General features: G+C 68.6%; 45 protein-coding genes. 27 read left to right on the top strand and 18 right to left on the bottom strand.

What is annotated here, in order from left to right; all coding sequences use genetic code 11:
• Positions 1–67 precede the first annotated feature (67 nt).
• Complete coding sequence (locus MHA02_RS09165) at positions 68–730, top strand: protein-L-isoaspartate O-methyltransferase family protein (protein ID WP_147078342.1); 663 nt, start codon at positions 68–70, stop codon at positions 728–730.
• Between the two features lie 132 nt (positions 731–862).
• Entirely contained in the window at positions 863–2,107 is a 1,245-nt protein-coding gene (locus tag MHA02_RS09160) for a murein hydrolase activator EnvC family protein (RefSeq protein ID WP_147078341.1), read from the top strand.
• 66 nt (positions 2,108–2,173) lie between these two features.
• Here MHA02_RS09160 and MHA02_RS09155 read toward each other — a convergent pair whose 3' ends face one another.
• The 3 genes from MHA02_RS09155 to MHA02_RS09145 form a co-directional block, all read right to left on the bottom strand.
• Positions 2,174–2,548, bottom strand: coding sequence for a YidB family protein (locus MHA02_RS09155; protein WP_147078340.1), 375 nt, complete (start codon positions 2,546–2,548; stop codon positions 2,174–2,176).
• A 119-nt stretch (positions 2,549–2,667) separates the two neighbouring features.
• Positions 2,668–3,546 carry an ATP-binding protein gene (locus MHA02_RS09150; RefSeq protein ID WP_147078339.1) on the bottom strand — a complete coding sequence of 293 codons (879 nt, stop codon included), beginning with the start codon at positions 3,544–3,546 and terminating at the stop codon, positions 2,668–2,670.
• 34 nt (positions 3,547–3,580) lie between these two features.
• Complete coding sequence (locus MHA02_RS09145) at positions 3,581–4,972, bottom strand: aminotransferase (protein ID WP_147078338.1); 1,392 nt, start codon at positions 4,970–4,972, stop codon at positions 3,581–3,583.
• A 106-nt stretch (positions 4,973–5,078) separates the two neighbouring features.
• Between MHA02_RS09145 and MHA02_RS09140 the strand changes: the two genes are divergently transcribed.
• Positions 5,079–5,618, top strand: a complete 540-nt coding sequence (locus MHA02_RS09140) for a hypothetical protein (protein WP_147078337.1) — start codon at positions 5,079–5,081, stop codon at positions 5,616–5,618.
• A gap of 9 nt (positions 5,619–5,627) precedes the next feature.
• Here MHA02_RS09140 and MHA02_RS09135 read toward each other — a convergent pair whose 3' ends face one another.
• Complete coding sequence (locus MHA02_RS09135) at positions 5,628–6,017, bottom strand: hypothetical protein (RefSeq protein ID WP_147078336.1); 390 nt, start codon at positions 6,015–6,017, stop codon at positions 5,628–5,630.
• Between the two features lie 423 nt (positions 6,018–6,440).
• Positions 6,441–7,244 carry a response regulator gene (locus MHA02_RS09130; RefSeq protein ID WP_147078335.1) on the bottom strand — a complete coding sequence of 268 codons (804 nt, stop codon included), beginning with the start codon at positions 7,242–7,244 and terminating at the stop codon, positions 6,441–6,443.
• Between the two features lie 124 nt (positions 7,245–7,368).
• Here MHA02_RS09130 and MHA02_RS09125 point away from each other — a divergent pair, with 124 nt between their 5' ends.
• Positions 7,369–7,683: a NepR family anti-sigma factor gene (locus MHA02_RS09125; RefSeq protein WP_147078334.1), complete on the top strand. Its 315-nt coding sequence runs from the start codon at positions 7,369–7,371 to the stop codon at positions 7,681–7,683.
• A 32-nt stretch (positions 7,684–7,715) separates the two neighbouring features.
• On the opposite strand, the gene MHA02_RS09120 is transcribed toward MHA02_RS09125, so the two are convergent.
• Positions 7,716–7,892 (bottom strand): DUF1328 domain-containing protein, encoded by a 177-nt coding sequence (locus MHA02_RS09120; RefSeq protein ID WP_003599466.1) that lies wholly within the window; start codon positions 7,890–7,892, stop codon positions 7,716–7,718.
• Between the two features lie 361 nt (positions 7,893–8,253).
• On the opposite strand from MHA02_RS09120, the gene MHA02_RS22100 reads away from it, so the two are divergent.
• The 3 genes from MHA02_RS22100 (at position 8,254) to MHA02_RS09110 (ending at position 10,776) form a co-directional block, all read left to right on the top strand.
• Positions 8,254–8,391: a hypothetical protein gene (locus MHA02_RS22100; protein ID WP_170249131.1), complete on the top strand. Its 138-nt coding sequence runs from the start codon at positions 8,254–8,256 to the stop codon at positions 8,389–8,391.
• Positions 8,392–8,708: 317 nt separating this feature from the next.
• On the top strand, positions 8,709–9,752 hold the full coding sequence (locus tag MHA02_RS09115; protein WP_170249129.1) for a DUF2865 domain-containing protein: 1,044 nt from the start codon (positions 8,709–8,711) through the stop codon (positions 9,750–9,752).
• An 88-nt stretch (positions 9,753–9,840) separates the two neighbouring features.
• Positions 9,841–10,776 (top strand): MBL fold metallo-hydrolase, encoded by a 936-nt coding sequence (locus MHA02_RS09110; protein WP_147078332.1) that lies wholly within the window; start codon positions 9,841–9,843, stop codon positions 10,774–10,776.
• 4 nt (positions 10,777–10,780) lie between these two features.
• On the opposite strand, the gene MHA02_RS09105 is transcribed toward MHA02_RS09110, so the two are convergent.
• The gene (locus MHA02_RS09105) at positions 10,781–11,560 is read right to left on the bottom strand and encodes a DUF1499 domain-containing protein (RefSeq protein WP_147078331.1); all 780 of its coding nucleotides are present in this window, start codon (positions 11,558–11,560) and stop codon (positions 10,781–10,783) included.
• A gap of 197 nt (positions 11,561–11,757) precedes the next feature.
• Here MHA02_RS09105 and MHA02_RS09100 point away from each other — a divergent pair, with 197 nt between their 5' ends.
• Complete coding sequence (locus MHA02_RS09100) at positions 11,758–12,216, top strand: MarR family winged helix-turn-helix transcriptional regulator (RefSeq protein ID WP_147078330.1); 459 nt, start codon at positions 11,758–11,760, stop codon at positions 12,214–12,216.
• A 72-nt stretch (positions 12,217–12,288) separates the two neighbouring features.
• Here MHA02_RS09100 and MHA02_RS09095 read toward each other — a convergent pair whose 3' ends face one another.
• Positions 12,289–12,474 (bottom strand): con-10 family general stress protein, encoded by a 186-nt coding sequence (locus MHA02_RS09095; RefSeq protein WP_147078329.1) that lies wholly within the window; start codon positions 12,472–12,474, stop codon positions 12,289–12,291.
• A gap of 330 nt (positions 12,475–12,804) precedes the next feature.
• Between MHA02_RS09095 and MHA02_RS09090 the strand changes: the two genes are divergently transcribed.
• Positions 12,805–13,260: a cyclic nucleotide-binding domain-containing protein gene (locus MHA02_RS09090; RefSeq protein ID WP_147078328.1), complete on the top strand. Its 456-nt coding sequence runs from the start codon at positions 12,805–12,807 to the stop codon at positions 13,258–13,260.
• Here the strand turns inward: MHA02_RS09090 and MHA02_RS09085 are convergent.
• Positions 13,254–13,526 (bottom strand): hypothetical protein, encoded by a 273-nt coding sequence (locus tag MHA02_RS09085; protein ID WP_147078327.1) that lies wholly within the window; start codon positions 13,524–13,526, stop codon positions 13,254–13,256. The two genes, MHA02_RS09090 and MHA02_RS09085, sit on opposite strands and share 7 nt — an antisense overlap.
• A 67-nt stretch (positions 13,527–13,593) precedes the next feature.
• Positions 13,594–14,037: a VOC family protein gene (locus MHA02_RS09080; protein ID WP_147078326.1), complete on the bottom strand. Its 444-nt coding sequence runs from the start codon at positions 14,035–14,037 to the stop codon at positions 13,594–13,596.
• Positions 14,038–14,186: 149 nt separating this feature from the next.
• Here MHA02_RS09080 and MHA02_RS09075 point away from each other — a divergent pair, with 149 nt between their 5' ends.
• The 9 genes from MHA02_RS09075 to greA all read left to right on the top strand — a co-directional run bounded on the left by MHA02_RS09075 (position 14,187) and on the right by greA (position 22,827).
• A complete protein-coding gene (locus MHA02_RS09075; protein ID WP_147078325.1) occupies positions 14,187–14,864 on the top strand; it encodes a L,D-transpeptidase in 678 nt (225 codons plus the stop codon).
• Positions 14,865–15,016: 152 nt separating this feature from the next.
• Complete coding sequence (locus MHA02_RS09070) at positions 15,017–15,400, top strand: nuclear transport factor 2 family protein (RefSeq protein ID WP_147078324.1); 384 nt, start codon at positions 15,017–15,019, stop codon at positions 15,398–15,400.
• 276 nt (positions 15,401–15,676) lie between these two features.
• Complete coding sequence (locus tag MHA02_RS09065; RefSeq protein ID WP_147078323.1) at positions 15,677–15,829, top strand: DUF3096 domain-containing protein; 153 nt, start codon at positions 15,677–15,679, stop codon at positions 15,827–15,829.
• Positions 15,830–16,000: 171 nt separating this feature from the next.
• Positions 16,001–18,664 (top strand): pyruvate, phosphate dikinase, encoded by a 2,664-nt coding sequence (gene ppdK / locus MHA02_RS09060; protein ID WP_147078322.1) that lies wholly within the window; start codon positions 16,001–16,003, stop codon positions 18,662–18,664.
• A 243-nt stretch (positions 18,665–18,907) separates the two neighbouring features.
• Entirely contained in the window at positions 18,908–19,165 is a 258-nt protein-coding gene (locus MHA02_RS09055; RefSeq protein WP_147078321.1) for a hypothetical protein, read from the top strand.
• Between the two features lie 128 nt (positions 19,166–19,293).
• Complete coding sequence (locus MHA02_RS09050) at positions 19,294–20,367, top strand: cell wall hydrolase (protein WP_238180233.1); 1,074 nt, start codon at positions 19,294–19,296, stop codon at positions 20,365–20,367.
• A gap of 247 nt (positions 20,368–20,614) precedes the next feature.
• Positions 20,615–21,211 (top strand): hypothetical protein, encoded by a 597-nt coding sequence (locus tag MHA02_RS09045; RefSeq protein WP_147078319.1) that lies wholly within the window; start codon positions 20,615–20,617, stop codon positions 21,209–21,211.
• Between the two features lie 114 nt (positions 21,212–21,325).
• Positions 21,326–22,312: an acrylyl-CoA reductase (NADPH) gene (gene acuI / locus MHA02_RS09040; protein ID WP_147078318.1), complete on the top strand. Its 987-nt coding sequence runs from the start codon at positions 21,326–21,328 to the stop codon at positions 22,310–22,312.
• 50 nt (positions 22,313–22,362) lie between these two features.
• Complete coding sequence (gene greA, locus MHA02_RS09035) at positions 22,363–22,827, top strand: transcription elongation factor GreA (protein ID WP_147078317.1); 465 nt, start codon at positions 22,363–22,365, stop codon at positions 22,825–22,827.
• Here the strand turns inward: greA and MHA02_RS09030 are convergent.
• Positions 22,824–23,729: a LysR family transcriptional regulator gene (locus tag MHA02_RS09030; protein WP_147078316.1), complete on the bottom strand. Its 906-nt coding sequence runs from the start codon at positions 23,727–23,729 to the stop codon at positions 22,824–22,826. The two genes, greA and MHA02_RS09030, sit on opposite strands and share 4 nt — an antisense overlap.
• A gap of 140 nt (positions 23,730–23,869) precedes the next feature.
• Between MHA02_RS09030 and wrbA the strand changes: the two genes are divergently transcribed.
• The gene (gene wrbA, locus MHA02_RS09025; RefSeq protein ID WP_147078315.1) at positions 23,870–24,469 is read left to right on the top strand and encodes an NAD(P)H:quinone oxidoreductase; all 600 of its coding nucleotides are present in this window, start codon (positions 23,870–23,872) and stop codon (positions 24,467–24,469) included.
• A gap of 185 nt (positions 24,470–24,654) precedes the next feature.
• Here wrbA and MHA02_RS09020 read toward each other — a convergent pair whose 3' ends face one another.
• Complete coding sequence (locus tag MHA02_RS09020; protein WP_147078314.1) at positions 24,655–25,650, bottom strand: L-threonylcarbamoyladenylate synthase; 996 nt, start codon at positions 25,648–25,650, stop codon at positions 24,655–24,657.
• A 133-nt stretch (positions 25,651–25,783) separates the two neighbouring features.
• Here MHA02_RS09020 and MHA02_RS09015 point away from each other — a divergent pair, with 133 nt between their 5' ends.
• The 6 genes from MHA02_RS09015 to MHA02_RS08990 all read left to right on the top strand — a co-directional run bounded on the left by MHA02_RS09015 (position 25,784) and on the right by MHA02_RS08990 (position 33,142).
• On the top strand, positions 25,784–27,544 hold the full coding sequence (locus MHA02_RS09015) for an acyl-CoA dehydrogenase (protein WP_147078313.1): 1,761 nt from the start codon (positions 25,784–25,786) through the stop codon (positions 27,542–27,544).
• A gap of 185 nt (positions 27,545–27,729) precedes the next feature.
• The gene (locus MHA02_RS09010; RefSeq protein WP_147078312.1) at positions 27,730–28,494 is read left to right on the top strand and encodes an enoyl-CoA hydratase-related protein; all 765 of its coding nucleotides are present in this window, start codon (positions 27,730–27,732) and stop codon (positions 28,492–28,494) included.
• On the top strand, positions 28,491–29,372 hold the full coding sequence (locus tag MHA02_RS09005) for an SDR family NAD(P)-dependent oxidoreductase (RefSeq protein ID WP_238180232.1): 882 nt from the start codon (positions 28,491–28,493) through the stop codon (positions 29,370–29,372). Before MHA02_RS09010 ends, MHA02_RS09005 begins: the two co-directional genes overlap by 4 nt.
• Positions 29,362–30,222, top strand: a complete 861-nt coding sequence (locus MHA02_RS09000; protein ID WP_147078311.1) for an SDR family oxidoreductase — start codon at positions 29,362–29,364, stop codon at positions 30,220–30,222. The genes MHA02_RS09005 and MHA02_RS09000 overlap by 11 nt, the downstream gene beginning before the upstream one ends.
• Before the next feature lie 4 nt (positions 30,223–30,226).
• Positions 30,227–31,228 (top strand): magnesium transporter CorA family protein, encoded by a 1,002-nt coding sequence (locus tag MHA02_RS08995; RefSeq protein ID WP_147078310.1) that lies wholly within the window; start codon positions 30,227–30,229, stop codon positions 31,226–31,228.
• Positions 31,229–31,456: 228 nt separating this feature from the next.
• Positions 31,457–33,142, top strand: a complete 1,686-nt coding sequence (locus MHA02_RS08990; RefSeq protein WP_147078309.1) for a methyl-accepting chemotaxis protein — start codon at positions 31,457–31,459, stop codon at positions 33,140–33,142.
• Positions 33,143–33,154: 12 nt separating this feature from the next.
• Here MHA02_RS08990 and MHA02_RS08985 read toward each other — a convergent pair whose 3' ends face one another.
• The 3 genes from MHA02_RS08985 to MHA02_RS08975 all read right to left on the bottom strand — a co-directional run bounded on the left by MHA02_RS08985 (position 33,155) and on the right by MHA02_RS08975 (position 38,465).
• A complete protein-coding gene (locus MHA02_RS08985) occupies positions 33,155–34,813 on the bottom strand; it encodes a B12-binding domain-containing radical SAM protein (RefSeq protein ID WP_170249127.1) in 1,659 nt (552 codons plus the stop codon).
• A gap of 197 nt (positions 34,814–35,010) precedes the next feature.
• Complete coding sequence (locus MHA02_RS08980) at positions 35,011–36,690, bottom strand: B12-binding domain-containing radical SAM protein (protein WP_147078307.1); 1,680 nt, start codon at positions 36,688–36,690, stop codon at positions 35,011–35,013.
• A gap of 107 nt (positions 36,691–36,797) precedes the next feature.
• Positions 36,798–38,465 carry a B12-binding domain-containing radical SAM protein gene (locus MHA02_RS08975; RefSeq protein WP_147078306.1) on the bottom strand — a complete coding sequence of 556 codons (1,668 nt, stop codon included), beginning with the start codon at positions 38,463–38,465 and terminating at the stop codon, positions 36,798–36,800.
• 302 nt (positions 38,466–38,767) lie between these two features.
• Here MHA02_RS08975 and MHA02_RS08970 point away from each other — a divergent pair, with 302 nt between their 5' ends.
• Entirely contained in the window at positions 38,768–39,514 is a 747-nt protein-coding gene (locus tag MHA02_RS08970) for an SOS response-associated peptidase (protein WP_147078343.1), read from the top strand.
• Between the two features lie 107 nt (positions 39,515–39,621).
• On the opposite strand, the gene MHA02_RS08965 is transcribed toward MHA02_RS08970, so the two are convergent.
• The gene (locus MHA02_RS08965) at positions 39,622–40,881 is read right to left on the bottom strand and encodes a class I SAM-dependent RNA methyltransferase (protein ID WP_147078305.1); all 1,260 of its coding nucleotides are present in this window, start codon (positions 40,879–40,881) and stop codon (positions 39,622–39,624) included.
• Positions 40,878–41,624, bottom strand: a complete 747-nt coding sequence (locus MHA02_RS08960; protein ID WP_147078304.1) for a TlyA family RNA methyltransferase — start codon at positions 41,622–41,624, stop codon at positions 40,878–40,880. Before MHA02_RS08960 ends, MHA02_RS08965 begins: the two co-directional genes overlap by 4 nt.
• 108 nt (positions 41,625–41,732) lie before the next feature.
• Here MHA02_RS08960 and MHA02_RS08955 point away from each other — a divergent pair, with 108 nt between their 5' ends.
• A complete protein-coding gene (locus MHA02_RS08955; protein ID WP_147078303.1) occupies positions 41,733–42,269 on the top strand; it encodes a superoxide dismutase family protein in 537 nt (178 codons plus the stop codon).
• Positions 42,270–42,341: 72 nt separating this feature from the next.
• Here the strand turns inward: MHA02_RS08955 and MHA02_RS08950 are convergent.
• Positions 42,342–42,612, bottom strand: a 271-nt coding sequence (locus MHA02_RS08950; RefSeq protein WP_280177978.1) for a transketolase C-terminal domain-containing protein, incomplete at its 5' end; no start/stop codon positions are given.

Below are 42,612 nucleotides of genomic sequence, written 5' to 3'. Positions count from 1 at the left end.
CCGAAGGCGAGCCCCGGAATGACGGGGCGGGCTGTCGAACCGTAAGACCAGCCGTGACGTCGCCACGATGACCGCGGAAGGCGACGACGCCTCTGCGATCGGCGATGCCGCCTTTGTGCTGCTGCTGCGCGAGCGCGGCGTGCGGGATATGGGCGTCCTGCGGGCGATGGAGCAGGTGCCGCGCGAGCGCTTCGCCCCAGCGGCGCTTCGTGCCCATGCGCGTCGCGACATCGCGTTGCCGCTTCCCTGCGGGCAGAGCATGACGGCGCCGACGACGGTGGCGGCGATGCTCGGGCTCCTGGCGGTACCGGCCGGCGCCCGCGTCCTCGAGATCGGCACCGGCTCGGGCTACGTCACCGCGCTCCTCGTGCATCTCGGCAGCGGCCACGTGCAGAGCCTGGAGCGCTATGCCGGGCTCGCCCGCGCGGCCCGCGACCGCCTCGGCAGCGATCTCGTCGACGCCACCGTGGAGATCACCGACGGGCTCGACGCGTCCGCAATCGGGGAGAGGCGGTTCGACCGCATCCTCCTCAACGGCACGTGCCTGGAGATCCCGCCGCATCTCGCCAAGGCGCTGGCGCCGGGCGGACGGCTCGTCGGGGCCGTTGCTACGGGGCAGGGCGCCCGTCTCGCGATTGTCGACCGCGCCGTCGACGGCGGCGTCGCGACACGCACCGACATGGCCTGCCGCCTGCCTCCGCTGACGGCGGGCCGGGCGCATGTGCTCTGACGGCATCGGCGCGACGACCCGTGGTTCCCAACTGCCAAGATTGCGTCGCAACCGTGGTAAACGGGAACGGATGTTTAACCTGAATCCCGTTTCAATGACGTCATCAAGTTGCGTCTGTAAGCGGGTGCGTCGATGCGAGTTCGAGGGGCTGGACGTGGGTGGAAGACGCTGTCGCGGCTTGCGCTCATCGGAATGATCGGAGGCGGTACGGCCGCCTGTTCGTCGGATGCGTCGCGCCTCGGCACGCCGTTCTCCAATCCCTTCGCGTCGAACGAGCCTTCGGCGACGGGGAGCCTCGGCGACAACGGCGAGGCCGACATGGCCGCGGCGCCCGCCATCCGCACCCCGCGCATCCAGTCGCAGGAACTCGCCGCGCCCGGCGCGACGATGTCGCCGCGTTCCGCGCCGAGCCGCGTCGCGGCCTCCGAGCCGATCTCCGGCGCGGTCGACGGCATGAACCCCTCCGCCGGCAAGGCCATGACGCCCCGCGTCTCGCCGGTCGCCCCGCAGCCGAAGCTCGTCTTCGGCAAGGGCGCGAGCGCCACCCCGAAGGTCGACAAGGCCGCGGAAGCCAAGCGCGAAGCCGCCGAGGCCCGCAAGGAGGCCGAAGCGGCGAAGCTGGCCGAAGCCAAGAAGGCGGCCGACGCGCGCAAGGCTGCCGAGGCGAAGAAGCAGGCCGAACTCGACGCCAAGAAGGCGCCCAAGCACGCGGCGAAGGCTGCCGAAGAGAAGCACGCCAAGGCCGAGGCCAAGCCGGAGAAGTCCGACAAGAAGGCCGAAGCGAAGCGCGAAGCCGAGGCGAAGGCCGCCAAGGAGGCCAAGTCCGAGGCTCAGAAGAAGGTCGCCGAGGCCAAGGCCGCCGAGGCCGCCGCAAAGGCCTCCGCCAAGGAGACCAAGCAGGCCGCTGCCAAGGAGACGAAGCCCGTCGCCAAGGAAGCCGAGAAGGCCACGCCGGTGAAGGTCGCCAGCGTCGAGCCCACCACGACCGCCTCGGTCAAGGCCGACGCGAACGAGTCGTTCCGCTGGCCGGCCAAGGGCCGCGTCATCAACGGCTACGGCTCATCGGGCAACGAAGGCATCAACATCGCCGTGCCGGAGGGCACCCCGGTCAAGGCCGCGGAAGACGGCACCGTCGCCTATGCGGGCTCGGACGTGAAGGGCTACGGCAAGCTCGTCCTGGTCCGCCACACCAACGGCTACGTCTCGGCCTATGCCCATAACGGCGAGCTCGACGTGCGCCCCGGTGAGAAGGTCAAGCGCGGCCAGACCATCGCCAAGTCCGGCGCCACGGGCAACGTCACCTCGCCCCAGCTTCACTTCGAGATCCGCAAGGGCGCAACGCCGGTCGATCCGATCCCCCATCTCGCCAGCAACTAAGCTTTTGCTGGTTCGCGAAACGCGGCGGCCCGAGAGGGCCGCCGTTTTTCGTTCGTGGGATCGTCGTTAGGCCGCGTGGCCGCCTTCGGCCGGGGCAGGAGCCTGCAATTGCCCGTTCGGGCTGTGCTGGTCGACAGCCTGCGGCAGCACCTTCGCGAGCGTCTCGAGCACCTGATCGTAGGGGATGCCGAGTTTCTCGGCGATCTCCCTGGTGTGGGAGTCGTTCAGGGCGTTGCGCAGGTCGTCCGTGGTGATCGGCTCGTTCTCGCCGCGGCCGAGCCAGGAATTCACCTGTTTGCCGTAGCCGGATTGCGCGAGCTGGTTGAGCAGGCCTTGGAGGCCGCCCGGAAACACCTTTTCGATGATGCCCGGCAGTGCGGATGCCGCCGCCGTGCCGAGGGCGCCTCCGAGCGATCCCTTGATGCTGTCGAACAAGCTCATCGCGTGCTTCCTTCTCCAATCGGCCGCCCGTCCCATGGCGTGGTGAGGATCCGGCCGGACGATTACACGATGACGACGCATCTGCCAGAAGGCCCGATGGCGCGCAGCCGGGACGGCCGTCAGCTTTCGAGCCGCTGCCCCAGCCGCCCGGCCAGATCCTGGATGAACTGAAATGCCGTGCGCCCCGAGCGCGAGCCGCGCGTCGTCGCCCATTCCAGTGCCTCGGCCCGCAGCCGATCCGGCTCGACGGCGAGGGCATGGCGCTCGGCATAGGCGCGGATCATCGCGAGGTACTCGTCCTGGCTGCATTTGTGGAAGCCGAGCCAGAGGCCGAAGCGGTCCGACAACGAGACCTTCTCTTCCACAGCCTCGCCGGGGTTGATCGCGGTGGAGCGCTCGTTCTCCACCATCTCGCGGGCGAGCAGGTGGCGGCGGTTGGAGGTGGCATAGAACAGCACGTTCTCCGGCCGGCCCTCGATGCCGCCGTCCAGCGCCGTCTTGAGGGACTTGTAGGAGGTGTCGTCGGCATCGAACGAGAGGTCGTCGCAGAAAACCAGCCAGCGATGCGGATCCGCGCGCAGCACGGCCATCAGGTCGGGAAGCGCCTCGATGTCCTCGCGATGGATCTCCACGAGTTTCATCGGCAGGGCGCCCTCGGCCCGGCGCGCATTGATCTCCGCCTGCGCCGCCTTGACGAGCGAGGACTTGCCCATGCCGCGCGCGCCCCACAGCAGGGCGTTGTTCGCGGGCAGGCCCTTGGCGAAGCGCTCGGTGTTCTCGACCAACAGGTCGCGCACCCGGTCGATGCCGGTGAGCAGGCCGATCTCGACCCGATTCACCTTCGGCACCGCGATCAGCCGCCGCTCCGGTCCCCACAGGAAGGCGTCCGCCGACGTGATGTCGGTTGGCGCCACCGCCGCAGGCACGGCGCGCTCCAACGCCGTCGCGATCCGTTCGAGGAGCGGGAGCAGGGTGCGGAGGGTCGGTTCGTCGGTCATGGGCAATCTGGATGAGGCTGGAGCATGGGGCGTATCAAGCCGCCGGCATCCCCTCCAGCCCCTCGGCCTTGATCCAAGCCGCCGTGCGATCCAGCGCGCGGGTCAGACGATCGAACAGCGTGTCGATCTCGTCGGGCTCGATGATCAGCGGCGGGCAGACGGCGATGCGGTCGCCGGTGAGGAAGCGCACGATCAGCCCTTCGGCCTGGGCGAAGGCCACGCAGCGCGCGGCGACGCCGGCCTTCGGGTCGTATTGGCGCTTCGAGGCCTTGTCGGCGACGATCTCGATGCCGCCGATCAGGCCGATGCCGCGGGCCTCGCCGATCAGCGGATGGTCGCCGAGCGCCGTAAGTCTTGCCTGGAAGTGCGGAGCCTTCTCGGTGACGCGCGCGATGACCCGATCGCGCTTGTAGATTTCGATGGTCTTGTTGGCGACGGCGCAGGCGACCGGGTGGCCGGAATAGGTGGTGCCGTGGCCGAAGCCGCCGAGCTTGGCACTCTCGTCGAGCATGGCCCGGTAGAGCGGCTCGTCGATGGAGATGCCGCCAAGCGGCAGATAGCCGGAGGTCACCGCCTTGGCGAAGGAGATCGTGTCCGGCCGCATGCCGAGCGACTGGCTGCCGAACCAGTTTCCGGTGCGGCCGAAGCCGCAGATGATCTCGTCGGCTATGAGCCGGATGTCATAGCGGTCGAGCACCGCCTGGATCTTCTCGAAATAGCCGGCGGGCGGCACGATCGCGCCGCCGGCGCCCATCACCGGCTCGGCGAAGAAGGCGGCGACGGTGTCCGGGTCCTCGGCGAGGATCTGGGCTTCGAGCGCGTCGGCGAGGCGCTGCGAGAACGCCTCCTCGGTCTCGCCGGGCTCGGCGCCCCGATAATGGTGCGGGCAGGCGACGTGGTGGAAGCCGGGGATCGGCAGGTCCCAGTCGGCGTGGTTGGCGGCGAGACCCGTCAGCGAGGCGGTCGCGACGGTGACCCCGTGATAGCCCTTGCGATGAGATAAGATCTTCTTCTTTCTCGGGCGTCCGAGGGCGTTGTTCATGTACCAGATGAGCTTCACCTGGGTGTCGTTCGCCTCCGACCCGGACGAGGTGAAGAAGATCTTCGAGGTCGGGACCGGCATCAGCTCCTTCAGCGTCTCGGCGAGTTCGATCGCCGGGTCATGGCTGCGGCCGGAGAAGAGATGCGTGAACGGCAGGCGCGACATCTGCTCGGTGGCGGCCTCGACCAGTTCCTCGTTCGAGTAGCCGAGCGCCGTGCACCAGAGGCCGGCCATGCCTTCGAGATAGGGCCGCCCATCGGTGTCGTAGACCCAGACGCCGTGGCCGCGCTCCAGCACCAGCGGACCGGTCTCGCGAAAGGTCGCGAGGTTGGTGTAGGGGTGGACGAGGGTCTCGACGTCGCGGGCGGCGATGTTCGACAGCATGGGCTCGATGCCTCGGCGACGGCGATACGGGCCGCCACACTAACGGCCGGATGCGCGCTCAGTAACCCTGGCTTCTGCCATTCGCCGCCCAAAACAACCGACCGCGATGCTCGACCCCGCCACCATCGTCGCCACGCCAGCCCCGGGCCGTGCCTGCGGGACCTGCACCCTGTGCTGCAAAGTCTACGACGTGCCGGCGGTGGAGAGCGTCGCCGGGCAGTGGTGCCGGCATACCAGGGCTGGCCAAGGCTGTGGCATCCACGCGACGCGGCCCGAGCACTGCCGAAGCTTCCATTGCCTCTGGATGACGGAAAGCTGGCTAGGCCCCGAGTGGAAGCCGGATCGCGCCAAGATGGTGCTGACGCTCGATCCGGTCAGCCGCTCGATGAACGTGCAGGTCGATCCCGGACAGCCGAATGCCTGGCGGCGCGAGCCGTATTACGGTCAGCTGCGGCGCTGGGCAGCGGCCTCGTTGCCGCTCAAGCGCCACGTGCTCGTCCATCAGAACAAGACGACGACGGTAGTGCTGCCGGACCGCGACGTCGCCCTCGGCGTCTTCGCGCCGGGCGACAGGCTCGTGGCTCGCGAGCGCATGATTGCGAGCGGTCTGACGGCAGATGTCGAGAAGGTGAGCGCGACCGCGTGAAGCCGGCCCTCAGGCCATGCAGCGGCCGGGGACCATGCGGCGGGCCTCGGGGCCGACGAGCGAGCTGAGCGGAGCCTCGCAGCCCTCGCGGGTCATGCGACGCGGCTTCGGCAGCATCTCCTTCTCGGCGGCGGTCGGGCCGATGCTCGACGGCGTCGCCGGAACGGAGCGGGTCTCGGACCGCGGCATGGTCGCGACGTGGACGTTACCGCCGTGAACCGGGCTGATCGCCAGGGAGACCGGACGATTGCCGGGAAGGTAGGGGATCTGGATGGCAGCGGGGGCTGCGCCCTGCGGCATCACCAGCCGGTCGGCGCTCGCGCGCACGGACGGCAGCACGAACAACGTAAGTATCGCTGCCGGTCCACCAACGCCGAGAAGGAAGCCAGACCGAAGCATCGCGATGCACTCCAGAGGGAGCTTGACAGGTTGTCGGTACAACGCCGATTGCGGCCGCCGGTTCCTCGACTGTTACGTTTCCGTTAAGCTTCCGTTTTCAGCCTGTATCGACTTGATCCCAATGGCCACGCTTGGCCGGGTTTTGGGCGGTTTCGGCGTTGCTGAAAAGCGTCACTCGCCGAAAAAACCGGGTGGCGCCTCGGAAAAATGCGGAACCGGCTCACCACCTCACCGTTGTCCTGTCACCCGGCCACCTGGTCCTCCCCGCATTCCCCTTGTGCATCGGCCGGAACCTCATCGACGGGCTGGACATTGTCCGGCCCGTTTTTTCGTGCGCGTCGCACCGCGTTCGACGCAGCAAAAAGCCCCGCCGGTATCCGGCGGGGCTTTTTGCCGACTGATGCCGGACCGGCGAACGAGAGTTCAGGCCGACTTCGCCTCGCGGCGGCGGGCGCTTTGCTGGAAGAACAACGCCTGGCTGATCACCGCGGAGACGTTGGCGGGCTGGAACGGCTTGGCGATGAGGAAGGCCGGCTCCGGCCGCTCGCCGGTCAGGAAGCGCTCCGGGTAGGCGGTGATGAAGATTACCGGCACCTCGAAGGTCTTCAGGAGGTCGTTCACGGCATCGAGGCCGGAGGAGCCATCCGCAAGCTGGATGTCGGCGAGGATCAGGCCGGGGCGCTTACCCTCGGAAGCGAGCTTGATCGCCTCGGTCCGGGTCCGTGCGACGCCGATCACGTTGTGGCCGAGACCTTCGACCAGCGCCTCGAGATCCATTGCGATCAAAGGCTCGTCCTCGATGATGAGGATGTCGGTGGCCATATCGGCGGCGAGCTCGCGGCCCGCCTCGTCGACGAGTTCACGGACTTCCGTGACGTCGACGCCGAGGATGATCGCTGCATCCTCCTCGGAGAAGCCTTCGAGGCAGGACAGGAGGAAGGCTTGACGGGGCAGCGGGGTGATTTGGCCGAGGCGGATCTCCGCCGGCAGGTCATGCTGGACCTGATCGCTACCGCCGTTGACGGAAAGGGAGTTCCAGATCCGCGTGAAGACGCGGAACAGGTCGGCCTTGACGTTGGTGCTGCGGCCGAGCGTCTCGGGCTCGTTCACCAGCGTCTCGAGCGTCGCGGCGACGTAGGCATCGCCGGCGACTTGGCTGCCCGTGAGCGCGCGCGCATAGCGGCGCAGGTACGGCAGATGCTGCACGACGAGTTGTGCTGTCGACATGAATTCCCCTGAGCCTTCGTCGCTCTTTCGTGTTGCTTCCGCCCCAACGCGAGGCGCGGCGCTCCGTTCCGCATCGCGGCGGAACCCGCGCCGTCTCCCGGCGTTGCAGCCAGAGCCATGACTCATGTCAAGCCGCAAAACAATCGCGGCCGACGTCGCTGTTGCGACGCCAAGGGGATCGATCCGGATGATGCATGACGAGACGGCCGAAAGCCTCCGACCGGGAGGCGCGCCTCCGCATGGTCACGACCAGCAACCTGCTCAAAATCTCGGAAAGCAGGCTCGCAAACGGATCGGCTCGCATTTGCGGAGCATGTATGATTCGGTGGTTCAGCAACCCATTCCGAGCCGGTTCACCGATCTGATCGCCCAATTGGATGATCGGGCGGCCGAACCTGCGGACGACGAGGGTTTGCCGGTATCGACCCGGAGCTCCTGAAAGAAGTCCCGGGTCGTTGTCGTCGATCGATGTCAGAGCGTCGGCGAGCGACCGCGCATCAGGCCGATGACGGCGGAGATGGCGAACAGGACGATCGCGACGAAGAAGACGAGTTTGGCAGCTTCCATGGCGGTTCCGGCGATACCGCCGAATCCGAGCAGGGCGGCGACCAGTGCGACGACGAGGAACGTTACGGCCCAGCCGAGCATGTGTCGGATCCTTCCAGAAGATTTGGCGCGGCACAGGCCGCGACCTTTCGAAGGAAGTAACGTCAAGGTTCGAAGTCCGGTTCCTCTCCGGCGCGCGCCGTGCAGAGATTGTTTTTGCCGGGAGCGGCGTGCCGCGGCGGATCGTGTTCGCCGCGGAGACGAAGCCGAGGCAGATAGCCGGCACTGATACGGCCAAGCCGTCTTGATCTCGCCGCCGGGTCACGCTCTAGTGTCCCTGCTTTGCGAAACACGGTCGCAGCCGGAACCGACTGGCGCGATGCCGGGTTCGTCACCATCTCGGGAGAAATCCGCAGTGAGAGCCGTGATGCATCAGACCAGGACAGCCTCCGCGAAGCGCTCGATGAAATCCGCCGCCGGCAAGCTGGCCGACGCGATCGTCGAGAGACTGAATGGGCTTATCGAAGCGCTCGGACCGCAGCGGGAACTTCAGCCGATCCCCGTGCGGGTCCGGCCGGGCCGGTCGCCGAGCCGCCGCTGAAGAACGGCGTCGGCAAGATTCGACATCCATGACGTTCGAGCATCGGGCGCTGCCGGGATTCGGCAGCGCTTTTTCTTTGGCGAAGATGCCGGATGCGACGCCTCGACTGCGGAGACCGTATTCTTTCCGTGCGCCTGCCGTGGCGTGACCACAGGTTTTCGTTGCATCCGCGTTCTGCCGCGATTGTCGGTCGGCAGGCGCTTCCAGTAGATCCGCCTGGAACGCTGTTTCCCGTGTTGCGGAAGACAGCGGTTTTTCGGCACCCGGGCCGGTCCACCGTCGGGCCGCAGGCTCCGATGGGCGGGAGTGTTGTCCAGATGGAATTCGGCAAGCGGGCGAAGGCCGGTCTCCTGGCGGCCGTCGGGCACGGTCGATCGGCATCCCCGCGCCTGCGCATCGTTCGAACGGCGCTGGCAGGCCTGATCCTGGGGTTCGGTGGCGTGACGGCCGGGACCGGCTTGGTCCACGCCTCTGACCGGGGTGGAATGTTCGACTTCTTCGGCGAACTCTTCGGCGTGCCCCGCCAAGTCGAATACCGGCCGCAGCCGGAGGCGCGCCGGGTTCCGCGGCGCTATTCTTCGCTGCCGGACGCGCGCCACAACCCGGCGCCGCGCCAGCGGCATTTCACGCCGCGGCCGGTGCCGCTCGTCGACGGGGCGCCGCGCCAGCGACGTTCCCGCGATGCGCGGCGGGATACCGTATTCCCGGCGCTGCAACCGGCGACCGGACCGCAGAGTGTGTGCGTGCGGACCTGCGACGGCTACGTCTTCCCGTTGGGAGCGCGGCATTCGCAGAAGGACGTTCCGCTGCATCAGGCCGCCTGCGCGGCAGCCTGTCCGGATGCGCCGACCGCCCTCTACACGATGCCCTGGGGCAAATCCGAACTCGATCAGGCGGTCAGCCTGAAAGGTCAGCCCTATCTCGCGGCGGCCTGGGCCAACGTCTACCGGAAGAGACGGGTCGAGAACTGCCATTGCCGCACGCCCGGCAGCATGGCGGCACCGCTCCCCATCGACCAGGATCCGACCCTGCGTGTCGGTGACGTCGTCGCGACGAAAACCAGCGCCGCCGTCGTGACGCGCCTCGTGCGGGGCGACGTCGAGGTCGAGGATTATCGCAGCACCCGGAGCCTGAGCCGCCGGGCGCGCCGCACCGTCGACCTGCGGATCGGCGCATTCCAGCGCGACGCCGACGAGAGGGCCTTCAAGCGGGCGATGCGCACCGCCGAGGCCGGCGGGCGGATCCGGGTCGCGGCGGCCGGGGTCGCGGAGCTCGGCGCGGCCGGCGACGGCGAGCCGGCCTTGCGCACCCCCGGCTTCGCGCCGGTCCGCGTCGTGGCGCGTTCGCCCTTCGCGTATTGAGCGCCCAAGAATGAGACGCGGCGGATTTGTCGTTCGCCGCCACCTGTCGTAGGCGGCCGGCGATCCGGCCTCAACATCCACGGCAGACATGGCGACGACCGACGCACCCGGCGCAGACGTCCCGGACCCGGCTTTCGATCCGGCACTCCCGGCCAGCGGCGAACTCCGTCGGCTGACGCCGCTGGTGCGCCGCCGGATCTGCGCCAATGGCGGCCCCTTCACCGCGAGCGGCACCTGCAGCTACATCGTCGGACGCGGCCGGGTCGCGATCATCGATCCCGGCCCGGACGATGCCGACCATGTGGCGGCGCTCGTCGCCGCGACGGCGGGCGAGACGGTGTCGGCCATCGTCGTCACGCACACCCACCGCGACCACTCGCCGGGCGCGCGCCGGCTCCAGCAGCTCACGGGCGCGCCGATCGTCGGCTGCGGCCCGCACAAGGCCGCGCGGGATCTGGCGGAGGGCGAATTCCCGCATCTCGACGCCAGCGCGGACCGCGAGCACCGGCCGGACCGGGAACTCGCCGACGGCGAGAGCCTCGCGGGGGAGGGCTGGACGCTCACGGCTTTGGCCACGCCCGGCCACACCATGAACCATCTCGCCTTCGCCCTGCCCGAGGAGAACGCGCTGTTCTCGGGGGACCACGTGATGGCGTGGTCGACTACGGTGGTCGCGCCGCCCGACGGATCGATGCGGGCCTACATGGCTTCCCTCGACCGGCTGCGCGAGCGGCCAGAGGCGATCTATTGGCCCGGCCACGGCGGACCGGTGCGCGATCCGCGACGCTTCGTGCGCGGCCTCGCAGGGCATCGCCGCCAGCGCGAGGCGGCGATCCGCGCCCGCATCGCCGCTGGCGACCGCGATATCCGCGCGATCGTCCTGGCGGTGTATCAGGGGCTCAACCCGGCGCTGCGCGGCGCGGCCGCGCTGTCGGTGTTCGCGCATCTCGAGGACATGGTCGAACGCGGCCTCGTGCGCAGCGACGGCCCGGCTCGTCTCGACGGGGTGTTCGAGCCGGCGTGAAGGCTCACTTCAACGCGATGGCGAGGTTTGCAACCTCATCGAGATAGGCGCGGATGCGGTCGGCGTTGTCGCCGAGGTCGCGCGTGCCGAGGCGGGTGGCCGAGCGTACGTCGATGCGTGCGCCGTCGGCCCGGGGCCTGACCCGCACGGTAATGTCGGCCGGCAGGTTCAGGACACGGCTATGCGCCACCGCCTCGATGCGGCCGTTGCCGATGCGCCCGCCCGGCCGCACGGCCTCGACGATCTGCCACTTGCGGTTCACCGCCGCCCTGCGGGCGAGCTCGAAGGCCTCGTCGGGATCGACGTCGAGGGTCAGCGGCGCGATCTGCGAATAGGCCGCACGCTGCGCCTCACGAGCCTCCGAGCCGGGATCGGGCGGATAGCGGCCGTCACGGGCGGCGAAGGCGGCCCGCGAGCGCGAGAAGGCCGGAGGCTGGTCGAGATCGGTGCTGACGTCGGTGATCACCGGCAGGCGCAGGCCCTTCAGCGCGGCATAGGCCGGATAGGCGAGCACCAGCGTCGCGATGAACACGCCGAGGATCGCGGCGCCGATGCCACGCGCACCCTCCCGCCAGCCGCGCAGGAAGGCGAAGCCGGCGAACGCGATGGCGAGCACCGCCAGAAGGATACCGCTGCCGAGGACGGCAAGGGCAGGGCCCGGCTCCGCGCGCTGCCCCCGCACCATCACCACGGCGATGACCGTCACCACGACGGAGAGAAAGGCCACGGTTCTGGCGTAGCCGCCGGCGCGGGTGACGGGATCCTGGATGGGCAGGCGGCGCATGGTTGGACGGTACGGGCTCGTGATCCGGGACCAGTTCGGCTCCAGCAACCTACAGGCCGGTGCATGGAGGCGCCAGAGACCGGACCGGCGCTGCCGCGGTTGAGCCGGCTCTGTTATAGCCCGGCATCATGCCGAGCGATCTACCCCGCACGAACCCTCCGGCCGGCGATCCCGCGCACCACGCTGCGACGGACCCGATGCGTCTGTGGTTCCGCTTCATCCGCCTGAACCGGCGGGTGACGGCCGCCGTCGGATCGGAATTGCGGATGCTGGGGCTGTCGATCCCGCAATTCGACGTGCTCTCGACGCTGACGGAGCGGGAAGGCCTGACGCAACAGGAATTGGCCAGCCGGCTGTACGTGACGAAGGGAAATGTTTCGGGGCTGATCGACCGGCTGGTCGAAGCCAGGCTCGTCGAGCGGCGCGCTATCCCCGGAGACCGGCGCTCGCATGCGCTCCATTTGACGGCGGCAGGCACCGACCTCGCCGAACGCGGCCTCGCGGTGCAGACCGATTATGTCGGCCGAACACTCGGGAAACTCGATGGCGAAGCGCTTGCAGACCTCGAGCGTCTCTTCCTGCTCTGGCGTGAGCAAGCCCGCGCCGACACGCCGCCTGCGCAATCAAGCGCAATCGGCGGAACGCAGCACACATAGATCATCGTCCGTTCCGCGAACCGGAGGCCGACAGGCGTTATGCGGCCCCCGGAACCGCGAACCGACGTATCATCACTCGCCAGCGCGGCCAGTCGACTGACCGCCCTTGCGACCGGCCGTCGAGGCCAGTTCGCGATCCTGCGAGAAGGAACGCTTCTCGGCCGGTACCGAACGACCGCCTTTGCTGGCGATCTCGCGCTGCCGCTCGAGATTCATGGACGCGAAGCCTCGCTTCGAGGTCGAATTACCGGATGCCATCAGCGCCTCCTCGGCCTAGTTTTCACAACCGGACAACCGGTAGCCAATTCGATGGTTCCTTGGCCGTATCGGGGTCCGGGGGCGGAAACTCAGTACCGCCCGTACGGTTGGCGGGTCGCCAAGCTTGCGAGATAGGGTCGCAAGCGTGGGCGGAAAGCGGCGGAATACAGGAATCGCGATGGGATGACGCCAAAAGCTGAGACGGTCGCGATCCGGCCGAGCCGCCGGCGTTTTGACTCTCTCGCCGGCAGGGGCTACGCGCCGCGCCTCCGGCATCGTCACCGCGCCCCGTCGCGTGCTGCGGTCGGCAATAAGCCATCGAGGCAGGCCATGACGCTCGACACCGAGGTCTCGTCCCTCAAGCAGGTGCCGCTGTTCCGCGAAGTCGAGCCATCGCGGCTCAAGCTTCTCGCCTTCACCAGCGAGCGCGTGCATTTCGAGGCCGGGCAGAAGTTCTTCTCGCAGGGCGACGAGGCCGACGCGGCCTATCTGATCCTGGAGGGCGCGGCGGCCGTCCTGCTGGAAGGTCCGCAGGGCGCTGTTCGGCTCGCGCTGCTCGGCGCCGATGCCCTCGTCGGTGAAATGGGTATTCTTGCCGATCAACCGCGCTCGGCCACCGTGACGGCGGAGACCGCGGTCACGGCGCTGCGTATCGATCGTGGCGTGTTTCTCGAGCTGCTGGCGCAATTTCCGCAGATCGGCATCGCCGTCATGCGGGAACTGGCGCTGCGCCTCGAACAAACCAACCAGCAACTGGCTCGCAGCGCGAGCGCCGGCGCTCAGTAGCGGTATTTTGACCCCCAGGGGCCGTAGATCGGATAGCCCCGGCGATAGGCCTCGTACTCCGCGCCCGGATCGTTGCGCTGGTACCCGTCGCGATAGGCATACCGGCTCGGCTCGACGTAGCGCGGGTTCTGCATCTCCTGGCGCAGCGAGCCGTCGCCTTCGCCGGACGAACCGCCGCCGCTTCCACCGAAGGCGAAGGCCGCCCCCGTACCGGCCAGCAGGACGAGCGCCGCGCCCACCGTCGCCCGTATCATCGTCCGCGCCATCGCCGTTCTCCAAAAGCTCGATCGCGAAGAGAACGGACGATCCCCTCCGGCGGTTGCAGCCTGGCCTTCACGTCGTCGCGTAGGTGATGAACTCCATCAGCGAGCCGTCCGGATCGCGGAAATAGACGCTGGTGCCTTGGCCCGCCGCACCGTGGCGCTCCACCGGCCCGAATTCGACCGGAACGCCGTGGCCGGCCAGATGGGCCATCGCCCCCTCGATCGTACCCGACCAGCGGAAACAGAGATCGCTGCCGCCCGGCTGCACCGGCTTGTCGGCGAGCGGGCTGCCGATCTGGCCGGGGCCGTGCACGTTGAGCTGGATGCCGCCGAAGCGGAAGACCACGCCCTTGCGGAACGGCACCACTTCGGCCCCGAGCACGTCGCGGTAGAAAGCCGTCGCGCGCTCCCAGTCCGAGACGTGGATCACGCAATGGTCGAGATGGATCGCCGAGCTGAGGTCCTTCGAAAGATCGGTGCCGGCCTCGTCCGGGAACGTCTGCGTGTCGGCCATACGGGTCGATCCTTTTACTTCTCTCGGCCGCCGCGCCTCGGGGCCCTGCCGCCACCTGAAATAGGGCAGGGCGCGCCGCATTTGCCGGGGCGCTTCCTCGGGTCCTGGGTCTGCAAAGACACAACCTCGGGCGCGGATGCCGGGTATCGATGAGCTCTCGAGACACCGCACAAGGCACGAACCGATCGATGCGCGTCAGCCGGATCCTGCTCGCCCTCGTCGCCGTCGCGCCTCTGGCCGCCTGCCAGTCGCGCATGCAGACCGCCGCCCTCGACGACGACTCGGCCTGGTACACCGGCACGATGCCGGACAAGCCTTTCGACGTGCCCCTCGTCGACACCGCGCGGCTCGATCCGAAATACCGGCGCCAGACCGTGCGCTACACCGGCGCGGAAAAGCCGGGCACCGTCGTCGTCGACATCGACCAGCGCCACCTGCAACTCGTGCAGGAGGACGGTTCGGCCCGCCAATACGGGATCGGCGTGGGCAAGGCCGGCTTCTCCTGGAAGGGCGAGGCCCGCGTCGGCCGAAAAGGGGTCTGGCCCGACTGGAGCCCGACCACGACCATGGTCTCGCTCAACCCCGACCTGCCCCGCACCCGCAAGGGCGGCCTCGACAACCCGCTCGGCGCCCGGGCGCTCTACCTCTACCAGGGCAACCGCGACATCCTCTTCCGCATCCACGGCACCAACGAACCCTGGAGCATCGGCGAACAGATGTCGTCCGGCTGCGTCCGCATGCTCAACGAGGACATCGTCGACCTGTTCGAGCGCGTGCCGGTGGGGACGCAGGTGCTGATCAAGCGTGGGGGCAAGGCGCGGGTCTGAGGCTGGTTCTTCCAAGCGCCGACCGCGCTGGAGCGCATCGCGCCTGCAGCGGAGCAGGGGGGACCGTGCGCGCGTCGTCATGACGGCTCTGAAGGCGCCATCGGTCCGGGAACGGCCAGTCCGGAACCAGGCACGACCATTGGGGGAACAGCGTGACCGACCTTGCCCGGAACAAGGCGAACGTGATCGCCTTCTACGAGTTGATGTTCAACGATTGTCGGCCGCGCGAGGCAATCGAGCGTTATGTCGGCGACACGTACATTCAGCACAACCCGCACGTGGCCACCGGCAAGGACGGCTTCGTCGCTTACTTCGAGCGCATGGCGCGCGAGTGGCCGGGCAAGCGGGTCGAGGTGAAGCGGGCGATCGCCGAGAACGACTTGGTCGTGCTGCACTGTTTCCAGCACTGGCCGGGCGACCACGACTATGCCGGCATGGACATTTTCCGGCTCGATGCCGCCGGCAAGATCGTCGAGCACTGGGACGTGCTGCAACGCCTGACGGAAAGCTCAGCCAATCCGAACACGATGTTTTAGGGTGTCCTCCCCTGAAGCAGCATCGATTCCCCGCGAAAGGCAGCACATGATCGCTTTTTGTTCTTGAACAAGTTCCTGTTCTGTCGTCCATTCCTCCCGCCGTGGGGCCTAGAAAAACGACACACAGCGTGGTGTGGCGTCCTGCGTCCACTCTCGCTGCGGTTTGGGCCATGCCGCCGAAGCGTCGCGCGCGGGGATGCGGGCGCTCGGCTGGAACCGAGCCTCGGCCCGGCGCGTCTATCCGACAGGACCGAGCTTGGCCTTACGGAGCCTCCGATGACCCTCACCGTCGCCCACGTCCAGCCGATCATCGCGATCCTCGCCGGTATCCTGATCCTGATGGTGCCGCGGCTCTTGAACTACATCGTCGCGATCTATCTGATCGTTGCCGGCGTAATCGGGCTGGGCCTGTTCAAGCACCTTTCCTGAGCACTGACATCCGGGCGAATCCGTAACCCGCGGCTCGACGGGAGCCACGGCGTTCATCTTGCGTTGCATCATGAGGTGGTCCAACCCCGGCGACGGCCAAGTCTGCCTCTCGGGGTAGTGCGCGAGCCGAGCCCCTCGCCGGCCGGCGTCACGATCTGATGGACGAGACAGATGACGAAATGGGTCTATTCCTTCGGTGACGGCAAGGCCGAGGGCGAGTCGGCGATGCGCAACCTGCTCGGCGGCAAGGGCGCGAACCTCGCCGAGATGTCGAATCTCGGGCTGCCGGTGCCCCCCGGCTTCACCATCACCACCGAGGTCTGCACCGCCTATTACGACAACTACCAGACCTATCCCGACGGCTTGAAGGACGAGGTGAAGGCCGCGCTGGAACAGGTCGGCGCCATCACCGGCCGAGGGTTCGGGGATTCCGAAAAGCCACTGCTGGTCTCGGTCCGCTCCGGTGCGCGGGCCTCGATGCCCGGCATGATGGATACGGTGCTCAACCTCGGCCTCAACGACGAGACCGTCGATGCGCTGGCGCGCGACGCCGACGACGAGCGCTTCGCCTATGATTCCTACCGCCGCTTCATCACGATGTATTCGAACGTCGTGCTCGGCGTGGAGCACCACGCCTTCGAGGAGGCGCTGGACCGCTACAAGGACGAGAAGGGGTTTTCGCTCGACACCGAACTCGACGCCGAGGACTGGAAGACACTCATCCAGACCTACAAGAAGATCGTCCGCGAGGAACATGGCTCGGACTTCCCGCAGGGTGCGGAAGACCAGCTCTGGGGTGCGATCGGCGCGGTGTTCGATTCCTGGATGATCCCGCGGGCGAAGAAGTACCGCGAGCTGAACGCCATCCCCGAAAGCTGGGGCACGGCGGTCAACGTGCAGGCCATGGTGTTCGGCAACATGGGCGACACCTCGGCCACCGGCGTCGCCTTCACCCGCAACCCGTCCACAGGCGAGAGCGCGCTCTACGGCGAGTTCCTGATCAACGCCCAAGGCGAGGACGTCGTCGCCGGCATCCGCACGCCGCAGGACATCACGGAAAAGGCCCGCCTCGAAGCCAAGTCCGAAAAGCCTTCGATGGAGAAGGCGATGCCGGACAGCTTCGCCGAACTCACCCGGATCTACGGCATCCTCGAGAAGCACTACCGCGACATGCAGGACATGGAGTTCACCATCGAGAATGGGAAACTCTGGATGCTGCAGACCCGCAACGGCAAGCGCACGGCCAAGGCAGCGCTCCGCATCGCCGTGGAGCTCGCGGGCGAAGGCCTGATCTCGAAGGAGGAGGCGATCCGGCGCATCGAGCCGGGCAGTCTCGACCAGCTCCTGCATCCGATGATCGACCCGGACGCCGAGCGGACGGTGATCGCCACCGGCCTGCCGGCCTCGCCCGGCGCGGCGGTGGGCGAGATCGTGTTCAACTCCGAGGATGCCGAGGCCGCCCGCAAGGCCGAGCGCAAGTGTATTCTGGTGCGCATCGAGACGAGCCCTGAGGACATCCACGGCATGCACGCGGCCGAGGGCATCCTCACCACCCGCGGCGGCATGACGAGCCATGCAGCCGTGGTCGCCCGCGGCATGGGCAAGCCCTGCGTCTCCGGCGTCGGCTCGATCCGCATCGACTACAAGGCCCAGACCCTCACCGTCGGCGGCAAGACGCTGAAGGCCGGCGACAAGCTCACCATCGACGGCTCGACCGGTCAGGTGATCGAGGGCGAGGTTCGGATGATGGAGCCCGAGTTGTCGGGCGAGTTCGCGGCGCTGATGGAATGGGCCGACGCGTACCGGACCATGAAGGTCCGCACCAATGCCGACACCCCGACGGACGCCCGCACCGCGCGCAACTTCGGCGCCGAAGGCATCGGCCTGTGTCGGACCGAACACATGTTCTTCGAGGGCGACCGCATCGTCGCGGTGCGCGAGATGATCCTGGCCGACGACGCCGAGGGGCGGAAGGCCGCGCTCGCCAAGATCGAGCCCTACCAGACCGACGATTTCGTCGAGCTGTTCATGATCATGTCGGGCCTGCCCGTCACGATCCGCCTGCTCGACCCGCCGCTGCACGAGTTCTTGCCGCATGGCGACGAGGACGTGAGGGAATTCGCCGAGACCGTCGGCGTGCCGGAAGAACGGATCCGCGCCCGGCTGAAGGAGCTGAAGGAGACGAACCCCATGCTCGGCTTCCGCGGTTGCCGGCTGGCGATCGCCTACCCCGAGATCGCCGAGATGCAGGCCCGCGCGATCCTGAAGGCGGCAGCGAAGGCGGCCGAGGAAACCAGCAAGCCGGTGACGCCGGAGATCATGGTGCCGCTGGTCTTCACGAAGGCCGAGTTCGACATCGTCAAGGCCGCCATCGACCGCGAGGCGAAGAAGCTCGGCGACACCGTCGCGTATCAGGTCGGCACCATGATCGAGTTGCCGCGCGCCGCGCTCCGCTCGGGCGAGATCGCCGAATCCGCCGAGTTCTTCTCCTACGGCACCAACGACCTGACCCAGACGGCCCTCGGCATCTCCCGCGACGATGCCGGCACCTTCCTCGGCGCCTACACCAAGGCCGGCATCATCCCGGCGGACCCGTTCGTGACGATCGACCGCGACGGCGTCGGCGAACTGGTGAGAATCTCGGCGGAGCGCGGGCGCGCCAAGCGCCAGGGAATCAAACTCGGAATCTGCGGCGAGCACGGCGGCGATCCGGCCTCGATCGCCTTCTGCCAGGAGGTCGGGCTGGACTATGTCTCGTGCTCGCCGTTCCGGGTGCCGATCGCCCGTCTCGCGGCGGCGCAAGCGGCTCTGGGAGACGGCGGCAAGGACGGCTGAGACTTTGCCGACTTTGAGAGCAGGGAGCTTGGCCATTAGGCAACGGACGGCGTGGGAATGTGCAACGGCCGGAGGCGGTTAAGCCGGCGTTAGGGCCGTCTCGACCTGCGCTGTGGAAGCGTTGCAATAAAATCGGCGCGAGCCCGTCGAACCCCTGTCTGCCAGGCACGTTAACTGCTATCGGACCCTGGCACGCGATCGAGCCTGCCGGCGGTCCGGCTGGGACTCGCGGGATCTCCGACCATGTCCGATCCGACGTCCGACATCGCCCTTCTCGACACGCGCGCTCCGGATGGCGGAAAGGCCATGCAGAGCGCCTTTCTGTGGGTGCTCGCGAGCCTCGCCACCGCCATCGCGATCTTCGTGATCACCCTGCTGGTCTGGGCTCAGAACGAACGCGCCGCGGGCCGCATGATCATCGGCGCGCAGAAGACCACAGGCTACCTGCCGGTGGTGGCCTCGCAGTTCGCGACCCTGCACGGGCGTCCGGGCGGTCTCTAGACCCGAACGTCCGGCCTTAACCTCACCTCAACCATAACGGGCGATATCTGGGCCACTGCCCAAATGATCGCCCGGTCCGCTGCGACCTTGCGCTTGGGTTTCCGAAATCCTGACGCGGGTCTTGCGGCGTGGCGACGAGGCGGGTTCGAGGCGGGCGTAAGCGCCAATCGGGACTGGGCTGGTTCAGCGCGGCCGTGGTTCCCTGGGCAGCGAGCGTCGGCCTGCTGATTTCCTTCACCGCCACCGCGGGTACCGAGAGCACGCTCGGCTCGAGCGGGCGTGTCGCGTGGAACGCTCACGTCGCGCCGGTCCTGCCGCACGGCGTCGCGCTCGTCGGGATATCGGGTGGAGGCCGTATCGGCGCGATCAAACGGCAGGCGCGTCTGAATTCCTCGATCCTGCTGGCGAATGCCGGCGAGTCCGTCACCGGCATCCTGAGCCCCGGCGCGGCGACCTGGAGCCCGGAGCAGGAGATCGAAGGCTTCGTTCCGGTCCCCGATCTCGGGCTCGGCTTCGCGCCGGGATCCGAGGGCGACACGCCTGGCGGGCAGGGCGCCGACGCCTATTCGTTGGAGAATTCCGACGGCGCCACGCCGGCGGTGCCCAAGGCGGTGGCCCTGTCCTCGGTGACGCCGGCCCCGGCCGACGCCGTGCCGATCGAGGTCGCCGCCTCCAGCCTCGCGCTCCCCGGCTTCTCGCCGCGCCTCGACCGCGGCCTCGTCCCCGACGCCGCCCCGCAGGATCAGGCCGAGGGCGCCCAGCACCGCTACGCCGACCTGATCCAGCCGGACGCCATGGACCGCGAGCAGCGCTGCCTTGCCGAGGCCGTCTATTTCGAGGCCCGCAGCGAGCCTGAGGACGGGCAGGCCGCCGTGGCGCAGGTCATCCTCAACCGGGTCAAGAGCGGGCTCTACCCCGCGAACGTCTGCGGCGTCGTCTACCAGAACCGCCACCGCTACATGGGCTGCCAGTTCTCCTTCGCCTGCGAGGGCAAGTCGCTGCGCATCACCGATGCAGGCTCCTGGGAATCGGCCACCCGCATCGCCAGCGCGGTGATCGCGGGGCGGACCTATCTCAGTGAGGTGGGGGGCGCGACGCACTACCACGCCAACTACGTCCGTCCCGGCTGGTCGCGCCGGCTCCAGAAAATGGACGTCATCGGCCGTCACATCTTTTATCAGCTCAAGCGCGGGCAGACATGACGCCGATGCTGGCCGATGGTTCGCTTATCGGCACTTAACCATTCCCGTTATGTGAGAACTTATAAATCTCGGTAAGGAATACGCAACAGCTCGTCGCCTGCGTAGTCCTGTGCATAGGTTAATTTTACCGTCTTCGGTGATAGACCTTGCTGTGACTGCAACTTGACCGCTTCCTGCGCGTCGGAGAACGCGCGCTGAACGCCAGCCGCGCCCGTTTCGCGTAGCGTATCAGATCGAGGATGCCGTCATGACCGCGCCGGTCACCCACACAATCACCCTTGTCACGACCCTCGCCGGTGCTCTCGTCGGCGCCACGCTCTTCGCAGGCTCGGCCGCCGCCGGCGGCTGCTACGGCGCCGAATGCTACCGCCGGGTCACCACCCCGCCGATCTTCGACACGGTCTCCGAGCAGCGTCTCGTGCGGGCGCCACGCACCGTCTACCGCACCACGCCGCCCGTCTACGATACGGTCTCGGAGCGCGTCCTGGTCTCGCCGGGCGGCCGCCGCTGGCAGACGAGCTACGATGCCTACGGCCAGCTCGTCGGCTGCTGGATCACGACGCCGCCGCGCTACGCCGTCCAGAGCCGCCGCGTCCTGGTGCGCCAGGCCGAAGTGATCCCGGAGACGCTGCCGCCGGTCTATGCAAGCTATTCGCGCCGCGTCCTGGTTCAGCCGGCGAGTTCCCAGTGGGTTCCCACCGGCGGCGGCTATGGCGGCGGCTATCGGCAGGCCGGTTTCGGCATCGGCTCGATCCCGGACGCCATCGGCATCGCCGGCGCATCCTCGGCGGATGTCGGCGTCGGCCTCGGCTTCTCCTCTGGCAGCGTCTACGACGGCTACTGAGCTTCTCTCGACGACAGCAAGACGGCCCCGGAGGTGTCACGCCTCCGGGGCCGTCTTGATTCAGGCCCGTCGCGCCGTACCTCCCCAACCGCGGAAAGGCTGCAGGAGATCGGCATGGCGACGTTCAAGGCCTGGGTGGTCGAGAAGGGTGAGGGCGGCCAAAGCCTCGCGCTCGAGGACTTCGACGAGGCCGGCCTGATGGACGGCGACGTCACCGTGCGCGTCACCCATTCGGGCCTGAATTACAAGGACGGGCTCGCCATGACCGGCCGGATGCCGGTGGTGCGCCGCTTCCCGATGATCCCCGGCATCGACTTCTGCGGGGTCGTCGAGGCGTCCGACCACGCCGCCTGGAAGCCGGGCGACACGGTGGTGCTCACGGGCTGGGGCGTCGGCGAGACGCATCTCGGCGGGTTCGCCGAGCGCGCCCGCGTCAAGGGCGACTGGCTGGTGCCGCTGCCCGAGGGGCTGTCGCCGGCCCAGGCCATGGCGATCGGCACGGCCGGCTACACCGCCATGCTCTCGGTGATCGCCCTGGAGAAGCATGGGCTGACGCCGGATGCCGGTCCCGTCGTCGTCACGGGGGCCTCGGGCGGGGTCGGTTCGGTCGCCGTCTCGCTGCTGAAGCGCGCGGGCTGGCACGTGATCGCCTCGACCGGGCGTGAGGGCGAGGCGGACTACCTGAAAGCGCTCGGCGCCGCCGAGATCGTGGATCGCGCGGACCTCGCCGGCGACCCGAAGCCCCTCGCCAAGGAGCGTTGGGCGGCAGGCATCGATGCCGTCGGCTCGAAGACGCTCGCCAACCTGCTCGCGATGACCAAAGGCGGCGGCGCCATCGCGGCTTGCGGCAATGCCGGCGGCATGGACCTGCCCACGTCGGTCGCGCCGTTCATCCTGCGCGGCGTCTCGCTGCTCGGCATCAACAGCGTGACCACGCCGCAGACGCCCCGACGCGAGGCCTGGGCGAGGCTCGCGCAGGAACTCGATCTCGATGCGCTCTCGTCGATGACCACGACGGTCGGCATGAAGGACGTCGGCGGGCTCGCCGAGACCATCCTCGCCGGGCAGACGCGCGGGCGCACCGTGGTGGAGATCGGCTGAACGGTGCGGGCAAGCGGAACTGCACAGCCTATCCGCGCATTGCACGTCGCATGAGCATAGCATTCGTTCGCGAAAAAGAAGGTGGCGAGGCGTTCGAGGATCTTCCCGATCGCCCGATCTCCCCGCACACCAACTTCGTCACCAAGGAAGGCCTCGCGCTGATCGAGGCTGAAGTCGCGCGGCTGGAGGCGGAGAACGCCAGTCTCGACCACAACGACAAGGCGGAGACCGCACGGGTCACGCGCGACCTGCGCTACTGGTCGTCGCGCAAGAACTCGGCCCAGGTCATCGAGCGTGTCGAGGGCGACACTGTGCATTTCGGCTCGACCGTGACCGTACTGCGTGACGACGACGAGAAGCAGACCTTCCACATCGTCGGCGAAGACGAGGCCGATCCGGCCAAGGGCTCGATTTCCTACGTCTCTCCGCTCGCCAAGGCGATCACCGGCAAGAACGTCGGCGACACCGTCGAGGTGAACGGCCAGGACGTCGAGATCACCAAGGTCTCGGCCTAAGCGACCACAGCCATCGGATTTGCAAGCGCCGCGCGTCCCTCGAAAGCAGGACGCAGCGGCGCAATCGCGTCGGCCATGAAGTCCATGAAGGCGCGGACCCGGACGGCATGGCGCAGGTCCGGATGGGTCAGAAGCCACAGGTCCGAAGCGATGTCGGGCTCGGGCTCACCGAGCCGTTGGAGATCGAGCTTGGCATCGCCGATGTAGCAGGGCAGCAGGCCGATCCCGATGCCGGCTTGGATCGCCTCGCGAAGACCGGTCACAGCGTTGAGCTGCAGCACGATCTGGTTTGAGCTCGCGCGTGCCCGAAGGAACCGGGCGAAGCGGCCGTCTGCGACCTGCGGTCCCGGCGTCACCCACCGCGTCGCGTAGGTGGCATCGTCGATGTGGTCGCGCCGGCCGTAGATCGCCCAGGCGATGCCCGACAGCCGCCGGCCGATCAGGTTGGCCGGCGGGTTGTTGCTCGCACGGATCGCCACGTCGGCATCCCGTTGCGACAGGTTGAGCGGCTCCTCGGACATGATCACGTCGATCTGGACGTCGGGAAAGGCGTCCCGAAACCGGGCGAGCAGCGGCATCAGCAGGTCGGTGACGAACCCGACCGGCGCGGTGATGCGCAGTTCGCCCGAAGGCGTCAGCGTCCGGCCGAGAACTTCCCGGCCGAAGCGCGCGACATCCGTCTCCATTCGACCGGCTGCCTCGACCATCGCGAGGCCGGCCGGAGTCGGCACGTAGCCGGAGCGCGAGCGCTCGAACAGGCGCGCATCGAGCGTGGCTTCGATTCCGCTCAGCCGCCGGAACGCCGTCGAATGGTTGATGCCGAGATGCGAGGCGGCATGGGTCAGCCCACCGCGATCGGCGATGGCCTTGACGAGCCGGAAGTCGTCCCAGGCGAGGGTCATCGTCGGTTTGCATCCATGCAAACACGTTCTTGCAGATCGGGGCATTTTCGCAATCGCCGCGAAGGCCGATGTGACCGGCACCGGAGCCGCATCGCGCATCGCGGGCGGCTCGGATCGACAACACGACAGGAGATCGCGCGATGGCGAAGGTGCTGGTGCTCTACTATTCGTCCTGGGGCCACGTCGAGCAGCTGGCGAACGCCGCCGCCGAAGGTGCCCGAGAAGCCGGCGCCGAGGTGACCGTCAAGCGCGTGCCGGAGTTGGTGCCCGACGCCGTTGCCGAGCAGTTCCACTACAAGCGCGATCAGCCCGCCCCGATCGCACGGCCGGACGAACTCGCCGATTACGACGCGATCATCTTCGGCACGCCGACGCGCTACGGCAACATGGCCGCCCAGATGAAGAACTTCATCGACCAGACCGGCGGCCTCTGGGCCAAGGGCGCCCTCGTCGGCAAGGTCGGCTCGGCCTTCACCTCCACCGCCTCGCAGCACGGCGGCCAGGAGACGACGCTGACGAGCTTCCACACCGTGCTGCTTCATCTCGGCATGGTCATCGTCGGCCTGCCCTATGCCTTCCAGGGCCAGATGGGCGTCGATACGGTCAAGGGTGGCTCGCCCTACGGCGCCACGACGCTGGCAGATGGCGACGGAAGCCGCCAGCCGAGCCAGGTCGAACTCGACGGCGCCCGCTTCCAAGGCAGGCACGTCGCCGACATCGCCGCGAAGCTCGCGGCTTAGCTTGTCGTTTATCGCGATGTCTTCACGCGAACCGCAGACACGTCGCTTGAAATCGCTTCAGCCAAGAAAAAAGGCTCGCATTGCTGCGAGCCTGGGAAGGAAAAAGGCCATTGGGGGCTGAACTGGCCTTCGTGAATGGACAACAACCTTCTCGTCACTCGGTTCCGAAGAAACTTGCAAAAAATTCAGCGGGGCGCGGCGGCCCGGTTCAAGCGGTCGTTGATCGCCTCGCCGAGGCCGTCGGCCGGGATCGGAACGACGGCGATCGTGCCGGCGCCGGACGCGTCGAGCCGGCGCAAGACTTCGAACAGGCGCGATGCGGCCTCGGCCGGGTCGCCGCTTTCGCTGAGGGTTTCGACGGCGCCGGCCTCGTCGAGACCGGCCGGCCGAAACGACCCGAACAGCAGGACGGCCTCGCCGGCCTCGATCCGGTCCGCATCGAGGCGGACGGCGGCGCTCGGCGCGTAGTGGGATGCGAGCAGCCCCGGTCCGATCGGACGGCTCGCGTCGTGCGCGCCCATCGCCGGATCGGTGCCGAGCACCGCGCGCAACGCGGCGCGGGTGATCCCGCCCGGCCGCAGCAGGCGCGGGGGACCGCCGAGGCAGGCCACCACCGTGGATTCGATGCCGACCTCACACGTACCGCCATCGAGGATGGCCGCGATGCGGCCGTCGAGATCGGCCAGCACATGCGCGACCGAAGTCGGGCTGATGCGGCCGGAGCGGTTGGCCGAGGGCGCCGCGAGCGGGCGGCCGAGGCGCGCCAGAACCTCTCGCGCGAGCGCATGGCCCGGGACGCGGAGCGCCACGCTCGGCAGCCCGGCGCGGGCGAGTTCGCAGACCGATCCGCCGGGCGCCGCCGGCACCACGAGGGTCAGCGGCCCCGGCCAGAAGGCCTTTGCCAGCGCCGCGGCGGCCTCGTCGAAGATGCCTTCGCGGCGCGCGGAGGTCTCGTCGGGCAGATGGGCGATCAGCGGGTTGAAGCGCGGGCGCTCTTTGGCCGCGTAGATTGCAGCGACGGCCGTCGGCTCCGAGGCATCGGCGGCGAGCCCGTAGACGGTCTCGGTGGGGATCGCGACGAGGCGGCCCGCGCCGAGCAGCCGGGCGGCCTCGCCGATCCCGTCGGCGTCGGCAGCGAGGCGCAGCGTCGCCCTGTCGGCGATTGACCCGGGGTCGTTCATATCCAAACTGTCTGCGCGCGATGAAGGCGGCTGTGGCAGCAGCGCGGCTTCGGTCGTAAGAGGCACCCGGCCGTAGCCGTCCGCGGTCCGAGACGTCAAATCAGCGCCGACGATACGGTGCCGGAGGAACCCCATGAGCTATCGCGCGCCGGTCGAGGAGATGGCGTTCACCCTGCGCCACGTCGCCGGGCTCGACGCCGTGCTGACGCAGGGCGGCCACGAGATGGCGCCCGAGGACGTCACCGCGATCCTCGACGAGGCGGGCAAGCTGGCGAACGGCGTGATCGCGCCGCTGAACCGCGCCGGCGACCGCCATGGCGCGACCCTGCAGGACGGCGCGGTGACCACGGCGCCGGGCTGGCGCGAGGCTTATCGCGCCTTCGTCGACGGCGGCTGGAACGGCCTCGGCGCCACGCCCGAGCATGGCGGCCAGGGCCTGCCGCACCTGATGGCGGCGGCCTGCACGGAGATGTGGAACGGCGCCAATCTCAGCTTCGGCCTCTGTCCACTGCTCACCGCGGGCGGCATCGAGGCGCTGACGGCGCACGGCTCTGCCGACCTGAAGGCGCGCTACCTCGGCAAGCTGGTCTCGGGCGAATGGACCGCGACGATGAACCTGACCGAGCCGCAGGCCGGCTCGGATCTCGCGCTGCTGAGGAGCCGCGCCGAGCCGATCGGAGACGGCCGCTACCGGATCGTGGGCAGCAAGATCTACATCACCTACGGCGAGCACGACCTCACCGACAACATCGTCCATCTGGTGCTGGCCCGCCTCAAGGACGCGCCGGCCGGTACCCGCGGCATCTCGCTGTTCCTCGTCCCAAAAGTCCTGCCGGACGGGACGCGGAACGACCTGCGCTGCTCGGGGCTCGAGCACAAGCTCGGCATCCACGCCTCGCCGACCTGCTCCATGGCCTTCGGCGATGCGGGCGGTGCCATCGGCTGGCTGATCGGCGAGGAGAACCGCGGGCTCGCCTGCATGTTCACGATGATGAACTCGGCCCGGCTCAATGTCGGGCTGCAGGGCGTCGGCGTGGCCGAGGCCGCCTATCAGCATGCCCTCGCCTATGCCCGCGATCGCCGGCAGGGCCGGGCGCCGGGCGCGCCTGAGACCAGCGCCATCGTCGCCCATGCCGACGTGCAGCGCATGCTCCTGACCATGAAGGCCTCGACCGCCGCGGCGCGGGGCATCTGCTACCTGACCGCCCAGGCCCTCGACGCCGCAGACGGACCGGAGGGCAGGGCCGCGTTCGAGCGCGCGTCGCTCCTCACCCCGGTCGCCAAAGCCTTCGCCACCGACATCGCCAACGAGGTGACGTCCCTCGGCGTGCAGGTCCATGGCGGCATGGGCTTCATTGAGGAGACGGGCGCCGCCCAGCTCATGCGCGATGCCCGCATCCTTGGGATCTACGAGGGCACCAACGGCATCCAGGCGATCGACCTCGTCACCCGCAAGCTGCCGCTTTCGGGCGGTGCCACGGCGCGCGCACAGATCGCGACGATGCGGCGGGTGGCCGAAGGGCTGCTCAAGGATGGCTCACCCGGCTTCGGCCACGCGGCGGCGCGCCTGCGCGACGGCGTCTGTAGCCTCGACCGCGCAACGAGTTTCCTGTTGACGACCCTCGGCTCGAACCACCCGGATGCGGCTCTGGCCGGCGCGGCACCGTATCTGCGGTTGTTCGGACTCGTCCAAGGCGCAGCCTGCCTGGCGCAGGCGGGGCTGGCCTCGAGCGCGGTGCTGAAGGCCGGCGACACCGATCCGGCTTGCGGCGCGCGCATCGCCCTGGCCCGGTTCTTTACGGAGAACCTGCTGCCAGCGGCAGGCGGGCTGGAACAGGCGGTGATCGACGGCGGGGCGTTCGTCGAAGATGCGGCGGCGGTGCTGGCGGGTTAGATTCCCCGAGCGCGAACCCTCCCCCTTTGCGGGGGAGGGTGGCCCTCGCGTCAGCGAGGGTCGGGAGTGGGGAGCCCGCTATCCGGAAACGCCGCTCTCCTCTCCCGGCCCGCTTCGCGGGCCACCCTCTCCCGCAAAGCGGAGAGGGTTCATGCGGCGGCGATCGGAGTGAGGCTCAGGGACAAATGACCGACCACATCACGGTCCAGGACACGCCCGGCGGCGTGCGCCTGATCGGCCTCGACCGGCCGCAGAAGAAGAACGCGCTGACCGGCGCCATGTACGATGCCATGCGCGAGGCGCTCGTCCATGCCGACGCGTCGGGCGAAATCGGCGCCGTCGTCTTCGCGGGCCTGCCGGGAATCTTCACCGCCGGTAACGATCTCGCCGATTTCGTCGAGGGCGCCCGAACCGCGTTCGGGGAGGCCCCGGCCCTCCAGTTCATCCGGCAGTTGGCTCGCACGCAAACGCCGATGGTGGCGGCGGTGGACGGGATCGCGGTCGGCATCGGCACGACGCTGACGCTCCACTGCGACCTCGTCTATGTCAGCGACAGCGCGCGCTTCCGGATGCCCTTCGTCGAACTCGGTCTCGTGCCGGAGGCCGCCTCCAGCTATCTGCTGCCGCGTCGCGTCGGCCTGCTCAAGGCGACCGAATTTTTGCTGCTGTCCGAGCCGTTCGACGCGGCGACGGCGGTAGGCCTCGGGCTCGCCAACGGGATCATCCCCTCCGACATGCTGGTCGAACACGCGGTCGCGCAGGCGTCCCGGCTGGCGGCGCTGCCGCGCGGAGCGATCGAGGCCTCCCGAAAGCTGATCCGCTGGGATCAGGCGGCGGTCGAGGCCGCGTTGGAGGCGGAGGCCCAGGCGTTCGAGGCGCGGCTGCGCTCGCCCGAGGCGCAGTCCGCGTTCAAGAAATTCCTCGATCGCGCCCCGAAGCCGGCCGCGTGAGCGACAAGCCCCTCGCCGGCCAAGCCCTCGCAGGCAAGGTCTGCCTCGTGGCGGGAGCGTCGCGCGGCGTTGGGCGCGGCATCGCGCGGGGACTCGGCGAGGCGGGTGCGACCGTGATCGTCACGGCGCGGTCGAGCGAGACCGGTCCGCGCACAGAAATGCGCCCGGAGGCGATCGAAGACACCGCCCGCGAGGTCGACGCAGCCGGCGGGGAGGGGCACCATTATCTCTGCGACCACCGCAGCGAGCGGGCCGTCGACGAACTCGTGCATTGGGTGCTGCGCCGCTTCGGCCGGATCGATGTCGCGGTCTCCAGCGTCTGGGGCGGCAACGAGGGCTATGACGGCGAGCGCTACGCCGACGGGGCCGCCTGGGGCACGCCGTTCTGGCGCCGCTCGGCCGAACCGTTTTCGGACTTCCTCGGCGGGGGCCCCTATCCGGGCCTGCTGCTGGCGCGCGCCGTGGCCCCGGCGATGATCTCGGCCAAGAGGGGGCTCTTCGTCTTCGTTTCGTTCGGGACCGCGGCCGGCTATCTCGGCGACATCTTCTACGACCTCGCCAAGGCGACGACGAACCGCCTCGCCTTCGCCTGCGCCGCGGAACTCGCACCGCACGGCGTCTGCAGCGTCGGCCTCTCGCCGGGCTTCGTGCGCACCGAGCGGGTGCTTGACCTCGGGCAGGACGCGCTGGCCACGGAATCCCCGATCTATGCGGGCCGTGCGGTCGCGGCGCTCGCCGCCGACGCCTGGGTGTTGACCCAGAGCGGGCGCACGCTGCACGTGGCCGATCTCGCCCGCACGTATGGCTTCACCGACACCGACGGCACCCAACCCGAACGTTTCCGGATCGCGACGGAGGACCACAGCGATGGGCCATAGCCTGCAAGGCAAGACGCTCTTCATCACCGGCGCCTCGCGGGGCATCGGCCTCGCCATCGGCCTGCGCGCGGCCCGCGACGGCGCCAACGTCGCCATCGCGGCCAAGACGGCCGAGCCGCATCCGAAGCTGGAGGGCACGATCCACACGGCCGCCGCGGCGATCGAGGCGGCCGGCGGCAAGGCACTGCCGCTGCTCGTCGACGTGCGGGACGAAGAGGCGGTGAAGGACGCTCTCGACCGGACCGCCAAAGAATTCGGCGGCGTGGACATCGTCGTGAACAACGCTAGCGCGATCTCGCTGACGCGCACGCCCCAGACCGAGATGAAGCGCTTCGATCTGATGCATCAGATCAACACGCGCGGCACCTACATGGTGAGCAAATACGCAATCCCGCACCTGCAGAGATCCGACAACCCGCACATCCTGATGCTGTCGCCGCCCCTCGACATGGCGGAGAAGTGGTTCGCGCCGCACCTCGCCTACACCATGGCGAAGTTCGGCATGTCGCTCTGCGTGCTGGGGCTGGCGGGCGAGCTGCGCAAGACCGGCATCGCGGTCAACGCCCTGTGGCCGCGCACCACCATCGCCACGGCGGCGGTGCGCAACATTCTCGGCGGCGAGGCGCTGATCGAGGCGAGCCGCACGCCGGAGATCATCGCCGACGCCGCCCACGCCGTGTTCCTGAAGCCGGCCAAAGAGTTTTCCGGCCGCTTCCTCATCGACGACACGTTCCTGGCCGAGGAAGGTGTCACGGACTTCACACAATACCGCGTCACACCCGGCGTCCCTCTTGCGCCGGACTTCTTCGTGCCGGATGCGAGCGTACCGCCTCCCGACGCGTTGGTCTGACCCCTTGATCTTCATTCACCAACCGGTCTCCAGCACCGCCCAGATGATCCTGGAGCGGCGGCCGCTCGAACTGCAGGACGTCATCCCCGACGACACGCTCTGGCTCGACCTGGTCCGCCCGACCCGGGAGGAGGACCTCAAGGTCGAGTCCTTCATGGGCATCTCCGTGCCGACGCGGGAGGAGATGAAGGACATCGAGCCGTCCGAACTCCTCTACGTCGAGGAGGGCGCCCGCTACATGACGGGCCGGGTGCTCTCGAAGGTCGAGGATTCGGAGGAGCCGGGGCTCGCCGGCATCACCTTCATCCTGCGCGGCAACCGCCTCGTCACGGTGCGCTACGAGGAGCCGCAGGCCTTCCGGATGTACGCGCAGCGGGCCGGGCGCTCGACCGGCAACGGCCCCTCGAATTCCTCGGGCGAGACCATCCTGGCCGGGCTGATCGAGGCGGTGATCGACCGGGCCGCCGACGTGCTGCAGCTCCAGGGCGAGCGCATCGACCGCCTCTCGCGAAAGATCTTCGAGGAGAAGAGCGACCCGAGCGCCCGCAATACCGCGCTGCAGGACACGCTGCGGGCGCTCGGACGCCACGGCGACCTGATCTCGAAGCAGCGCGAGAGCCTCGTCTCGATGGAGCGCATCCTGCTCTCGCTCTCGGCGACCTACCGCACCAGCAAGGCCCCGCGGGAGCTGCGCGAGGACGTGCGCTCGACCCTGCGCGACCTTCAATCGCTGGAGGAGCACGCGACCTTCCTGTCGTCGAAGATCCAGTTCCTGCTCGACGCGACGCTCGGCCTCGTGAACCTCGAACAGAACAACATCATCAAGCTGTTCTCGGTCATGGCGGTGGTGTTCATGCCGCCGACGCTGATCGCCTCGATCTACGGCATGAACTTCAAGACCATGCCGGAGCTCGACTGGAGCCTCGGCTACCCGCTGGCGGTCTGCATGATGGTCGTGGCGGCCGTGCTGCCGTATGTGTTCTTCCGCTGGAAGAAGTGGCTTTGATCCAGACGTCGCGCGATCGTGTTCCGCAGCGAGGCAGTGTTTCGCAACGGCGGGAGCAATAGGCAAAAGCGCCCGCATCCACTTGCTTGCCGTACGTTGCCGGCAAACTGTGCGAGGACGTGACGCATCGAAACGCACATCTCCCGCTGACGGAAAATTAAGCACGAATACGGCAAACCTCGCTGTGACGCTCCCGGTAGCGAGGAGCGCAGCAGCGCTGCGAACACCATGAAATTCTCTCTCAAGAGCGTGCTGATCGGCTCGATCGGGCTCCTCGCCGTGGCAGCGCTCGGGCAGGGGGCCGTCAGCATCGCGAAGCTGTCCGCGATCGAGGCGCACGTCATCGACATCGGCGGCAACGCCCTGCCGTCCATGCGGATCGCGGGCGCCATGAACACCGCGACCCGGGACGCCCGGGTCAAGCTCTTCCGCTTCGTGACCGCGTCGCCGGACACGACGATTCTCGCGGAGAACGAAGCGGGCCTCGCCAAGAGCCTGAAGACGCTCGCCGATCTGCGCGCGGCTTACGAGCCGCTGATCAGCTCGGCCACCGAGAAGACGCTCTACGACCAGTTCGCGCAGACCTGGAGCCGCTACGCCGAGAGCCAGGCTCAGGTCGTCGCGGGGATGCGGGCCGGGGACAAGGCACAGGCCTTCGCGCTTCTCAGCGGCTCTGAGATGGCGGCACTCAACAATGCCGCGACCCAGGCGCTGCAGAAGACCGTGGCGCTGAACGAGGCCAACGCCAAGGCCGGCGTCGACGACACGCTCGCCAACGCCGTGTCGGCGACCTTCGCCGCCTACGTCGCTATGGCGATCGCCCTCGCCACCGCGCTGGGCACGATGCTGTTCGCCCTGTTCGGAGTCTCCCGGCCGATCGAGCGCATGACGGGGGCGATGGGCGCGCTCGCGGCTGGCGATGCCACGGTCGCCGTGCCGGGCCGGACCCGCCGCGACGAGATCGGCGCGATGGCCGCGGCCGTTCAGGTCTTCAAGGACAACCTGCTGCGCGCACGGGCCCTCGAAGCGGAGACGGTGGAGGCGCGGGCGGGCGCCGAGGTCCAGCGCAAGGCCGCGATGCGCGACATGGCCGGCAGCTTCGAGCAGACGGTCGGCGGCATCGTCGGGATGGTGACCGCCGCAGCCGCCGAACTGCACGCCACGGCCGAGGCGATGACCGCCAATGCGATCCGGACGGCGGAACAGTCGAGCACCGTCGCGGCGGCCGCGGAAGAGGCCGCCACCAACGTCACCACCGTCGCAGCGGCCGCCGAGGAACTCGGCGCCTCCGTGGTGGAGATCGGACGGCAGGTCGACGGCTCCTCCGAACTCGCCCAGGCGGCGGTGGCGGAAGCGGCGCAGACGGCGGCCCTCGTCCAGGATCTGAGCATCGCGGCCGCGCGGATCGGCGACGTGGTGGCGCTGATCTCGACGATCGCCGGCCAGACCAACCTGCTCGCCCTCAACGCCACCATCGAGGCTGCCCGTGCCGGCGAGGCGGGACGCGGCTTCGCCGTCGTCGCGTCCGAGGTCAAGGAACTCGCCAGCCAGACGGCGCGCGCCACCGACGAGATCGGAGGCCAGATCGGCCGGATCCAGGCCTCCACGGGCCTCGCCGTCACGGCGATCGACGCCATCGCCGGGCGGATCCGAGAGATCAGCGGCGTCGCGACCTCCATCGCCGCGGCGGTGGAAGAGCAGGGCGCGGCCACCCAGGAGATCGTGCGCAACGTCGCGCAGGCGGCCGTCGGCACGGGCGAGGTGACGTCGAACGTCTCCGGTCTCGCCGCGGCTGCGGACGATACCGGCGCCGCCGCGAGCCAGGTGCTCGCCTCGGCCTCCGAGCTCTCCCGCCAGTCCGGTGAGCTCGGATCGGAGGTCCGACGCTTCCTCGAGACGGTGCGGGCGGCCTGACGGCTCCCGACCTCAGGCGACGGCGGCGAGCGGCTTGACGGTGCAGGCGTCGTCGTTGCCCGCCGGCAGGAGCGGCGGCGCGTCCCAACGGCCCTGATCGAGATCGGCGATGCGTGCGTCGAAGGTCCGCACGAGGTATTGCGAGAACGGGTAGAGGTGCACGAAATGCGCGGTGTTGCGCAGCATGCCCTCGTACGAGCCGGGATTGTGCCGCACCACGTCGTAGAGGCCCGCCCAGAAGTGCCGGGCCATTTCCGGATGCCGGACGTTCACGCTCCAGAGCAGGCGCAGGAACGTCATCGCGTCGCGCGGCACCGTCCGCCACCAGAGCTTGCGCGCCTTCGGCCAATGCGTGTCGAGTATGCGGCTGAGCCGGCGTACCCGGCCGAAATAGGCGGCCGGGCTGTAGACCTCCGCGACGACGTCGCGACAATCCTTCAGGATCTCGCGGCGGGGGCGCAGCGTCGTGAAGTTCAGGCCGGCGGTGCACATGTCGCCGGATTCGGTCATCGACTTGCGGAAGAAGTCGAACAACCGGCCCTCGCGCTTCAGCCGGCGCTGGAGCTGCGTGTTGGGCAACGCGGTCAGGAGGCCGACCACCGCCGTCGGGATGCTGGTGTCGCCGATGCAATCCGCCATGGCGCGGGCGACGCTCTTCGTCTCGGTGTCGAAGCCGACGATGAAGCCGGCATTCACGAAGATGCCGGCCTTGTAGATCCGGTGCACGCTGTCGGCGATGGAACGGCGGGTGTTCTGCTTCTTCTGGGTCTGCTTCAGCGTGTCCTCGTCCGGGCTCTCGATGCCGACGAAGACCGCGAAGAAATAGGCCCGGCGCATCAGCCGCAGCAGTTCGGGATCGTCGGCGAGGTTGAGGGAGGCCTCGGTCGAGAACTTGAACGGGTAGCCGTTCGCCTTCTGCCATTCGATCAGGTGGGGCAGAAAGGCCTTCACGGCCTTCTTGTTGCCGATCAGGTTGTCGTCGACGAAGTCGACATGGCCGCGATAGCCGAGCGCCATCAGCCGGTCGAGCTCGGCCAGCATCTGGGGCGTGGCCTTGGTGCGCGGAGCGCGTCCATAGAGCTCGATGATGTCGCAGAACTCGCAGGTGAACGGGCAGCCGCGCGAGAACTGCACGTTCACCATCAGGTAATCGCGAAAGTCGAGCAGGTCGAAGCGTGGGATCGGGCTGCGGGTGACGTCCGCCTTGAACTTCGGCGCGATGATGCGGCCCGCGCGCTCGCCACGCTCCCAGGCGTCGATGAACTGGCCGATGACGTCCTCGGCCTCGCCGACCACGATGAAGTCGGCAGTCTCGTAATTCTCCGGCGTCGAGGTCGGGGCCGGACCGCCGAGGCAGACCGGGACGCCCAGGCGGTTGCAGCGCGCCACGATGGCGCGGAGGTCCGGCTCCTGCGGGAGCATGCCGCCGGCCATGACGAGATCGGCCGCCATCACGTCGGCGTCGGTCAGGTCGTGATCGGCGTTGCGGTCGATCAGCCGGAGATTCCAGGCCGTCGGCAGCATCGCCGCCAGCGTGATCAGGCCGAGGGGCGGTTCGAGGCACTTCGCGCCCTGCAGTTCGCAGGCGGCCTCGAAGCCCCAGAAGGCATTGTCGTTGAACTTCGGGGAGACGAGCAGGACGCGGGGGGCAGCCTCGGACACCGGCGACATCTCCGTATCATCCCATCGTCCGTCCCAATGCGGGGAGGGCGACGGGCCTCTTCAATCCTCGGGCAGGCCCGCCTGCCGACAGATCAGCTTCCGAGGAAGCCGATACCGTTTCGTCGCCGCCAAATGCGGCGGAGTGAGGACTTGGAGACACGGAATGCAGTCATCGGACGACGATTTTCAGTCGTACGATGCTGCTGTCAGGCGACGGCGGCGAGCGGCTTGGTCGCGCAGGATTCCTGCGTGTTGGCCGGCATCACCGGCGGATCGAAATGGGTGCCGTCGTCGATCGCGGCGATGCGCCGGTCGAGCTCCGCGATGACGTAGTGCGAGAACGGATAGAGGTGCAGGTAGAGCACCATGTTCATGATCGCCGCCTCCAGCGCCCGCGGGTTGCGCCGCAGGATCAGGAAGAAGGTGCCCCAGAAATGGCCGGCGAGTTCCGGCCGGCGCAGGGTCATCCGCCAGCAGATCCGCCCGAGCGAGCGCAGATCACGAAAGATCTTCGGCCAGGAGGGCTTCGCCGCCGCGAAGACCGGGCGGTTCAGCGCGAGGCCGACGAAACGCACCCGCTCGAAGAACACCCGCGGATCGTAGACCTCGGCGAGCACCCGGCGGTAATCCTCCAGGATCTCGCGGCGCGGGCGGCTGGTGACGTAGTTCAGGCCCGCCGTGCACTGGTCGCCCGTCTCGGTGGAGACCCGCGAGTATTCGGAAAAGAGGCGCCCCTCGCGCTCCAGGCGGCGCTGGAGCTGGGTGTTCGGCAGGGCCGTCAGCAGGCCGACCATGGCGGAGGGGATCGCGGTGTCGCGCACGCACTCGGCCATCGCCTGCGCCACGCTGCCCTTCTCGGAATCGAACCCGACGATGAAGCCCGCGGTGACGAAGATCCCGGCGGCATAGATGCGGTGGACGCTCTCGGCGATCGAGCGGCGGGTGTTCTGCTTCTTCTGTGTCTGGTTGAGGGTGTCGGTGTCCGGCGTCTCGATGCCGACGAACACCACGAAGAAGTTCGCCATCCGCATCAGGTTGAGGAGATCCTGATCGTCGGAGAGGTTGAGCGAGGCCTCCGTCGAGAACTGGAACGGGTAGCCGTGCGCCTCCTGCCACTTGATCAGCTCGGGCAGGAAAAGCTTCACAGCCTTCTTGTTGCCGATCAGGTTGTCGTCGACGAAGTCGACATGGCCGCGATAGCCGAGGTCGTACAGCCGCTGAAGCTCGGCCAGGACCTGGGGCGCCGCCTTGGTGCGGGGCTTGCGGCCGTAGAGCTCGATGATGTCGCAGAACTCGCAGGTGAACGGGCAACCGCGCGAGTACTGCAAGCCGATATAGAGGTAGTTCGAGAAGTCGAGCAGGTCGTAGCGCGGCACCGGCGTCTTCGTGACGTCGGCCTGGAAACGCGGTGCGACGAACCGGCCCGAGCGATCGCCACGCTCCCAGGCGGCGATGAACTCGTCGATCACGCTCTCGGCCTCGCCGAGGACCTGGAAATCGGCCTCCTCGTAATATTGCGGGCTGGACGTCGGGGCAGGGCCGCCGACGCAGACCGGGACGCCGCGGGCCTTGCACATCCGGATCACCTTGATGGCGTCCGGCTCCTGCGGGAGCATGCCGCCGGTGAAGACGACGTCGGCGGCGTCGAGGTCGGCCTCCGACAATTCCTGCGCGTTGCGGTCGATCAGCCGAACATGCCAGTGCGCGGGCAGCATCGCGGCGACGGTGATCAGGCCGAGCGGCGGCGTCGAGGTCTTGTTGCCCTGCAACTCGCAGGGCTCCTTGAAGCTCCAGAACGAATTCGGGTTGAACTTCGGGAAGACGAGCAGGACGCGCGTCGCGGGCCCGGTTTCGACGGCGGAGAGTTCGGGCAGTCCGGTCGTCATCCTGAGTCCCGTCCATTCACGGTGGCGTGAGCCTCATAGCCCATTCCCGATCGCCACACAGTGCGGCGCGAATGCGCCGATCCTGCGACCACCCGGATCGGCACGCTTCAGGCGACCGCCAGACGCTTGCCCGCCTTGAAGTCGGGCGTGACGTCGCTGTTGGCCGGGGCGGGCAGCGGCAGCGGCTCGACGAAGCGGCCGGACTCCATCCGCTGCAGCGCTCCGTCGATCTCGCCGACCACGTAGCGGGAGAACGGGTAGAGGTGCAGGTAGACGATGATGTTCGTCACCACGACCTCGAGCGCCCGCGGGTTGTGGCGGGCCGTCTCCCACAGCGTGCCCCAGAAGTGACGCGCGAGTTCCGGATGGCGGGTGTTGATGCGCCAGACCGTGCGCAGGAACGAGCGCAGATCGTAGGCCGCGAGCCGCCAGTTCACCTTCAGCTCCGGCAGCTTCTGCTTCCCGAGCTTGCGCCCCACCGTCCGCACGCGCGCGAAGAAGGCGTCCGGCGCATAGACCGCGGCCACCGTCTCGCGGAAATCGAGCAGGATCTCGCGGCGCGGCCGCAGGGTCGTGAAGTTCAATCCCGCCGTGCTCGCGTCGCCCGGGTCCTCGCTGTGGGCCGTGAAATCCTTGAACAGCCGGCCCTCCTTGCGCAGGCGGCGCGAGAGCTGCGTATTCGGCAGGGCGGTCAGCAGGCCGACGACGGCGAGCGGCACCGCGGTGTCGCTGATGCAGCCGGTCATGGGCTTACTGATGCTGCCCTTCTCGGTGTCGAAGCCGATGATGAAGCCGGCCGTCACGGCGATGCCGGCGTCGTAGATGCGGTGCACGCTCTCACTGATCGAGCGGCGGGTGTTCTGCTTCTTCGAGGTGGCGACCAGCGTCTCCTCGTCCGGGCTCTCGATGCCGCAGAACACCAGGAAGAAGTTGGCCTTCGCCATCAGACCGAGCAACTCCTGATCGTCGGAGAGGTTGAGCGAGGCCTCGGTGGTGAACTTGAAGGGGTAGCCCCGCGCCTTCTGCCACTCGATCAGGTGCGGCAGAAAGGCCTTCACCGCCTTCTTGTTGCCGATCAGGTTGTCGTCGACGAAATCGACGTGGCCGCGGTAGCCGAGCGCCATCAGCCGATCGAGCTCTGCCAGCATCTGCGGCGTGGTCTTGGTGCGCGGCACACGTCCGTAGAGCTCGATGATGTCGCAGAACTCGCAGGTGAACGGGCAGCCGCGCGAGAACTGCACGCCGACGAAGAGATAATCGGAGAACTTGAGCAGGTCGTAGCGCGGGATCGGTGTCTTGGTGACGTCGGCCTGGAATTTCGGCGCCATGAGGCGGCCGCTGCGCTCGCCGCGCTCCCAGGCCGCGACGAACTCGCCGATGATCCCCTCCGCCTCGCCGCCGACCACGAAATCGGCCTCCTCGTACATCTCCGGCGTCGATGTCGCGGACGGGCCGCCGACCGCGACCGGCACGCCGAGCCGCCGGCACATCCGGATGATCTCCATCGTGTCGCGTTCCTGCGGCAGCATGCCGCCGGTGAACACGACGTCGGCACCGCGGATGTCGTCGTCCGTGAGGTCGCCCGTGTTGCGGTTGATCAGGTGGGTGGACCAGTGCTCCGGAAGCAGCGCCGCCACGGTGATCAGGCCGAGGGGCGGGGCCGCCGCCTTGGCCCCCTTGACCTCGCAGGCTTCCGCGAAATTCCAGAACGAGTTGGCGTTGAAGCGGGGAAAGACCATCAGGACGCGCGTCACGGCGTGAGACTGATCCGGCATCGGTGCTTCCCTGTCCGTCCGCGTCATCGGTGCGAGCGCCCGCGATCCGTGATGCACCTCACGCGTGCGCCTGCTTCGGATCCCAGGACAATACGGCCTTTTTTGGCGAAGGCACCTGCCGAAACGCCCGCGACGTCAATATCCGCCACCGCAATCCGATGGCCTGATCAGTACGGCCGCGCTTCTTCGGGGAGCATTCCGGCCGGATACAATCCTCGGCGACCGGCGGGCCGCGGGACCGGCGGGAAGCGCGGCGCATCTGCGGCTTGATCCGCCGGCCGCAGCGCGCCCATATCCAGCCGATGTGCGGTCGCTACGTCATCAGCCTGAGCCCCGAGATCTTTCGGAGGTTCTACGACTACGCCGAGACACCGAACTTCCCGGCCCGCCACAACGTGGCGCCGACCCAGCCCGTGCCGATCGTGACGGCCGAGCACGGCGCGCGGCACTTCCATCTGGTACGCTGGGGGTTCTGGCCGACGTGGTTGAAGGATCCGGCGGATTTCCCGCTGATCTTCAACGCCCGCGTCGAGTCGCTCGCCGAAAAGCCGACGTTCCGGGGCGCGCTGCGCCACCGCCGCTGCGTCTTCCTCGCCGACGGCTTCTACGAGTGGCGGCGCGAAGGTATGGGCAAAGGAGCGACCAAGACCCCGTTCCTGATCCGTCGCGCAGACGGTGCGCCGATGGCGCTCGCCGGCCTGTGGGAGACTTGGTCGAGCGCCGACGGCTCGGAGGTCGACACGGCCACCATCGTCACCTGCGGGGCCAACGGCACGCTCTCGGCGATCCACGAGCGCATGCCGGCGATTTTGTCGCCCGAGGCGATCGGCGGCTGGCTCGATACGGTGGGCAACGAGCCGCGCGACGTGATCGGTCTGTGCCGGCCTTGTCCCGACGACTGGCTGACGATGGTGCAGGTCGGCGACCGCGTGAACAACGCCCGGAACGACGACGCGGGCCTCGTCGAGCCTGTCGCCAGGCCGGCGCCGAAGCCCCGCGCGGCGGCGCCGGGGACGAGTAACGATAGCGGGCAGGGGAGCCTGCTTTAAGGCGCATTCCGGCCGAAACAGATGGAGGATCGGTGGCGCGCATCCCCCTCTCCCCGCAAGCGGGGCGAGGGGCGCACGCAATGCGATTCGATTTGCTGGAACCGGTCCTACAGCCGTCGCTTCTTCGGCACCGCCTCGCGCCGAAACACGCCGACCAGCTCGACATGGCCGGAATAGCGGAACTGGTCCACCGGCGTGACCTGCTCCAGCCGGTAGCCGCCCGCGATCAGCGTTGCGGCGTCCCGGGCGAAGGTGCCGGGATCGCAGGAGACGCTGACGACGAGGGGCACCTTGGATTCGGCGAGCCAGCGCACCTGAGCCTGGGCGCCGGCGCGGGGCGGATCGAACACCACGGCGTCGAAGCGGTCGAGCTCGATCGGCAGCAGCGGACGGCGGAAGAGGTCGCGGCGCTCGGGCGTAATCCGGCGTAGGGCTGGGATCGCACGGGCGGCCCGGTCGAGGCCGCGCAAGGCCGCCTCGTCGCCCTCCACCGCGAGCACGTCGGCCGTACGGGCCAGCGCGAGCGCGAACGGGCCGCAGCCGGCGAACAGGTCGACGACGCGCTTCACGCGCTTGTCCATCGCACCGACGACGAGGGCCGTCAGCAACGCCTCGCCGGCCTGCGTCGCCTGGAGGAAGCCGCCGGGCGGCGGCATCAGCCGCGCCGCGCCCGAGGGTAGCGTCGGCGGGCGCAGCTCGACGACGATGTCGCCATGCAGCGCGAGGCGCGCCAGGCCGAGGTCGCCCGCGAGCCGGGTGAGGGCGATGCGCGCCTTGTCGCTCACCGGACCGTGGCCGCGGATATCGACGTCGAGGCCGGCCTCGGTGGCCGTCGCCTGTACGTCGAGGGGTTTGGAGCCGCGGCCGAGATGCTCGGCGAGCGCTTCGGCGACCTTCGGCGCGCGATGCAGCTCCGGCACGGTGATCGGGCAGTTGTCGATCGGCACGAGCGCGTGGCTGCGCGCCGCCATCAGCCCGGCCCGCGCGACCTCGTCGACGCGGCGGACATGCAGGGTGATCCGACGCCGTCCCGCCTCGTGCGCGTCGACGAGGGGCAGCAGCTCCGCATCGATATGGGCCTGGGAGAGCGCCTGCTCGGCGATGCCGCGCTTCCAGGCCGCGTAGGGCTCGGGCGCGAGGTGCTGCACGGCGCAGCCGCCGCACTCCCCGTAATACGGGCAGAACGGATCGATCCGGTCGGGGGAGGGCAGCTCGACGGCGAGCAGCCGCGCCCGGCCGTTTTCGCGCTGGACCGAGACCCGCTCGCCGGGCAGCGCGCCGGCCACCGCCAGCCCATCGGCGGTCAGCCCGTCGCCGCGCGCGCCGAGGCGCGTGATGGCGACGCTCTCGCTCGAACCCTCGGTCACGTGTTGGTGCCCTTGCCTGCGCCGATCAGGAATTCGCGGTTGCCATCGCCGCCCTCGACGGGGGAGGGGACGACGTCGAGGACGTCGAGCCCGAGCCCTTGGAGACAGGCCCGGACCTCGTCGCAGACCGCCGCGTGGACGGCTTCGTCCCGGACGATGCCGCCGCGGCCGACCCGGTCGCGCCCGGCCTCGAATTGCGGCTTGATCAGCGCCACCAGCGCGGCGGCGTCGGCCATCAGCGCGACCGCCGCCGGCAGAACGAGGCGCAGCGCGATGAAGCTGACGTCGATGGTGACGAGATCCGGCGCCCGTCCGAGCGCGGCGGCGTCGAGCCCGCGGATGTCGGTGCCCTCCAGGCTCGTCACGCGGGGCTCGGCCCGCAACGAGGCGTGGAGCTGGTCGCGTCCGACATCGAGGGCGGTGACGTGGCGGGCGCCGCGCCGCAGCAGCACGTCGGTGAAGCCGCCGGTCGAGGCGCCGATGTCGAGGCAGGTTCTTTCGCGCGGATCGAAGCCGAAGGCGTCGAGCGCCGCCGCGAGCTTGAGGCCACCGCGCGAGACGTAAGGATGCGGCGCGCTCGCCTCGATCCGGGCGTCCGGTGCCACGAGATCCGCGGGGCGCTCAACCGTCCGGCCATCGGCGGTGACGAGGCCGGCCCGGATCGCGGCGACGGCGCGGGCGCGGCTCTCGAACAGGCCGCGCTCCACCAGCAGCCGGTCCGCGCGCTGTCGTTCGGCCGTCATCGCAAGCACGTCGTCGGATCCGGGGAAAGGGTGAGGTGTTGCCGGCTGCCCCTGTCTGCGAGCCCACATGCCCCCTACCTAGCCCGTCACGTGAAGGAGAGTCACCCGATGAGATGCATACCGGCCGCCCTCGTGCTCGCGGGCCTCGCATTGCCTGCGATCGCACAGGACAAGAAGGACGAAGCGCCCGTCCCCGTCCAGACCTTCGAGAGCCCGATCGTCAACGGCAAGAACGAGCCGATCGGGAAGATCACGATCCGCGACGGCGCGAACGCCCTGGTGCTCCGCGTGACGATCCAGGCCGGCGGCCTCGCGCCCGGCTGGCACGGGCTGCATTTCCACGCCGTCGGCGATTGCTCGGACCCGGAAAAGTTCGAGAAGTCGAAGGCGCACGTCAACCACGACAAGCGCGCGCACGGCCTGCTCAACGCCGACGGTCCCGACGAGGGCGACCTGCCGAACCTCTTCGCCAACGCCGACGGCTCGGCCAATGGCGAGGTGACGAGCGAGATGGCGCTCACCGGCGAAGACAGCCTCAAGGACGGCGACGGCTCGGCCCTGATCATCCACGCCAACGAGGACGATCACACCGCCCAGCCGATCGGCGGCGCTGGTCCCCGCGTCGCCTGCTCGGTGATCAAGTAGTTTCTTGGAGTTTGCGGCGGCCGCAGCCGCGCATTGCCTCTCCCCGCTTGCGGGGAGAGGGGGTACCGTCGATCAGCGGCGGCCGGCGAGGCCCACGACTGCCGGCTCGCCGGAGACTTTGCCTGTCGGCAACGCGGCCTTGACGGTCCTGACGATGGCATCCGCGTCGAGGCCGGCCTCGGCGTACATCTTCTCGGGCTTGTCGTGGTCCTGGAAGCTGTCGGGCAGCGTCATCGTCCGGACCCGGACCTTGCCCGCATCGAGCGCGCCGCGGCCTGCAAGCAGGTGCAGCACCATCGCCCCGAAGCCGCCGACCGACCCCTCCTCCATCGTCACCAGAACC

Source organism: Methylobacterium haplocladii (assembly GCF_007992175.1).
Taxonomy (GTDB): Bacteria; Pseudomonadota; Alphaproteobacteria; order Rhizobiales; family Beijerinckiaceae; genus Methylobacterium; species Methylobacterium haplocladii.
The sequence above is the reverse complement of the archived record's forward strand: the minus strand, read 5'-3'. Positions and strand labels throughout refer to the sequence as shown.

What these genes read in the sequence shown, in the direction of transcription:
- MHA02_RS08975 (WP_147078306.1), bottom strand. Translation starts at nt 38,465, where the DNA reads ATGCCGGATCAGTCTCACGCCGTGACGCGCGTCCTGATGGTCTTTCCC.
- MHA02_RS09065 (WP_147078323.1), top strand. Translation starts at nt 15,677, where the DNA reads ATGACCCTCACCGTCGCCCACGTCCAGCCGATCATCGCGATCCTCGCC.
- MHA02_RS08990 (WP_147078309.1), top strand. Translation starts at nt 31,457, where the DNA reads ATGAAATTCTCTCTCAAGAGCGTGCTGATCGGCTCGATCGGGCTCCTC.
- MHA02_RS08985 (WP_170249127.1), bottom strand. Translation starts at nt 34,813, where the DNA reads ATGTCGCCGGTGTCCGAGGCTGCCCCCCGCGTCCTGCTCGTCTCCCCG.
- MHA02_RS09090 (WP_147078328.1), top strand. Translation starts at nt 12,805, where the DNA reads ATGACGCTCGACACCGAGGTCTCGTCCCTCAAGCAGGTGCCGCTGTTC.
- MHA02_RS09115 (WP_170249129.1), top strand. Translation starts at nt 8,709, where the DNA reads ATGGAATTCGGCAAGCGGGCGAAGGCCGGTCTCCTGGCGGCCGTCGGG.
- MHA02_RS09150 (WP_147078339.1), bottom strand. Translation starts at nt 3,546, where the DNA reads ATGACCGACGAACCGACCCTCCGCACCCTGCTCCCGCTCCTCGAACGG.
- MHA02_RS09105 (WP_147078331.1), bottom strand. Translation starts at nt 11,560, where the DNA reads ATGCGCCGCCTGCCCATCCAGGATCCCGTCACCCGCGCCGGCGGCTAC.
- MHA02_RS09120 (WP_003599466.1), bottom strand. Translation starts at nt 7,892, where the DNA reads ATGCTCGGCTGGGCCGTAACGTTCCTCGTCGTCGCACTGGTCGCCGCC.
- MHA02_RS09160 (WP_147078341.1), top strand. Translation starts at nt 863, where the DNA reads ATGCGAGTTCGAGGGGCTGGACGTGGGTGGAAGACGCTGTCGCGGCTT.
- MHA02_RS09085 (WP_147078327.1), bottom strand. Translation starts at nt 13,526, where the DNA reads ATGGCGCGGACGATGATACGGGCGACGGTGGGCGCGGCGCTCGTCCTG.
- MHA02_RS08980 (WP_147078307.1), bottom strand. Translation starts at nt 36,690, where the DNA reads ATGACGACCGGACTGCCCGAACTCTCCGCCGTCGAAACCGGGCCCGCG.
- MHA02_RS09015 (WP_147078313.1), top strand. Translation starts at nt 25,784, where the DNA reads ATGAGCTATCGCGCGCCGGTCGAGGAGATGGCGTTCACCCTGCGCCAC.
- MHA02_RS08960 (WP_147078304.1), bottom strand. Translation starts at nt 41,624, where the DNA reads ATGACGGCCGAACGACAGCGCGCGGACCGGCTGCTGGTGGAGCGCGGC.
- MHA02_RS09140 (WP_147078337.1), top strand. Translation starts at nt 5,079, where the DNA reads ATGCTCGACCCCGCCACCATCGTCGCCACGCCAGCCCCGGGCCGTGCC.
- greA (WP_147078317.1), top strand. Translation starts at nt 22,363, where the DNA reads ATGAGCATAGCATTCGTTCGCGAAAAAGAAGGTGGCGAGGCGTTCGAG.
- MHA02_RS09045 (WP_147078319.1), top strand. Translation starts at nt 20,615, where the DNA reads ATGACCGCGCCGGTCACCCACACAATCACCCTTGTCACGACCCTCGCC.
- MHA02_RS09020 (WP_147078314.1), bottom strand. Translation starts at nt 25,650, where the DNA reads ATGAACGACCCCGGGTCAATCGCCGACAGGGCGACGCTGCGCCTCGCT.
- MHA02_RS09125 (WP_147078334.1), top strand. Translation starts at nt 7,369, where the DNA reads ATGTCAAGCCGCAAAACAATCGCGGCCGACGTCGCTGTTGCGACGCCA.
- MHA02_RS09030 (WP_147078316.1), bottom strand. Translation starts at nt 23,729, where the DNA reads ATGACCCTCGCCTGGGACGACTTCCGGCTCGTCAAGGCCATCGCCGAT.
- MHA02_RS09110 (WP_147078332.1), top strand. Translation starts at nt 9,841, where the DNA reads ATGGCGACGACCGACGCACCCGGCGCAGACGTCCCGGACCCGGCTTTC.
- MHA02_RS22100 (WP_170249131.1), top strand. Translation starts at nt 8,254, where the DNA reads ATGAAATCCGCCGCCGGCAAGCTGGCCGACGCGATCGTCGAGAGACTG.
- MHA02_RS09100 (WP_147078330.1), top strand. Translation starts at nt 11,758, where the DNA reads ATGCGTCTGTGGTTCCGCTTCATCCGCCTGAACCGGCGGGTGACGGCC.
- MHA02_RS09130 (WP_147078335.1), bottom strand. Translation starts at nt 7,244, where the DNA reads ATGTCGACAGCACAACTCGTCGTGCAGCATCTGCCGTACCTGCGCCGC.
- MHA02_RS09095 (WP_147078329.1), bottom strand. Translation starts at nt 12,474, where the DNA reads ATGGCATCCGGTAATTCGACCTCGAAGCGAGGCTTCGCGTCCATGAAT.
- acuI (WP_147078318.1), top strand. Translation starts at nt 21,326, where the DNA reads ATGGCGACGTTCAAGGCCTGGGTGGTCGAGAAGGGTGAGGGCGGCCAA.
- MHA02_RS09145 (WP_147078338.1), bottom strand. Translation starts at nt 4,972, where the DNA reads ATGCTGTCGAACATCGCCGCCCGCGACGTCGAGACCCTCGTCCACCCC.
- MHA02_RS09055 (WP_147078321.1), top strand. Translation starts at nt 18,908, where the DNA reads ATGTCCGATCCGACGTCCGACATCGCCCTTCTCGACACGCGCGCTCCG.
- MHA02_RS09135 (WP_147078336.1), bottom strand. Translation starts at nt 6,017, where the DNA reads ATGCTTCGGTCTGGCTTCCTTCTCGGCGTTGGTGGACCGGCAGCGATA.
- MHA02_RS09155 (WP_147078340.1), bottom strand. Translation starts at nt 2,548, where the DNA reads ATGAGCTTGTTCGACAGCATCAAGGGATCGCTCGGAGGCGCCCTCGGC.
- MHA02_RS09010 (WP_147078312.1), top strand. Translation starts at nt 27,730, where the DNA reads ATGACCGACCACATCACGGTCCAGGACACGCCCGGCGGCGTGCGCCTG.
- MHA02_RS09080 (WP_147078326.1), bottom strand. Translation starts at nt 14,037, where the DNA reads ATGGCCGACACGCAGACGTTCCCGGACGAGGCCGGCACCGATCTTTCG.
- ppdK (WP_147078322.1), top strand. Translation starts at nt 16,001, where the DNA reads ATGACGAAATGGGTCTATTCCTTCGGTGACGGCAAGGCCGAGGGCGAG.
- MHA02_RS09165 (WP_147078342.1), top strand. Translation starts at nt 68, where the DNA reads ATGACCGCGGAAGGCGACGACGCCTCTGCGATCGGCGATGCCGCCTTT.
- MHA02_RS09000 (WP_147078311.1), top strand. Translation starts at nt 29,362, where the DNA reads ATGGGCCATAGCCTGCAAGGCAAGACGCTCTTCATCACCGGCGCCTCG.
- MHA02_RS08970 (WP_147078343.1), top strand. Translation starts at nt 38,768, where the DNA reads ATGTGCGGTCGCTACGTCATCAGCCTGAGCCCCGAGATCTTTCGGAGG.
- MHA02_RS08955 (WP_147078303.1), top strand. Translation starts at nt 41,733, where the DNA reads ATGAGATGCATACCGGCCGCCCTCGTGCTCGCGGGCCTCGCATTGCCT.
- MHA02_RS09075 (WP_147078325.1), top strand. Translation starts at nt 14,187, where the DNA reads ATGAGCTCTCGAGACACCGCACAAGGCACGAACCGATCGATGCGCGTC.
- wrbA (WP_147078315.1), top strand. Translation starts at nt 23,870, where the DNA reads ATGGCGAAGGTGCTGGTGCTCTACTATTCGTCCTGGGGCCACGTCGAG.